At 62.0% G+C, this 57671-nt stretch carries 50 protein-coding genes and 1 pseudogene (2 of these 51 running past the window's edge); 33 read left to right on the top strand and 18 right to left on the bottom strand.

Translation table 11 applies throughout. The annotated features are described in order from the left end of the window. Positions 1–1357, top strand: partial view of a PAS domain-containing sensor histidine kinase gene (locus R1A29_RS02745; protein ID WP_438300588.1) — the 3' portion only. Its footprint begins 1394 nt before the window's first position; the window shows 1357 of its 2751 coding nt (coding positions 1395–2751); the start codon falls outside the window, past its left edge; its stop codon occupies positions 1355–1357. Here R1A29_RS02745 and R1A29_RS02740 read toward each other — a convergent pair. The 5 genes from R1A29_RS02740 to R1A29_RS02720 form a co-directional block, all read right to left on the bottom strand. Further along, positions 1354–3351 (bottom strand): pilus assembly protein TadG-related protein, encoded by a 1998-nt coding sequence (locus R1A29_RS02740; RefSeq protein ID WP_438300587.1) that lies wholly within the window; start codon positions 3349–3351, stop codon positions 1354–1356. The genes R1A29_RS02745 and R1A29_RS02740 overlap by 4 nt on opposite strands. A 149-nt stretch (positions 3352–3500) precedes the next feature. Further along, entirely contained in the window at positions 3501–4058 is a 558-nt protein-coding gene (locus R1A29_RS02735) for a DUF4136 domain-containing protein (RefSeq protein WP_085711244.1), read from the bottom strand. Positions 4059–4112: 54 nt separating this feature from the next. Continuing rightward, positions 4113–4724 (bottom strand): DUF4136 domain-containing protein, encoded by a 612-nt coding sequence (locus R1A29_RS02730; protein ID WP_085732749.1) that lies wholly within the window; start codon positions 4722–4724, stop codon positions 4113–4115. Positions 4725–4736: 12 nt separating this feature from the next. Next, the gene (locus tag R1A29_RS02725) at positions 4737–5486 is read right to left on the bottom strand and encodes a methyltransferase (RefSeq protein WP_114881285.1); all 750 of its coding nucleotides are present in this window, start codon (positions 5484–5486) and stop codon (positions 4737–4739) included. After that, on the bottom strand, positions 5486–5788 hold the full coding sequence (locus tag R1A29_RS02720) for a MazG-like family protein (protein WP_011332275.1): 303 nt from the start codon (positions 5786–5788) through the stop codon (positions 5486–5488). The genes R1A29_RS02725 and R1A29_RS02720 overlap by 1 nt, the downstream gene beginning before the upstream one ends. 145 nt (positions 5789–5933) lie before the next feature. Between R1A29_RS02720 and R1A29_RS02715 the strand changes: the two genes are divergently transcribed. Both R1A29_RS02715 and R1A29_RS02710 read left to right on the top strand, forming a co-directional pair. Continuing rightward, positions 5934–6227, top strand: coding sequence for a hypothetical protein (locus R1A29_RS02715; RefSeq protein ID WP_248738457.1), 294 nt, complete (start codon positions 5934–5936; stop codon positions 6225–6227). A 37-nt stretch (positions 6228–6264) separates the two neighbouring features. Continuing rightward, positions 6265–7614 (top strand): MATE family efflux transporter, encoded by a 1350-nt coding sequence (locus tag R1A29_RS02710; protein ID WP_438300586.1) that lies wholly within the window; start codon positions 6265–6267, stop codon positions 7612–7614. Here the strand turns inward: R1A29_RS02710 and R1A29_RS02705 are convergent. From R1A29_RS02705 to R1A29_RS02675, 7 genes and pseudogenes are all read right to left on the bottom strand, one after another. Then, positions 7608–8483 carry an alpha/beta hydrolase gene (locus R1A29_RS02705; protein WP_438300585.1) on the bottom strand — a complete coding sequence of 292 codons (876 nt, stop codon included), beginning with the start codon at positions 8481–8483 and terminating at the stop codon, positions 7608–7610. The genes R1A29_RS02710 and R1A29_RS02705 overlap by 7 nt on opposite strands. A 17-nt stretch (positions 8484–8500) precedes the next feature. Continuing rightward, on the bottom strand, positions 8501–9295 hold the full coding sequence (locus tag R1A29_RS02700; protein WP_438300584.1) for a DUF4123 domain-containing protein: 795 nt from the start codon (positions 9293–9295) through the stop codon (positions 8501–8503). Continuing rightward, positions 9292–10634 (bottom strand): annotated as a pseudogene (locus R1A29_RS02695) (type VI secretion system Vgr family protein). Before R1A29_RS02695 ends, R1A29_RS02700 begins: the two are co-directional and overlap by 4 nt. A gap of 232 nt (positions 10635–10866) precedes the next feature. Then, on the bottom strand, positions 10867–12780 hold the full coding sequence (gene speA, locus R1A29_RS02690; protein ID WP_114881280.1) for an arginine decarboxylase: 1914 nt from the start codon (positions 12778–12780) through the stop codon (positions 10867–10869). Between the two features lie 219 nt (positions 12781–12999). Next, the gene (locus tag R1A29_RS02685; protein ID WP_065260252.1) at positions 13000–13371 is read right to left on the bottom strand and encodes a translation initiation factor Sui1; all 372 of its coding nucleotides are present in this window, start codon (positions 13369–13371) and stop codon (positions 13000–13002) included. Between the two features lie 187 nt (positions 13372–13558). Further along, complete coding sequence (locus tag R1A29_RS02680) at positions 13559–14116, bottom strand: NUDIX hydrolase (RefSeq protein ID WP_438300583.1); 558 nt, start codon at positions 14114–14116, stop codon at positions 13559–13561. Positions 14117–14119: 3 nt separating this feature from the next. After that, entirely contained in the window at positions 14120–15187 is a 1068-nt protein-coding gene (locus R1A29_RS02675) for a DUF2333 family protein (RefSeq protein ID WP_085711234.1), read from the bottom strand. Between the two features lie 417 nt (positions 15188–15604). Between R1A29_RS02675 and gcbA the strand changes: the two genes are divergently transcribed. From gcbA to R1A29_RS02610, 13 genes are all read left to right on the top strand, one after another. After that, a complete protein-coding gene (gene gcbA / locus R1A29_RS02670) occupies positions 15605–17275 on the top strand; it encodes a diguanylate cyclase GcbA (protein WP_085711233.1) in 1671 nt (556 codons plus the stop codon). A 51-nt stretch (positions 17276–17326) separates the two neighbouring features. Next, positions 17327–19273, top strand: coding sequence for a methyl-accepting chemotaxis protein (locus tag R1A29_RS02665; RefSeq protein ID WP_438300582.1), 1947 nt, complete (start codon positions 17327–17329; stop codon positions 19271–19273). A gap of 174 nt (positions 19274–19447) precedes the next feature. Beyond that, entirely contained in the window at positions 19448–19903 is a 456-nt protein-coding gene (gene aroQ / locus R1A29_RS02660) for a type II 3-dehydroquinate dehydratase (RefSeq protein WP_065260261.1), read from the top strand. A gap of 24 nt (positions 19904–19927) precedes the next feature. Beyond that, entirely contained in the window at positions 19928–20395 is a 468-nt protein-coding gene (gene accB / locus R1A29_RS02655) for an acetyl-CoA carboxylase biotin carboxyl carrier protein (RefSeq protein ID WP_432218461.1), read from the top strand. Positions 20396–20412: 17 nt separating this feature from the next. Then, positions 20413–21771 (top strand): acetyl-CoA carboxylase biotin carboxylase subunit, encoded by a 1359-nt coding sequence (gene accC, locus R1A29_RS02650; protein ID WP_085711231.1) that lies wholly within the window; start codon positions 20413–20415, stop codon positions 21769–21771. A gap of 165 nt (positions 21772–21936) precedes the next feature. Continuing rightward, entirely contained in the window at positions 21937–22815 is an 879-nt protein-coding gene (gene prmA, locus R1A29_RS02645) for a 50S ribosomal protein L11 methyltransferase (protein WP_085732735.1), read from the top strand. A 30-nt stretch (positions 22816–22845) separates the two neighbouring features. Then, on the top strand, positions 22846–24117 hold the full coding sequence (locus tag R1A29_RS02640; protein ID WP_438300581.1) for a DUF3426 domain-containing protein: 1272 nt from the start codon (positions 22846–22848) through the stop codon (positions 24115–24117). A 185-nt stretch (positions 24118–24302) separates the two neighbouring features. Beyond that, entirely contained in the window at positions 24303–25313 is a 1011-nt protein-coding gene (dusB, locus tag R1A29_RS02635; protein WP_085711228.1) for a tRNA dihydrouridine synthase DusB, read from the top strand. Next, positions 25310–25630, top strand: coding sequence for a DNA-binding transcriptional regulator Fis (fis, locus tag R1A29_RS02630; RefSeq protein WP_003186237.1), 321 nt, complete (start codon positions 25310–25312; stop codon positions 25628–25630). The genes dusB and fis overlap by 4 nt, the downstream gene beginning before the upstream one ends. An 82-nt stretch (positions 25631–25712) precedes the next feature. Further along, a complete protein-coding gene (gene purH, locus R1A29_RS02625) occupies positions 25713–27320 on the top strand; it encodes a bifunctional phosphoribosylaminoimidazolecarboxamide formyltransferase/IMP cyclohydrolase (protein WP_438300580.1) in 1608 nt (535 codons plus the stop codon). 189 nt (positions 27321–27509) lie between these two features. Beyond that, positions 27510–28802: a phosphoribosylamine--glycine ligase gene (gene purD / locus R1A29_RS02620; protein WP_438300579.1), complete on the top strand. Its 1293-nt coding sequence runs from the start codon at positions 27510–27512 to the stop codon at positions 28800–28802. A gap of 102 nt (positions 28803–28904) precedes the next feature. Beyond that, positions 28905–31682 (top strand): response regulator, encoded by a 2778-nt coding sequence (locus tag R1A29_RS02615; RefSeq protein WP_438300578.1) that lies wholly within the window; start codon positions 28905–28907, stop codon positions 31680–31682. 62 nt (positions 31683–31744) lie between these two features. After that, positions 31745–32341, top strand: a complete 597-nt coding sequence (locus tag R1A29_RS02610; protein ID WP_085700989.1) for a MarC family protein — start codon at positions 31745–31747, stop codon at positions 32339–32341. 100 nt (positions 32342–32441) lie between these two features. Here the strand turns inward: R1A29_RS02610 and R1A29_RS02605 are convergent, their stop codons facing one another. Beyond that, positions 32442–33104, bottom strand: a complete 663-nt coding sequence (locus tag R1A29_RS02605) for a hypothetical protein (RefSeq protein WP_438300577.1) — start codon at positions 33102–33104, stop codon at positions 32442–32444. Between the two features lie 57 nt (positions 33105–33161). Next, entirely contained in the window at positions 33162–33977 is an 816-nt protein-coding gene (locus tag R1A29_RS02600; protein WP_438300576.1) for a hypothetical protein, read from the bottom strand. 231 nt (positions 33978–34208) lie between these two features. On the opposite strand from R1A29_RS02600, the gene R1A29_RS02595 reads away from it, so the two are divergent. Continuing rightward, the gene (locus R1A29_RS02595; RefSeq protein ID WP_438300575.1) at positions 34209–34859 is read left to right on the top strand and encodes a hypothetical protein; all 651 of its coding nucleotides are present in this window, start codon (positions 34209–34211) and stop codon (positions 34857–34859) included. An 88-nt stretch (positions 34860–34947) separates the two neighbouring features. Here the strand turns inward: R1A29_RS02595 and cobJ are convergent, their stop codons facing one another. The 4 genes from cobJ to cobG are packed head-to-tail and all read right to left on the bottom strand — an operon-like array spanning position 34948 to position 39299. Continuing rightward, the gene (gene cobJ / locus R1A29_RS02590) at positions 34948–36651 is read right to left on the bottom strand and encodes a precorrin-3B C(17)-methyltransferase (RefSeq protein ID WP_438300574.1); all 1704 of its coding nucleotides are present in this window, start codon (positions 36649–36651) and stop codon (positions 34948–34950) included. After that, positions 36651–37385, bottom strand: coding sequence for a precorrin-2 C(20)-methyltransferase (locus R1A29_RS02585; protein ID WP_438300573.1), 735 nt, complete (start codon positions 37383–37385; stop codon positions 36651–36653). Before R1A29_RS02585 ends, cobJ begins: the two co-directional genes overlap by 1 nt. Next, entirely contained in the window at positions 37382–38008 is a 627-nt protein-coding gene (locus R1A29_RS02580; RefSeq protein ID WP_438300572.1) for a precorrin-8X methylmutase, read from the bottom strand. Before R1A29_RS02580 ends, R1A29_RS02585 begins: the two co-directional genes overlap by 4 nt. Beyond that, positions 38001–39299 (bottom strand): precorrin-3B synthase, encoded by a 1299-nt coding sequence (gene cobG, locus R1A29_RS02575; protein ID WP_438300571.1) that lies wholly within the window; start codon positions 39297–39299, stop codon positions 38001–38003. Before cobG ends, R1A29_RS02580 begins: the two co-directional genes overlap by 8 nt. 144 nt (positions 39300–39443) lie before the next feature. Here cobG and cbiE point away from each other — a divergent pair, with 144 nt between their 5' ends. The 16 genes from cbiE to urtD form a co-directional block, all read left to right on the top strand. Continuing rightward, a complete protein-coding gene (gene cbiE / locus R1A29_RS02570; RefSeq protein ID WP_438300570.1) occupies positions 39444–40655 on the top strand; it encodes a precorrin-6y C5,15-methyltransferase (decarboxylating) subunit CbiE in 1212 nt (403 codons plus the stop codon). Then, positions 40648–41745, top strand: coding sequence for a cobalt-precorrin-5B (C(1))-methyltransferase (locus R1A29_RS02565; RefSeq protein WP_438300569.1), 1098 nt, complete (start codon positions 40648–40650; stop codon positions 41743–41745). The genes cbiE and R1A29_RS02565 overlap by 8 nt, the downstream gene beginning before the upstream one ends. Then, a complete protein-coding gene (locus R1A29_RS02560) occupies positions 41742–42470 on the top strand; it encodes a cobalt-precorrin-6A reductase (protein WP_438300568.1) in 729 nt (242 codons plus the stop codon). Before R1A29_RS02565 ends, R1A29_RS02560 begins: the two co-directional genes overlap by 4 nt. A 177-nt stretch (positions 42471–42647) precedes the next feature. Further along, entirely contained in the window at positions 42648–43049 is a 402-nt protein-coding gene (locus R1A29_RS02555; protein ID WP_192563337.1) for a DUF2946 domain-containing protein, read from the top strand. Between the two features lie 48 nt (positions 43050–43097). Then, positions 43098–43577, top strand: a complete 480-nt coding sequence (locus R1A29_RS02550) for a copper chaperone PCu(A)C (RefSeq protein ID WP_438300567.1) — start codon at positions 43098–43100, stop codon at positions 43575–43577. A gap of 21 nt (positions 43578–43598) precedes the next feature. Further along, positions 43599–44033: a DUF2946 domain-containing protein gene (locus R1A29_RS02545; RefSeq protein WP_438300566.1), complete on the top strand. Its 435-nt coding sequence runs from the start codon at positions 43599–43601 to the stop codon at positions 44031–44033. Between the two features lie 84 nt (positions 44034–44117). Next, the gene (locus R1A29_RS02540; RefSeq protein ID WP_438300565.1) at positions 44118–46238 is read left to right on the top strand and encodes a TonB-dependent copper receptor; all 2121 of its coding nucleotides are present in this window, start codon (positions 44118–44120) and stop codon (positions 46236–46238) included. Between the two features lie 80 nt (positions 46239–46318). Further along, on the top strand, positions 46319–47698 hold the full coding sequence (locus R1A29_RS02535; RefSeq protein ID WP_438300564.1) for a PepSY-associated TM helix domain-containing protein: 1380 nt from the start codon (positions 46319–46321) through the stop codon (positions 47696–47698). A gap of 161 nt (positions 47699–47859) precedes the next feature. Next, positions 47860–49986 (top strand): TonB-dependent receptor, encoded by a 2127-nt coding sequence (locus R1A29_RS02530; RefSeq protein ID WP_438300563.1) that lies wholly within the window; start codon positions 47860–47862, stop codon positions 49984–49986. A 12-nt stretch (positions 49987–49998) separates the two neighbouring features. Continuing rightward, a complete protein-coding gene (locus R1A29_RS02525; RefSeq protein WP_438300562.1) occupies positions 49999–50787 on the top strand; it encodes an ABC transporter ATP-binding protein in 789 nt (262 codons plus the stop codon). Next, positions 50784–51731: an ABC transporter substrate-binding protein gene (locus R1A29_RS02520; protein ID WP_438300561.1), complete on the top strand. Its 948-nt coding sequence runs from the start codon at positions 50784–50786 to the stop codon at positions 51729–51731. Before R1A29_RS02525 ends, R1A29_RS02520 begins: the two co-directional genes overlap by 4 nt. Continuing rightward, positions 51728–52738, top strand: a complete 1011-nt coding sequence (locus R1A29_RS02515; RefSeq protein ID WP_438300560.1) for a FecCD family ABC transporter permease — start codon at positions 51728–51730, stop codon at positions 52736–52738. The genes R1A29_RS02520 and R1A29_RS02515 overlap by 4 nt, the downstream gene beginning before the upstream one ends. A gap of 206 nt (positions 52739–52944) precedes the next feature. Then, positions 52945–54210 carry an urea ABC transporter substrate-binding protein gene (urtA, locus tag R1A29_RS02510; protein WP_438300559.1) on the top strand — a complete coding sequence of 422 codons (1266 nt, stop codon included), beginning with the start codon at positions 52945–52947 and terminating at the stop codon, positions 54208–54210. A 232-nt stretch (positions 54211–54442) separates the two neighbouring features. Continuing rightward, positions 54443–55945, top strand: a complete 1503-nt coding sequence (gene urtB / locus R1A29_RS02505) for an urea ABC transporter permease subunit UrtB (RefSeq protein ID WP_438300558.1) — start codon at positions 54443–54445, stop codon at positions 55943–55945. Continuing rightward, entirely contained in the window at positions 55945–57024 is a 1080-nt protein-coding gene (gene urtC, locus R1A29_RS02500) for an urea ABC transporter permease subunit UrtC (RefSeq protein WP_438300557.1), read from the top strand. The genes urtB and urtC overlap by 1 nt, the downstream gene beginning before the upstream one ends. Next, a protein-coding gene (gene urtD, locus R1A29_RS02495; RefSeq protein WP_438300556.1) for an urea ABC transporter ATP-binding protein UrtD crosses the window boundary here: on the top strand, positions 57021–57671 show its 5' portion. The gene runs 222 nt beyond the window's last position; the window shows 651 of its 873 coding nt (coding positions 1–651); its start codon is at positions 57021–57023; the stop codon falls past the right edge of the window. The genes urtC and urtD overlap by 4 nt, the downstream gene beginning before the upstream one ends.

The raw sequence follows: 57671 nt of genomic DNA, 5'->3' as shown, positions 1-57671 counted from the left end.
GCTGGGCTGGAGCCTGGAAGACTGCGATGCCGGTTCGTTGGTGGAGCGGATACACCCGGATGATCGGGCGCTGTATTTCGAGCGGACCCGGCAGCTGTTGCGCGAAGGTTCGGTACGCGCCCGCTATCGCCTGCGCGACAGTCGCGGCGATTACCACTGGCTGCTCGACGAGGCCCGCCTGCTGCGCAACGACCTCGGGCTGCCGGTGGAGGCCGTCGGCCTGTGGCTGGACGTCACCGAGGCGACACTGGCTGCCGAACAGGTCAGACAGAGTGAAGAACGCTACCGGATTCTGGTGGAGGACTCGCCGGCGATGATCTGCCGTTATCGCCCGGACCTGATCCTGACCTTCGGCAACCGCCCGCTGGCGAACTATCTGGAATGCGCGCCCGAAGAACTACCCGGGGTCAATCTGGGCAGCTGGATGTCGGACGTACAACGCGCAGACTTCGTCGAGCGTCTGGCGTTGTTGACCCCGGAGTCCCCCGTCAGCACCGCCGAAATCAACCTGCAATTGCCGGGGCGCGAGCATGCGTGGTGGGTGTGGTCGGATCGTGGCGTATTCGACGAGCACGGGAAACTGATCGAAGTGCAAGCCGTCGGCCGCGACAACACCGAAGTGCGCCGCTCCCAGCAGCAACTCACCCAGAGCGCGAAAATGGCCACTCTCGGCGAAATGGCCACAGGCCTCGCCCATGAAATCAACCAGCCGCTGAACGTCATGCGCATGGCCATCGTCAACGTGCAGAAGCGTCTGAGCAACGGCGATGTGCAGATCGACTACCTGACCGACAAACTCAACCGCATCGACGCCCAGGTCCAGCGTGCCGCGAAAGTGGTGGATCACATGCGGGTGTTCGGCCGCCGTTCGGAGATCGAACAGCAACTGTTCAACCCGGCCAGCGCCATCGAAGGCACGCTGTCGCTGCTGGCCGAAGGCATGCGCGGCAAAGGCGTGGATTTGCGCATCAGTGAAACCCCGTTCGAGGTTCAGGTGCGCGGTTACGTCGATCAACTGGAACAGGTGCTGATCAACCTGATGGTCAACGCCCGGGATGCGTTGCTGGGCAAGCGCGAGTCCGAGTCAGGCTTCAAACCGTGGATTTCGATTTACGCCGAACGGGATGAAGAAAAGGTGCGCCTGTGGGTCGAGGACAACGGCGGCGGTATCGATCCGCGTCTGCTGGAGCGGATTTTCGAACCGTTCTTCACCACCAAACCGGTGGGCGTCGGAACCGGCCTGGGGTTGTCGGTGAGTTACGGAATCATCGAGAACATGGGCGGCCATCTGAGCGTGCGCAACTCGGCGGACGGCGCGCGGTTCTGCATCGAACTGCCGATCGCACCCGATGACTAGATGACGAGATACGCCTTGCCGGTCTGGCCACAGGTCATGTTGGCGCCGACGTCCACGTCCATCAGATTGATGCCCAGCCCGTTGAGCAAGTTGTTCAGCAGCGGGTCGAGCAATGGGCTGACCAGATTGGTGATCAGCGGTTGCAGGATTGTCGTCACACCGCTGATCAGGCTGGCAACGCCGGTGATGATCGCCCCCAGCGGATTGCTGCCCTGGGGTTTGTAGACGATCAGGTTGATTCCCGCCAGCGTGCTCGCCAGGCTGTTGACGATATTGCTGGTGGGCGCAGCGGAAATCACGCTCGGCGGCAGTTTCAGGTTGGGTGGCGTGGCGAACGGCGTGCCACTGGAAAACACCAGATCCTGAGTGTTCTGCGCCACGCTGGTGTTGACCATGATCGCGATACCGCCGGCGCCGTATTGCACGTGGGTGCTTTCGTCACAACTGCCGATCCCCAGAATCTTGTGGCAGGTCACGGTGCCCAGATCCACCAGCGGCAGCGGGCTGACCGTCGGTTCGGCAGATGAAGAAAAGGCGTTGGTCGGATCAATCTTGCCCACCTTGAGATCGGCAACGGAGGTGATGGTGTGGGCCGTCAGGCTCTTGGTCCCGCTGCTTCCGGTCGGGCAGCTGTAATCGGTGACGTAACTGATGGCGCCGCCGGCATCGAGGCTGATGTCGATTTCCGGCGAGGGCAGCAGTAACGGGTCCAATTGCTGGCAACCGGCGCCGAGCAGGCAACCCACCGAATTCAGGGTGGCGACCAGATTCAGACTGAGCAACGCATTGAGCGTCGGGGTCAGGGTTCCGACCAGTCCCAGCACGGCGTTGGTCAGCCCGGTCACTCCGGACAATACCGGCAGATTCACCGAAAGCATCGTGCGGATCTGCGCGGTACGCACGTAAATCCGGTTCGGCCCGGTGGGGTTGGCCTTGGCCAGCGCCGGATCACCGATGGCGGAAAACTGCGGCGGCTCGATGACCTTGACCCGCACCGTGACATTCGCCAGCCCCAACACGCTGATCGGCAGGGTGGCAGCCACCGCGCTGTTGCTGTTGGCCAGCTGGATCACGCCCTGGATCAGTTGCAGCAGTTGCAGATTGGCGTCGAGCCCGGCCGCTGTGGTGCCGGTCTGCAGCTGCAGGATATCGCCAAGTTTAAGCGGCGCGGCATTGATCGCCGCCACTTGCAGTTGCCCCAGCGCGGTAATCACGTCGGCGGTTGCGCCATTGAGCTGGACCACCGTAATCGCGGCCTGGATCAATTGCGTCACGGTGGTCTGGGTATTGAGCAACTGGGTGTAATTGCCGGCGGCGACATTGAGGTTGATCGCCAGTTGATTCAGGTAACTGAGCAGGTTGATGTCGGTGTTAAGCAGGCCGTTCCAGCCCACCGCCGTCAGATTCACACTGCCGCCCAGCAGTCCGGAGACCAGTGGATTGAGAATGCTCGACTGAGCGGTGCTGATGTTGGCCAGGTTGCTGCGGATGTTCAGCTGGGCCACGGTCGGCTGGGGTTGAGCGGCCACCGCCGAGGCATAGAGCACGGTGTTCAGGCTCAAGGGGGTGCCGCTGAAGAGTGACTGAACACCACCGGCGAAACTGGTGGTCACGGTGTGGTTGGCCGCGACCTTGACCGCCACCGCCTGGGTGGCGTCCACGCTGAACGTGCGTAAACCGCTGGAGGCTGTCACCAGGGTGCCGCAGTCGACCACCAGCACGTTATTCGCGTCCGTGACAAAACCGTTGCGTGTCGCACTTTGCCCCGCATAACTGGCCGCTGTAAGCCCTGGCAGGCAATTGCCGCCACGACTGACCGCCTCCAGCGCCGCGTTATCCACCAGCCGCTGCAACTTGCGTTGTTCCATGTACAGACGGCCGGTGTCCACCACCAGCAACATCAGGATCAGCGCGAGGCTGAGGGTCGCGGCCGCCATCAAGCCGATGGCCCCGCGCTGTCGGGCGGGGCCGCGACACTGCGAAAGACGCGACATGGCGCACTCCTTTGCCGGCGCACGGCCGGGCGCAAGCTCCATTGGTGGATGTCAGTGTAGACCCGGCGCAACGACACTGCTGGCAACGCGCCAGCCGTGCGTGCGGAAAGAAAAACGGGAGCCCTTGGGCTCCCGTTCATGGCGCTCACCTAGCGCGGAGGGTAGTTCGACAGAATCCGCGTCACCGTTTCATGGATGGCGCTGCTGCGATCCGCCGGGTTCGGCGTGCGGCTGAGCATTTGCTCATCGCTGCCGCGCCACACCAGTTTGCCGTCCTTGCCGTCGAGCAGGTCGATCTGAATGGTCGCGACCTTGTAGGTGATGTTGCGGGTTTCGTTGTACATCGGTGCGCCCCAGTAACCGTTCCATGGGCCACCCCAACCACCGCCATAGTTGGTGGTGACCTGCTGCTGGCGATCCTCGACGATCAGGTAAGTCTGCACATTCAAGTCACCCTTGGTGCCCGCAGCGGCCGGACGCAGACCACGCTGGTCGAGTTGATCGGCGACGGACTGGCGAATCCGTTGTTCGGTCAGGTCGCTCTTGATCCGTGGATCGTCGGGGCGGTATTGCAGGGCGGGTTCTTTCCAGCTCCAGCTGCGGTAGGCGGCAAAGTCGCGGCTGGCGTCGAAGTCATGATTGACCTGGTTGGCGGCGCAGGCACTGAGCAGCGCGGCCATGGCCAGTAAAGCAAAACGGCGGAACATGGTTTTTCTCCGGTGGAAAACATGAACCTGAGGGAGCTTCCGGTTCACGGGAAGCTAACTGGGAGGATACGCCGACATGGCCTTTTCGACAGCCTCGCGGATCGCATCGGCCCGGTCGCTCTGGTTGCCCTGAGTGCCGGTTTCGGCGCTGGCACTCCAGACCGGCTGACCGGTGCCGGCGTCGAACAGGTCGACCCGCACCACCACGACCTGCTCCTGATAAGTACGGACAATCGGCACGGTGTTGTACATGCCGTAACCCCGGCCGTAACGGTCATAGCCACCGTATCCGCCGTAGTAACCGTAATCGTCCTGGACTTGGCGCAAGCGGGTTTCCAGACTCAGGTTGGCGCTGACAAAAAGGTCCGCCGGGCGATTGTCGTGCAACGGGCGCAAGCCGCGTTGATCCAGTGCACTGCTGACGGCCTCGGCCACTTGCGCCGAATCCGCCCAGGCACTCCCCGGCGGCAGACGTCCGTTGAGCCACGCCCAACTGCGGTAGCGCCCGTAATCCCGTGGTGGCGCAGGATAAGCGCTGCGATCGAAAGTGGTCGCGGCTTGCGGTGGCGCCGGCGGCAACGGCCGTGACTGCGCCACATAAGGGTTGCTGCCCTGGCACGCGGCCAACCCCAGACAGATCAGCAATAACCCGGAATGACCTTTCATTTCATGCTCCGATCAGATCGGCCGGCAGATCCAGTGCAAGTAGCGCCCAAGCCCGGCGAAGCTTGGGTGACGACGGTGGGCGAGCTCCATCTCGAGCAAATCAATCAACTCGGCACGGGCCTGGAATTCCACCGGCATGTAATCGTGGAAAACCCGGATCCCGCTCTGGGTTTCGACCTGCCACAACCCTTCGAGTTGCGTGGCCAGTTCCCGTGGATCGAGCGGCTGCTGCGGGGTCAGGCTCTGCTTTTCGCCGGCCATGTCGTTCCTGCGCATTTTCTTGAAATGGCCTTTGAGCAGGTTGCGATAGACCAGCGCATCACGGTTGTAGAACGCCAGCGACAACCAGCCGCCGGGCTTGGTCAGCTGATGCAGCACCGGCAGGATCGCATGAGGTTCGGCGAGCCACTCGAGCACCGCATGGCAGATCACCACATCATAGGGTTCGGTGAGTTGCCCGAGCAGTTCCTGCCACGGCGCTTGAATGAACGTCGCCGTCTGCCCGGCCTCGGCGAAACGCTGACGCGCGCCTTCGAGCATCGGTTCAGCCGGCTCGGTAAAGGTCACCTCGTGCCCGCGCTCGGCCAGCCACAACGACATGTGACCCAGGCCGCCACCGATGTCCAGCACCCGCAACGGACGATCCGGCAGGGCTTCGGCAAGATCAGCCTGCAACACCGCGAGGCGGATCGCGCCTTTGGCGCCGCCGTAGATCTTTTCGGCGAAACGGGTCGCCAACTGATCGAAATGACGGTCGCTCATCAGCTGAACCGCCGTTCGCTGTCGGCGAGCTTGCTGCGCACCACTTCATTCATGTCCAGACCCAGCTCGCTGCACAGCAGCAACAGATAAAGGACGATGTCGCCGACTTCCTGGCCGGCGTGGGCCAGTTTGTCCGCCGGCAGTTCGCGGGACTGGTCTTCGGTCAGCCACTGGAAGATTTCCACCAGCTCGGACATTTCCACACTGGCGGCCATGGCCAGGTTTTTCGGGCTGTGAAATTGCCGCCAGTCATTGCGGTCGCGAATGGCGTGCAGGCGTTCGGTCAGTTCAACAAGGTTCATCGGGCTCTCCTGAAGGCGTATAGCTTCGGGGGGATGCTGCGCGAAGGCAAGGGGCAGCCACCACCCTGCAAACCCTCTATGCTTGCAGGGAACTCGGCCGCCCCCGGCGCGGCCCAAGGCTCAGCTCTTTCATCAGGATGCAAACATGCAGGTAGAAAGCTTTTTCGAATGGCTGGGCCAGGCGCTCGGCTCGATCATCCGCTTCATCGTCGATGGCCTGAGCGGTCTGTTCAATCTGTTGAGCCATGCCGGCGGCAACTTCGTCGACGGGCTGGCGAAGGCCCTGGGCATGGACACTTCGATCATCAGCATCATCGCGCTGATCGTCGGCCTGATGCTGCTATGGTCGGCGATCCGCGCCTTCATGAATGCGTCGATCATTGCCGGGATCATCTGGCTGCTGCTGGGGTTGTGGCTGCTGAGCTGGATCATTCACTGACACCTCCCGCTACAATGCCGCTCCCCAAGGAGCCCGCATGTCCAACCTGATCGCCGACTGGCGCGACCGCCCGACCCATCGCCGGGTCTGGGCCCTCGCCGCCCCCATGATCCTTTCCAATATTTCCGTGCCGCTGGTGGCGCTGGTCGACAGCACTGTCATCGGTCACCTGCCCCACGCCCATCAACTGGGCGCGGTGGCGGTCGGGGCCAGCCTTTACACCGTGCTGGCCTGGGCCATGGGTTTCCTGCGCATGGGCACCACCGGGTTCGCCGCGCAGGCGGCCGGGCGCAGCGATGGTGCGGCGCTGCGGCAGATCTTGCTGCAAGGTCTGTTGCTGGCGATGGGGCTGGCGTTGCTGCTGGGTGCCGTGGGGGTGCCGCTCAGTGGCGTCGCCCTGCACTTCATGCAGCCATCGCCGGAGCTCAATCAACTGACCCGCGATTTCTTCCACACCCGTCTGTTCGGCCTGCCGGCGGCGCTGGCCAGTTATGCGCTGGTCGGCTGGTTCCTCGGCACCCAGAACGCCCGGGCGCCGCTGGCGATTCTGCTGACCACCAACCTGATCAACATCGTGCTGAACCTGTGGTTCGTCATCGGTCTGGACTGGGGCGTGGTCGGTTCGGCCCGGGCCTCGGTGGTGGCCGAATGGTGCGGCGCCCTGCTCGGCCTGGCGCTCACCCGCAAGGCCTTGCGCGCTTACCCCGGGCATATCGTCTGGGCGGCATTGAAGGTATGGCAGAGCTGGCGGCCGCTGCTGGGGGTCAACCGCGACATCTTCATCCGCAGCCTGGCGCTGCAATCGGTGTTTTTCCTGATCACCGTACAAGGCGCACGGCTGGGTGACGCTACGGTCGCGGCCAATGCGCTGCTGCTCAACGGCCTGCTGCTGACCGCCCATGCGCTGGACGGTCTGGCCCACGCGGTCGAGGCCTTGTGCGGGCATGCCATTGGCGCCCGCGATCGCCTAGCGTTGCGTCGTTCGCTGGTGGTGGCCGGCGGCTGGTCGTTGCTGGCGAGCCTGGGTTTTGCTGCACTGTTTCTGTTCGCCGGGCATCTGTTCATCGAGATGCAGACCGATATTCAGAGCGTGCGCGAAACCGCGTTCATTTATCTGCCTTATCTCGCCGTGCTGCCGTTGATTGCGGTGTGGAGCTACTTGCTCGACGGCCTGTTCATCGGCGCCACCCGCGCCCGGGAAATGCGCAATGGCATGCTGTTGACGGTCGCTCTGCTGCTGCCGTTCGCCTGGGCATTGAGCGGGCTGGGCAATCACGGTCTGTGGATATCTTTCCTGCTGTTCATGGTGCTGCGCAGCCTGACCCTCGGCACATTGGCCTGGCGACTGCGGCGCGACGACGGCTGGTTTGCCGGCGCCGCTCACTGAGGCGGCGTGTGCCGGATGAAGGCGACAACCTGATCCAGTACCGGTGCCAACCAACGTAATGGCCGAGACATTGTCGCCACCAGCGTCGCGTGGTTGGGCCGGGCATAGTACAGATCCTGTACCGGCACGCCGGCCTCGCGCAGCTTTCGCGCCAGGCCGCCGGTATTTCGGGTCGGATCAACCAGACTGTCGCGGCTCGCGGCAATCAACAGTGCCGGTGGCGCGCCATGGCTGACATGCCGGATCGGCTGCGATTGCGGCGGTGAGTCCGGCCAGAAAAACACCGGGCGCACCTCGGGATTCTTGATCGGCAGAAAGTCGTAAGGCCCGGCCAGACCGATCCAGCCACTCAGGTCTGCCGGGGACATTCCGACCGCGCCCAGCAGGCGCGAATCCAGTGCCAGCATCGATGCGTTGTAGGCCCCGGAGCTGTGCCCCATCAGGTACAGGCGCCGAGGGTTGCCGGAATATTCATGGATATGGGCCTTCGTCCAAGCGACGGCGCGAGCCCCGTCTTCAAGAAACAGCGGATAACGCACCTGCGGGTACAACCGGTAATCCGCCAGCACCGCCACGATGCCCCGAGAAGCCAGGGCCTCGCCGACAAAGCCGTAATCCCCTCGTTCGCCACTGTTCCAACTGCCGCCATAGAAAAACACCACCACCGGAGTGTCCTTGAGTGGATGACGCGGCACGTAGACATCGAGCTTCTGACGCGGCTCTTCTCCGTAGGCGATGCCTGCGGTTTTGCTGAAGCTGTCCTCCGGGGTCAGTGCGTTGAGCATCTTCAGCGGCGAACAACCACCGAGAATCAACAGCAGTAATCCTGCCGGCAACGCACTGAACCAACCTCGTAAACAATGGACCATGTGCGCGAAACCTCGTGTCAGGGCGGGTTGTTCTGCCAGCGCCGGCGTACATGATCGAGCCGTGCCCGCTGGGTCAGCCCCGGTGGCGGCTGCACCAGAACAGCCCGTGGATGTTGCAAGCGTAGCCACAACCAGTCGTCCAGGACGGCACGCTCGCTGAATCCCAATGACAAACCCTGCTCGAACCAGGTGGACAAGGAGGCGTAATCGGCTCCTGTCGCCTGACTCCAGCGCCAGACATGCTGATCCAGCAGGCAGCGATGCAAGCGTTCGCGCTGACGCCGGGTCAACCCCTGTTCGATCGGCAACGGCTCGACGGCCAGCCCCGGATTGCTCAGTTGCTGCCATCCCTGGCTGCCGCTCGCCCGATCGGCCCACGTGCCGCCGAACCAACGCAGCCAGTTGATCGGCCCAAGCCATTGACTCAACTGGCGAGCGTCACAGGCGTCGAAAAAGTAACTAGCGGTCTGGCCGTTGTAGTAGTTGAGCAGCGCCCGATGATTCAGGCCGACCGTGACCGTCAGCATCCGCTGCAAATGGTCACGCAACACTTCGCTCGAAGCCCTGCTGCCCAGCAACAGTCCGCACCAGGTTTTTGGATCGGTATGGCTCAGTGCCGACAGTACCGGCGTTTCACGCAGATCGATCAACAAGGGTCCCTGCTCGCTCACGGGTTGAAACTCCGTACCGTCAAACAGCTTTATGCCCGTTACACCGGAAAACCCCTGAAGCAACATACTCATTGCCTGCGGTGCCTGCACGACATCCAGCAAAAGCCATTGCGCACTTTGCCCCGGCGCGTTGCCGCTCATCGTCCAGCGCCAGGGCTGAGACCGGCGGCCAGTCGGCAACTGCACACCGACGCCCGGCAGTGCCGGTAACTGCCACCGCCCGGCATCAGGCACAACAGCAACAGGGGTTCGCCGTTGAACAGCCATTGCGCCAGTCCTTCGCTTTCCAGCGACTCGGGGAGTGACGGGGGTTCGTCAATCTCCAGGCATTCGGCGGTTAGAGAAGGCTGCAGAACGCCACTGATTACCGGTTGCTCCGGATCGCCCTCGAGGAAACTCACCACCACTTCGACGCCTTCACACAATGATGTCAGCGCCGTATCCGCCAACGCGGGAGCCAGAGGCAGCCAACAGTGGGCGGGCGCAGCGCCCTCGCCCTGATAAAGCCAGTCGAACTGAACCGCAACGGGCCGCGAACGGTCAGGTTGCGGCTCATCGACCGTCACGACCCAGGCCCGTTGCAGACTGCTCATCCGCAACGCCGCAGGTTCATCGAGCGGTACACTGATCTGCAAATGATCGGCGGCATGAAGACGGTTGCTGTAGGAGGGTTCGAGCATCTGATCGGCGCGATGCTCGATGCGGGTCAGCAGCCAGTGTGTGCCGCACGCTGTGAACGGTGGTGGTGACAGGCTCAGCCATTGGCCGCAACGCAGGGTCGGCACATCGGAATGGCCCTGCGCCGTTCGAACCCGTCGGGTCTGTTCTGCGCCCCCCGGACCTGCTCCTGGGTCAGCCAGCGACGCACCGCTGGCGTCCGCCCCTCAACGTCGAATCGCACTGCCCCGGACTGTGGCAGCAGCGCCGGATCGTCGCCAAACACCAGGCAGTGGCTGTCCTGTCCGTGCTCGAAGTGATAGTGAATCCGTGCCTGCGCACACAAGCGCTGTACCAGTTGCAGATCCGATTCGCCGTATTGGGTGCAGAACGTCCGGGCCGGATGTTCGGCCTGCAACCGGAACCGCCGCTGAGAGCCAGTGACCCCATGTTCCCTGAGCACCTGGTCCAGAATCTGCGGAACGGAGCGGCCACTGAAAATTCGCTGGCTATGGCGCAGCGCCAGACAGCTCAAGCGGGGCCCCAGCCGTGCCCGACAAAGCCTGGCTCCATGGCTGTGCTCATGCTGGACAAGTCCCTGCAACTGACCGTGCACATTGTTTCCCGAGGGTCCGAAAGACAGACGTGCCGAGCGATACAGCAAACCGGCAAGGTCAAGATGAGGGTCCTCGATCAACAGATCGATTTCGAACGCAAAAGGCTCGCTGATGGCCTCGCACCCGGTAAAGGCCAGGACTTCGAACGGGGCGGACAGACCCGCAACATCGAGGCGAAACGACGGTTCGTCGGCTGGATCGAACATGGGTGACTCTCTACAGGAGGGGCGGGCGGGGATTCTCGCCGAGAGCCTTGGCCGAGTAGAGAGCCGAAGTACAAATTAGGAAATGACCTACGCGAAAAGAAGACGACATCACTTTTCTCGTGAGGACGACAGTCAATTCGCAAGTCAAAAAAGAGAAGTCTCACCAGGTCATCTGAAACTTCCACTTCGCGCGGAACAATTTCAGACAACCTGATGGATTCGGAACCTGTCGTCAGGAAGACAGGTAGGAGGAACGGGTCAGGCCCAGGCGCAATGCATCGAGGAACTGCGTACGCTCGCTGGCGCTGATGCGGGCACTGGCGCACTTGTCGCGGTAGTGGGTCATCAGTTCTTCCGGCGACAGGTGCACGTAGCGCAGCATGTCTTCGATGGTGTCGTGGGTCTCGATCCCGGCGTGGTACACGCTGCCGTCGGCGTTCTGGTAGATGTTCACCGAGTCGGTGTCACCGAACAGGTTGTGCATGTCGCCGAGGATTTCCTGATAGGCGCCGACCAGGAACACGCCCAGCAGGTAGTCTTCACCTTCGTTCAGCCCGTGCACCGGCAGGCTGGTCTCGATGCTCTGCTCGTCGACGTACTGATTGATCTTGCCGTCGGAGTCGCAGGTCAGGTCTTGCAGTACCGCACGACGCAACGGCTCTTCGTCGAGACGGTGCAGCGGGATGATCGGCAGCACCTGATCGATCGCCCAGGTGTCCGGCAGGCTCTGGAATACCGAGAAGTTGCAGATGTACTTGTCGGCCAGCTTGTCGTTGAGTTCGTCCAGAACCTGACGGTGCGAACGCTGACGCGCCTTCAGCGAGTTGTGCAGACGACGGCACACGGCGAAGTAGCACTGCTCGGCCAGGGCTTTCTCGGCCAGGGTCAGCTTGCCGTCGGCGTACTGGGCCGCCACGTCGCTCATGTAGTGGGTGGCGCGCCAGTAGGTTTCGGTGACCATTTCAATGTCGGTCGGGCCGAGCAGGTCGACCAGCCACTGCACGGTTTCCGGCAGCGCTTCCTTGTTCTCGATCTGCGGCACGTCGTCGTTGTGTTTCTCGACGTCGGTCACCTGCACCACCAGCATCGCGTGGTGCGCGGTCAGCGAACGGCCGCTCTCGGAGAAAATGTGCGGATGCGGCAGGCTCTGCGCATCGCAGAACTCCTTGAGCATGCCGACCACGACACCGGCGTAGTCATCCATGTCGTAGTTGATCGAACTGGCATTGCGCGAGTGGGTACCGTCGTAGTCCACACCCAGACCGCCACCGACGTCGATGTGATCGACCGGCAGACCGAGGTTGCGCAACTCACCGTAGTAACGGATCGCTTCCTTGAAGCCGTGCTGGTAGTCGGCCAGGTTGGCAATCTGCGAACCCATGTGGAAGTGCAGCAGACGGATGCCCTGATCCAGACCCGCCGCGCGGAAACGCTCGACCACCGACAGCAGTTGCGCGGCCGACAGACCGAACTTGGATTTCTCGCCACCGGTGTCCGCCCACTTCGACGAGGCCAGCGACGACAGACGCACGCGCAGGCCGACCTGCGGCTTGACCCGCAGCGAGGCAGCTTCTTCGATCACCAGACCGACTTCGGATTCTTTCTCGATCACGATGAACACGTTGTGGCCGAGCTTCTGGCCCATCAGCGCCAGACGGATGAACTCGCGGTCCTTGTAACCGTTGCAGACGATGGTGCCGCCCTTCGGCGCCAGCGCCAGTACCGCCAGCAGCTCAGGCTTGGAGCCGGCTTCCAGACCGATGGAGACGTTCTGGGTGGCGATGATGTTTTCGATCACCGCTTCCTGCTGGTTGACCTTGATCGGGTACAGCGCGGTGTATTTGCTCTGGTATTCCAGACGCTCGATGTTCGAGTCGAAAGCACCGGTCAGCTGACGCACGCGGTCTTGCAGAATGTCGGGGAAACGCACCAGCAGCGGCAACGACAGGCCGCTCTTGCGCAACTGGTCGACTTGTTCGAACAGATCGATAGGCGAGCTGCTCGGGCCGTTCGGACGAACTTCGACGCGACCGGCGTCATTGATCGCGAAATACCCGGCCCCCCAATGGCGAATCCCGTAAACACTGCGGCTGTCCGCAACTGTCCATTGGCTGCCATCGTCTTTGCGTGTGCGTCGTACGGACATCGAAGTCCCCTATAAAGAAGTCATAGTGCGTCGCCTGATTGCAGGCCGGCGCAGTCTAAAGAATGAAAATGACGGTTCGTCAGCGGGGCGGTAGACCGCGCTGACAGCGTTGAGTTTAGAAACCGGTCATGAACAGGCTCTGTGAAAACCATGGAGACGACGCCGGGACTGATGACGATCAGTGCCGGATCCAGCCGCAGGTGGTTTTCACAGAGGCTGCTAGCCGCCGGACTTCTTCGCCTTGAAACCGTGCTTGACCAACTCGGCCAAGAGTAGCTCGACATGATCGCCCTGGATCTCGATGACCCCGTCTTTCAACGCACCGCCGGTGCCGCAACGTTTCTTCAACGTTGTCGCCAGCTCTTTGAGTGCGTCTTCGGCCAGGGGCACGCCGGTGATGGTGGTCACCGTCTTGCCGCCACGACCCTTGCTCTCGCGGCGCACGCGAGCAATGCCGTCGCCGGCCGGGATCACGGTTTGTCTGCAGATACAGGCGTCCACCGGCTTACTGCATTCCGGGCAATGACGACCTGCGTCGGTGGAAAATACCAGGCCGCCCAGGGCGGCGAAGGATGCGGCTTTTTTGGCCACCGGCAATCCTCTCGGGAGGACAAAGACTGATCGCAGCCTTGGGCAAGGCTATCGACCGCGAAGCCCCACTCAGGCAGGGGCAGCGCTACTGCACCGGTTGCTCCTGTAAAGCAGGCCGGCACAGCTTGAAAAGGTCGCGCAGTGTAACGGCAAAAACGCCGATTGCTAAGTGCCAATCGGCGCCAATTTATGAGTTCTTTGCGACGTCGCTTTGTTGAGCTTTCAGATAGCGTTTCAGCGCGGCCAGAGAGTCCGGGCAATAAGGCTTTTGCTCGATTTCCAGCATCACCTGATCGACCGGAATGAAGCGTGCTTCGAGCACCTCCTCCGGCTGCAGGATCAACGGCCCGTCCCACACGGCCGAGAACGCCGAACACCAAAGGCGATTGCCGGGGTCCTCGAAGAAGAAGTGGTCATGGGCGGTCAGTTCAACACCGCTCACTCCCAGCTCTTCTTCCAGCTCACGGGCCGCCGACTCGGCGTAGGTCTCGTTGGCCTGCACCATACCGCCGGCCGCCACATCCCAGTAGCCGGGATAAATGGCTTTGCTCAGGGTCCGCCGATGGACACAGAGTTCACCGGCAGAGTTGAACAGCATGATGTAGGTGCCGCGTCCAATCAGCCCGCGCTCACGCAGATCGGAACGGACGAGGGATCCGAGCAGGTTGTCCTGCTCGTCGACCCAGGCGATCTGTTCGGCGTCCGAGGCGGCGCGATGGGCCGCCTCTCTGGCGTTGTCGCTCATGACTCAGCCCTGGTTGAGCAGTTGACGAAGATCGATCACGGCGGCGTTGGCCCGGGAAATATAGTTGGCCATCACCAGCGAGTGGTTGGCCAGAATGCCGAAACCGCTGCCGTTGAGAATCATCGGGCTCCAGACGGTTTCCTGGGAAGCCTCCAGCTCACGGATGATCTGGCGCACGCTGACCGTGGCGTTCTTCTTCGCCAGCACGTCGGCGAAGTCGACTTCGATGGCGCGCAGCAGGTGCGACAGCGCCCAGGCCTGGCCGCGGGCTTCATAGAACACGTTGTCGATCTGCATCCACGGGGTCTCGACGACTTCCTCGTCGACCTGCGGCACTTCACCCACCGCCGGGACTTCGGTTTTCAGCGCTGTATTCAGTTTGACCCGGCCGACACTGGCCGACAGTCGTTGCGACAGCGAACCAAGACGCGTACCGACGTCGCCCAGCCAGTTGTTCAGGTTGTCGGCGCGGGCGTAGAACAAGGCGTTTTTCTGGGTCGGGTCAGACAGGCGCGCCTGATAACGGCTCAGGGAGTTGATGCCTTCCTGGTATTCCGACTCGCTGGACGGCAGGATCCAGCTCTTGTTGTCGAAGTTGAAGCGCGGTTCGGCCTTGGCCAGATCAGCGTCTTCAGCCGATTGCGACTGCGAGCGGGCGAAGTCCTTGCGCAAGGCACGGGTCAGGTCACGCACCTGGACCAGCACGCCATATTCCCAGCTCGGCATGTTGTCCATCCACAGGCCCGGCGGGAAGCGGTCGTTGGAAATGTAGCCGCCCGGTTTGTTCAGCAGGGTGCCGGCGACAGTCTTGAGGGTTTCGACGGTGGTGTAGCCGACCACCATCTGCTTGCCTTCCTTCTCGGCGGCCAGCTGGGCGTTCTGCGCCACGGGAAACAGGGCCGGCTCCTCGCTCCAGTACCAGCCCAGAGCGATGGTCACCAACAGGTAAATACCGACCAGCGTGGCCAGCGCGCGGCTGAACAACAGGCCGCCCACATAGCTGCGGGCGGCGGATTTCGGCTCGGCGGCACGTTCGGGCGCGCTGCCCGCGCGATTCTTCCAGTCCAGCATGGCGATATCCTTTCAATCTTGGGGTTCAACGGTTCGACAGCAACCATACAACAACGTGCCTCTGCCCCGCACCCGTGAATAATGACAGGCGGTGACGCTTCAGAACCGATTCCGGCAGCTAAGGGATTCCCTGATACGCCTCGCCCCGAAAAATCCTTGTCGACAGGAACGGAAAAAATCGTGAATTCCCGGATTTCAGCTTCTCGCCAACAGCAAAACCCGATCTGCGGATTGCCACGCGACGCCCTGTTCACGGGGGTGTTCCCGACGAGCGGGTTCGAATTGAAACCCAATGGTCACAAACTGAATGGTGACGCACCGCAGATTATTGACGTACGACACTCATGTAACCGGAAAGAGGTGCTAGCATAGAGCCACCAGTCGATCTCAGCATGCACCCTAACTAGTAGTCAGGATATGACCGAGCCAGAAGACCCCAGCCGTGAGCGCCTCAAGCACCACTTTGCCCAGCGGGTAATTCATCAGGCACGTCAGATTCTTGAGATATGGCAGCGCCTGCAACGCAGTGAGTGGTCCACTGCCGACCTCGCCGAACTGAGCGAGGCCAATTTGCGCCTGCTGCGTTTTGCCGAGCGCTTCGAACAGCCCGAGCACACCCAACTGGCTCACCACATCAGCCAGTCGCTGGAAGCGGTGGATGCCAATCGCGGGCGCCTGAGCAGCGGCCTGATCACCGACCTCAACCGTTTGATGCAGCGCTTGTCGCGCACTGGCCTGCGCCATGGCGATCAGCTCGACCAGACCTTTTTGCCGCCCCTGCGCAAACCGATCTACGTGATGCTTCAGGATCACGACCGCGCCGAGCGACTGGCCAAACAACTGGAATTTTTCGGTCTCAGCGCCCAGGCGCTGGACAGTGTGTCGGCGTTTCGCTCGTCGATGGTCGAGCGTCTGCCGGCCGCCATCGTCATGGACGTGGACTTCAGCGGCGCCGGCGTCGGCCTGAAACTGGCGGCCGAGGCCCAGCAGGGTCTGGAAGAACCGTTGCCACTGCTGTTCTTCAGCCTGCACGAAACCGACACCCCGACCCGCCTCGCCGCCGTGCGCGCCGGCGGTCAGGAGTTCCTCACCGGCACCCTCGAAGCCTCGAGCCTGCTGGAGAAAATCGAAGTCCTGACCTGCGTCGCCCAGTACGAACCTTATAAAGTGCTGATCATTGACGACTCCCGCGCCCAGGCGATGCACACCGAGCGCCTGCTCAACAGCGCCGGGATTGTCACCCGCACACTGATCGAACCGATTCAGGCGATGGCCGAGCTGGCGGATTTCCAGCCGGACCTGATCATCCTCGACATGTACATGCCGGCCTGCACCGGCACCGAGCTGGCCAAGGTCATCCGTCACAACGACCGCTACGTCAGCGTGCCGATCATTTATCTGTCGGCCGAAGACGATCTGGACAAGCAGCTCGACGCCATGAGCGAGGGCGGCGACGACTTCCTGACCAAGCCGATCAAGCCGCGCCACCTGATCACCACGGTGCGCAATCGCGCGGCACGCGCGCGCAATCTCAAGGCACGGATGGTCCGCGACAGTCTCACCGGCCTGTACAACCACACGCACATTCTTCAGTTGCTTGAAGACTGCTCATTCCGCGCCCGCCGCGAAAACAAGCCGCTGAGTTTTGCGATGCTCGACATTGACCACTTCAAACGGGTCAATGACAGCCACGGCCATCCCATGGGCGACCGGGTGATCAAGAGCCTGGCGCTGTTCCTCAAGCAACGACTGCGCAAGACCGATTTCATCGGCCGTTATGGCGGCGAAGAATTCGCCATCGTCATGCCTGACACCGATATAGAAGCGGCGCACAAAGTGCTCGACGAAATCCGCCAGCGCTTCGCCGAAATTCATTACCCGGCCCAGCCGCAGGATCTGTGGTGCACGTTCAGCGCCGGGGTGGTGGAAATGCACGACGACTCCGACAGTCTGATGATGGCCAGCCAGGCCGACGAGGCGCTGTACCGCGCCAAGGGTGAAGGCCGCAATCGGGTGCAGACCGCGCGGGACTCAAAGCAAAGTGCCACTTTTTCACCGGAATCCACCGATTCGGTCATAACCCTGTAACAGAACCGCAATAAATTCAGGCGCTTACCATTACTGCCGTTGGTAGCCGTCATGCGCCTGAAGTTGCTCACCAATCTCAACACGCTGTTGCTGGTCGCCGTCTGCGTGGCCCTCGGCGCCACGCTGTGGTGGTCGCAGAAAGCCCTCGAACGCCCGTATCTGTTGATGGAGCGCTACCTCGGGCTGTCCCAGCAATTTCAGAATGAAGTCGCGCGCAACGTCGAAGACTATCTCGGCAGTGGCGATGCCCTGCGCCTGAGCAGTGCCAGCCAGGCCATCGACAGCCTGCAGAAAGAACTCGGCGAGCTGCCACCGGCGCTGGCCGAAACGCTGCGCCCGAGCCTGTCGGGCCTCGAAGAATTCAGCAAGACCGACCTCCTCGCCGCCGGCAAACTGGCCGGTGATCCGCAAGCCTTGCTGTTGCAGGCCGAACGGGAACTGAGTGCCAGCCTCGATCAGCTCAGCACTTATGCCGGCGGCAACGTGGCGTACCTGACACCGTTGCTCGCCGCGTCTCAGCATTTGGGCAAGCTGTCGCTGGCCCGGGACAAACTGGTCAGCAGCGGGCGCAGCGAGCTGGCCGCCGATGTCGAGCGCGAAGTCACCAACATCCGCACCCAGGCCCAGGCAATCGACGCCCTGCCCTTGCTCGGCGTGGTCGCCAGCAGCGAATCCGGCAGCGACGATTTCGCCTCGATGATGGGTATCGAAAGCACTGAAAAGGCAGTCGCCGAAGACGCGGGCGTAGGCCTCAAACGCGACCTCAACAGTTTGCTCAATCGCTACCCGGCAGAACTGGCCCGCACCCGCGACCAGATTCAGAAACGCACCGACCTCAGCACCGCCACCCACCAGAAAATCGCTGCCGTGCAACAAGCCATCGCCGGACTCGAACCAGTGGTACGCGCCCAACACGGCCAGATCCAGAGCGAAGTGCGCCTGATGCAAGGCGTGATGATCGGCCTGATCCTGCTGATCGCCCTGCTGATCGATACCTTGCAGCGACGCCTGGCCCGTACCCTGACCAACCTCGCCCCTGCGCTATCGACCTGGGCCGAAGGTGACTTCAGCCGTGACATTCATCTGGGCAAGACCAACCGCGAACTGCACGACATCGAAGCCTCGCTCAATCGTCTGCGTGCCTACCTGGTGGATCTGGTCGGGACCATTCGCGGCAATGCCGAACAGGTAGCGGGCAGCAGCCGCACCCTGGCGGAACTGAGCAACGACTTGCACAGCGGCGCCGAGCATCAGGCCGGCGATACCGCACTGATCCGTGACTCTCTCAGCGAACTGGAAGCAACCATCCAGCAAGTGGCCGGCGACGCGCGCCAGGCTGCGGACGCCAGCCGTCACGCGGGACTGGCTGTCGAACATGGGCAAAAAGTCATCGGCCAGAGCCTCACCGGCCTGCATGCGCTGGTCGGCGAAGTGCAAGGCAATGCTCAGATGATCGAGCATCTGGCGGAAGAGTCGGCGACCATCGGCGGCGTACTGACGGTGATCCGCTCAATTGCCGACCAGACCAACCTGCTGGCACTCAACGCGGCGATCGAAGCCGCCCGCGCTGGGGAAATGGGCCGTGGTTTTGCAGTGGTGGCCGAAGAAGTCCGCTCACTGGCGCAACGTACCGCCGGCGCCACCGCAGAAATCCAGACCTTGATCGCCGGCCTGCAAACCGCCGCCCGACAATCGGTCGAAGGCATGCGCGCTCAGGTTGAACACGCCGAAGCCACGGCCAATCAGGCGCAATCGGCGGACGGTGCGCTGGACAAGATTGTCGGCGCAATCCAGACCATTTCCGACACGGCAGTGCGCATTGCCGATGTCACCGCGCAGCAAAGTGGCGCGGTCAGCGAAATCCGCGATCACAGCGAACGGATTCACCAATTGGGTGGGGATAACCTGCTGCGCATCGGTGAAGGACGCGAACAGGGGGAGAATCTGCTGGTATTGGGCGGGCAACTGCATACAGCGGTGCAGGCCTTCCGCGTCTGATCGCGATTGTGCCGGGTTTGGCGGCGTGAATGACCGGATCTGATCACTCAGTCACATATTTCGCGCAAACATCGGAGATCGTGCTGGCTATTGCAGAGAACTGGACAGTCACAAAGTCTTTGCGGCATAGTCGCCGGGTTCTGACGAGGCTCACCCATAACAAGGAACACGCAGATGGCAACGCTACTGGTGCTGCACGGCCCCAACCTGAACCTGCTCGGCACCCGGGAACCCGGGACCTACGGGTCGACCACCCTGGCGCAGATCAATCAGGATCTGGAACGCCGCGCCCGCGAAGCCGGCCATCATCTGCTGCACCTGCAAAGCAATGCCGAGTACGAATTGATCGACCGTATCCATGCCGCGCGCAGCGAAGGCGTGGACTTCATTCTTATCAATCCGGCAGCTTTTACGCACACAAGTGTCGCATTACGTGACGCGCTGCTGGGAGTGAGCATCCCATTCATCGAAGTGCATTTGTCCAACGTGCACAAACGCGAACCTTTCCGCCATCACTCTTACTTCTCCGACGTAGCGGTGGGAGTGATCTGCGGCCTTGGCGCCAGCGGTTACCGACTGGCCCTGGAGGCTGCACTAGAGCAGCTTGAACAACAAGCTATACGCCCCTGACCGACCCTTGGGAGTTGATGATTCATGGATATCCGTAAAGTTAAGAAACTGATCGAATTGCTGGAAGAGTCCGGCATCGACGAGCTCGAGATCAAGGAAGGCGAAGAGTCCGTACGCATCAGCCGCCACAGCAAGACCCCGGCGCAGCAGTACTACGCTCCGGCTCCGATGCAGGCTCCGGCCGCTGCACCTGCCGCCGCTGCCGCTCCGGTTGCTGCCGCAGCCGCTCCTGCTGCCGCTGCTGCTCCAGCGCTGAACGGCACCGTTGCCCGTTCGCCGATGGTCGGCACCTTCTACCGCAAGTCTTCGCCAACCTCGCCAGCTTTCGTTGAAGTCGGCCAGACCGTGAAGAAAGGCGACACCCTGTGCATCGTCGAAGCCATGAAGATGATGAACCACATCGAAGCTGAAACCAGCGGTGTGATCGAATCCATCCTCGTCGAAGACGGCCAGCCGGTTGAGTACGACCAACCGCTGTTCACCATCGTTTGAACTGCGGAGAGCCTTTGATGACTGCGAAGTTGGAAAAAGTTCTGATCGCTAACCGCGGTGAGATCGCCCTGCGGATTCTGCGTGCCTGCAAAGAGATGGGCATCAAGACCGTCGCCGTTTACTCCAAGGCCGACAAAGAGCTGATGCACCTGGGTCTGGCAGACGAATCCGTCTGCATCGGCCCGGCTTCTGCCGCGCACTCCTACCTGCACATCCCGGCAATCATCGCGGCCGCTGAAGTGACTGGCGCTACCGCCATCCACCCAGGCTACGGTTTCCTCGCGGAAAACGCAGACTTTGCCGAGCAGGTCGAGAACTCCGGCTTCGCTTTCATCGGCCCGAAAGCCGAGACCATTCGCCTGATGGGCGACAAGGTATCGGCCAAGCACGCGATGATCGAAGCGGGCGTGCCAACCGTTCCAGGCTCTGACGGCCCGCTGCCGGAAGACGAAGAAACGGCGCTGCGCATCGGTCGCGAAGTCGGCTACCCGGTGATCATCAAGGCCGCCGGCGGCGGTGGTGGTCGCGGCATGCGCGTGGTGCACAAGGAAGAAGACCTGATCGCCTCGGCCAAACTGACCCGCTCCGAAGCTGGCGCGGCGTTCGGCAACCCGATGGTCTATCTGGAAAAATTCCTGACCAACCCGCGTCACGTCGAAGTGCAGGTACTGTCCGACGGCCAGGGCAACGCCATCCATCTGGGTGACCGTGACTGCTCGCTGCAGCGCCGCCACCAGAAAGTTCTCGAAGAAGCGCCGGCACCGGGCATCGACGAGAACGCGCGCAAGGAAGTCCTCGCTCGCTGCGTCAAGGCGTGCATCGACATCGGCTACCGTGGCGCCGGCACCTTCGAGTTCCTGTACGAGAACGGTCGTTTCTACTTCATCGAAATGAACACCCGTGTTCAGGTGGAGCACCCGGTTTCGGAAATGGTCACCGGTATCGACATCGTCAAGGAGATGCTCAGCATCGCCGCTGGCAACAAGCTGTCGTTCACTCAGGATGACGTGGTTATCCGCGGTCACTCGCTGGAGTGCCGGATCAACGCTGAAGATCCAAAGACCTTCATGCCGAGCCCGGGTACGGTCAAGCATTTCCACGCTCCAGGCGGCAACGGCGTTCGCGTCGATTCGCACCTGTACAGCGGTTATGCGGTTCCGCCGAACTACGACTCGCTGATCGGCAAACTGATCACTTACGGCGCCACCCGCGACGAAGCCATGGCACGCATGCGCAACGCTCTGGACGAAATCGTGGTTGACGGGATCAAGACCAACATCCCGCTGCACCGTGATCTGACCCGCGACGAAGGCTTCTGCAAAGGGGGCGTGAACATTCACTACCTCGAGCACAAGCTGGCTGGCGACAAGCACTAAGCTCAAGCCCGCACATGACAAGGCCGCCTTCGGGCGGCTTTGTTGTTTCTGCAGGTTTCATCTGCTCACACATTCCCCGCTCCCACAAAACCGTCGCGCTCGCGTAAACTTGCGCGCTTCTCGCAGCCGCCAGGCTGCAATCAATCTTTTTCACAGGTGCCCGCCATGCCTTGGCTGCAAGTCCGTCTCGCCATCAGCCCAGAACAAGCCGAAACCTACGAAGACGCTTTCCTTGAAGTGGGCGCCGTTTCGGTGACCTTCATGGACGCCGAAGATCAGCCGATCTTCGAACCGGAACTCAATACTACCCCGCTGTGGGCGCACACCCACCTGCTGGCCCTGTTCGAGGGCGGCACCGAAGCCGCCCCGGTACTCGCCCATCTGGAACTGCTGACCGGCAGCCCGCTACCCGAGCATCACAGCGAAGTCATCGAAGACCAGGACTGGGAACGCAGCTGGATGGACGGTTTCCAGCCGATGCAATTCGGCCAGCGCCTGTGGATCGTGCCGAGCTGGCACGCCGCGCCGCAACCTGACGCGGTCAACCTGCTGCTGGATCCGGGCCTGGCCTTCGGTACCGGCACCCACCCGACCACCGCCCTGTGCCTGGAATGGCTGGACGGCCAGGATCTGAAAGACTGCAACGTGCTGGACTTCGGCTGCGGCTCGGGGATTCTGGCCATTGCCGCCCTGCTTCTCGGCGCGAAAGAAGCGGTCGGCACCGACATCGACGTGCAGGCGCTTGAAGCTTCCCGCGACAACGCCGGTCGCAACGGCATTGCCGACGAGCTGTTCCCGCTGTATCTGCCGGAAGATCTGCCACAGGTCAAAGCCGATGTGCTGGTGGCCAACATTCTGGCCGGCCCGCTGGTCTCCCTGGCACCGCAACTGTCTGGGCTGGTCAAGTCCGGCGGCCGTCTGGCGCTGTCCGGGATCCTTGCCGAACAGGGCGAAGAAGTCGCCGCCGCCTACGCGCAGGACTTCGATCTTGACCCGATCGCCAATCGTGATGGCTGGGTGCGCATCACTGGCCGTCGGCGCTAGAATGACCGCCTGTTCAATCCGGATCGCCGCATGACCGACAGCTTCGTCACCCAGTGCCCGCATTGCCAAACCAGTTTCCGCGTCAGCCACACTCAGTTGAGCGTGGCCCGCGGGGTGGTTCGTTGCGGCTCCTGCCTGCAAGTGTTCAACGCCGCCAAACAGCTGCTTGAACAACGCGCAGGCAAGGAAGCTGTCACGCCGGTGGCGCCAGCCATTGTCGAACCGGCACCGGTTATCGAAGCGCCGGTCGTCGCCAGACAACCCGAGCCAATCGAACCGCCCGAGCCTCGCGCCATCAGCCAAAAGCAGTGGAGCGCCGCCGAGCTCGATCTTGACAGCCTTGATCTGGACGAAGAACTGGCCCGCCTCGAGCAGCGGGAAATCCAGCCGACCACCGAATTCGGCCGTGCACGCGAGGAATCCCTCAGTGCTCGCCGCGATAGCCATGAACCGGAAGACGAGCCGTGGTCAGGCAGCCTGTTCAGCGAACCGGCGGACGAGCGGACCATCGAGCCTGAGCACACAGCCGAAACGGTCGACTTCGAACCGGCAAAACCGGAACGCACCGAGCCTTCGCTGTCGCTGGAACCGGTAGACCTCGACGACGAGCCCCCCATTCCGCAACTGCGCCTGCACGATCCGATCGATCCTTCCGCCCGCCATGAGCGCCTGTCGGCCAGTGAAGACGTCGACGACGATCTGCCTGCAATCGAAGCTCCACGCAAAAAGCGCGAACGTGACGAACCCGGCGTGCGCGCCGAGGTTTTGCAGGACCTGACCGACGATCCGTTGCAACTGGACTGGCAAAAACGCCGTTCGCCCTGGGGCCGACGTCTGCTGTGGCTGTTGCTGGTATTGCTGGCTGCCGCCGGTCTCGCCGGCCAGTACATTGCCTATCACTTCGACGAACTGGCCCGTCAGGACCAGTACCGCCCATGGTTCCAGCAACTGTGTCCGCAAGTCGGCTGCACCGTGCCGTCCAAAGTCGATATCGCCAAGATCAAGAGCAGCAACCTGGTGGTGCGCAGCCATCCGGAATTCAGCGGTGCACTGGTGGTGGACGCGATCATTTATAACCGCGCCCCGTTCTCGCAACCGTTTCCGCTGCTGGAGTTGCGCTTTGCCGACCTCAACGGCCATCTGATCGCCAGTCGCCGATTCAAACCCGGTGAATACCTCAACGGCGATCTCGAGGGCATGGCGGAAATGCCGCCGCAGACTCCCATTCACATCGCTCTGGACATCCTCGATCCGGGACCGAAAGCGGTGAACTACAGTCTGAGTTTCCACTCCCCCGAGTGAAACACTTCAGCGCTCCAGGATTGACGGCAGTTTTCTGACTTTGCCCTGCGCGACCAAACCGCAGGCAATAACGAAATGACTGTTCAGATTTTGTTCAATTCAGCCTTTATCCAGTCATCGAGAGCGGGTATCATGCCAACCCTTTTTCGAACTCTCATGATCCGGCCCCACTTCAGGGAAGTCCTATGTCGGCGGTACGCATCGGCCCATATACATTGCAGAACGGCTTGATCCTCGCCCCCATGGCGGGTGTCACCGACCAGCCCTTTCGTCAGTTGTGCAAGCGATTGGGCGCAGGGCTTGTAGTCTCGGAAATGGTCACCAGCGACATGAGCCTGTGGAACACCCGCAAGTCGCGCATGCGCATGATCCACGAAGGCGATCCCGAGCCTCGCTCGGTGCAGATCGCCGGTGGCGATGCGCAGATGCTGGCGGATGCGGCCCGGGCCAACGTCGAGCTGGGCGCACAGATTATCGACATCAACATGGGTTGCCCGGCGAAGAAGGTCTGCAACAAGGCTGCCGGCTCCGCGTTGTTGAAGGATGAAGCACTGGTTACCGAGATCCTGCATGCCGTGGTGGCTGCGGTTGATGTGCCGGTAACCCTGAAGATCCGCACTGGATGGGATCGCGACAACAAGAACGGCCTGACCGTGGCGAAAATCGCCGAGCAGGCCGGGATCACGGCGCTGGCGGTGCATGGCCGCACCCGCGCCGACCTGTACACCGGCGAAGCCGAGTACGACACCATTGCCGCGATCAAGCAGGCGGTGTCGATTCCGGTCTTTGCCAACGGCGACATCGTATCGCCGGAAAAGGCCCGCTACGTGCTCGACGCGACCGGTGCCGATGGCCTGTTGATCGGCCGGGCTGCCCAGGGGCGGCCGTGGATTTTTCGTGAGATCGAACACTTCCTGCGTACCGGCGAAAAACTGCCGGCGCCGGAGCTGTCCGAGGTGGAACGCATTCTGCTTGAGCATCTGGCTGCCCTCCACGCCTTTTATGGGGACGTGATGGGCGTACGCATTGCCCGAAAGCATGTGGGCTGGTATCTCGCAACCTTGCCGGGCGCCAAGGAGTTCCGCGCCCGTTTCAATCGTTTGGATGGTACGGAAACACAATGCGCCAACGTTCGGGAGTTCTTCGCCGAACGTTACAAGAGCCTGACAGGGGACGGAGAAGGGGTGGCCGCATGACGATGATGACCGAGACTTTAGTGAGTGGAACAACACCCGTGAGCGACAACGTGAATTTGAAACAGCACCTCAATACCCCGAGCGAAGAAGGCCAGACCCTTCGCGGGAGTGTCGAGAAGGCGCTGCACAATTATTTCGCCCACCTTGAGGGCGCAGCCGTCACGGACGTGTACAACCTGGTGCTCTCCGAAGTCGAGGCTCCCCTGCTCGAAAGCGTGATGAACTACGTCAAGGGTAACCAGACCAAGGCCAGCGAGCTGCTCGGACTCAACCGCGGCACGCTGCGCAAGAAACTCAAGCAGTACGATCTGCTGTAAGCATTCAATCCAACCAGAAAGGCGCCCGCGTAAAACCGGTCGCCTTTTTTGCTGACTTCCCTTGCTTTTGATGGAAATTGAGATGACCGACCAGACTACCCGCCTGCCGATCCGCCGCGCCTTGATCAGTGTTTCCGACAAGACCGGGATCCTCGAATTCGCCAGGGAGCTGGAAGCCCTGGGCGTGGAAATCCTTTCCACCGGCGGGACCTTCAAACTGCTGCAGGACAACGGCGTGGCCGCAGTGGAAGTCGCGGATTACACCGGTTTCGCAGAAATGATGGACGGTCGGGTGAAAACCCTGCACCCGAAAATCCACGGCGGGATCCTCGGTCGTCGCGGTATCGATGACGCGATCATGAACGAGCACGGCATCAAGCCGATCGATCTGGTAGCCGTCAACCTGTACCCGTTCGAAGCCACCATCAGCAAGCCAGGCTGCGACCTGCCGACCGCCATCGAGAACATCGACATCGGCGGCCCGACCATGGTCCGTTCGGCGGCGAAAAACCACAAAGACGTGGCCATCGTGGTGAATGCCGGCGATTACGCCAACGTCCTGGAAAACCTCAAGGCCGGCGGCCTGACCTACGCTCAGCGTTTCGACCTGATGCTCAAGGCGTTCGAACACACCGCTGCCTACGACGGCATGATCGCCAACTACATGGGCACCGTGAACCAGACTGCCGAAACCCTGAGCACTGAAGGTCGCAGCGAATTCCCGCGCACCTTCAACAGCCAGTTCATCAAGGCCCAGGAAATGCGCTACGGCGAGAACCCGCACCAGAGCGCGGCGTTCTACGTTGAGGCCAAGCCTGCCGAAGTCGGCATCGCCACCGCGACCCAGCTGCAAGGCAAAGAGCTGTCGTACAACAACGTGGCCGACACCGACGCCGCGCTGGAATGCGTGAAGAGCTTCGTCAAACCGGCCTGCGTGATCGTCAAGCACGCCAACCCGTGCGGCGTGGCCGTGAGCCCGGACGCCGAAGGCGGCATCCGTCAGGCCTACGAACTGGCCTACGCCACCGACACCGAATCGGCGTTCGGCGGCATCATCGCCTTCAACCGTGAACTGGATGCCGAGACCGCCAAGGCGATCGTCGAGCGTCAGTTCGTCGAAGTGATCATCGCGCCGAGCGTCAGCGAAGAAGCCCGCGCCATCGTTGCTGCCAAGGCCAATGTGCGCCTGCTGGCCTGCGGCGAGTGGTCGGCGGATCGCGTTCCGGCCTGGGACTACAAGCGCGTGAACGGCGGCCTGCTGGTCCAGAGCCGCGATATCGGCATGATCGGCGCCGACGACCTGAAAGTGGTGACCAAACGCGCCCCGACCGAACAGGAAATCAACGACCTGATCTTCGCCTGGAAAGTGGCCAAGTTCGTCAAATCCAACGCCATCGTCTACGCCAAGAACCGTCAGACCATCGGTGTCGGCGCCGGCCAGATGAGCCGCGTGAACTCGGCGCGTATTGCTGCGATCAAGGCTGAACACGCCGGTCTGCAAGTCGCAGGTTCCGTAATGGCATCCGACGCGTTCTTCCCGTTCCGCGACGGCCTGGACAATGCGGCCAAGGTCGGTATCACTGCGGTGATCCAGCCGGGTGGTTCGATGCGTGATGCTGAAGTGATTGCTGCTGCTGATGAAGCCGGTATCGCCATGGTGTTCACCGGAATGCGTCATTTCCGCCACTAATCAGACAACGGCCGCACTGAAGCCGGCATCTGCTGCGTTGGAGCCGACCTCGATGATGCTCATTGCCAAAAGGCAACTCCGCTCACCGAGGTCGACTCCGCCTTGCATCTACCGACTTCATTGCGACCTCCTGGAGCGTGAAGCGCTTCAGGTTCTAAAACAGAATTAGCGTCATCCGAGGTTTTTGAAATGAATGTTTTGATTATTGGCAGCGGTGGCCGCGAACACGCCCTGGCCTGGAAAGTGGCTCAGGATCCGCGTGTGCAGAAGGTTTTCGTCGCCCCGGGCAACGCCGGCACCGCGATTGAAGCCAAGTGCGAAAACGTCGCCATCGATGTGCTGGCTCTCGAGCAACTGGCTGACTTCGCCGAGAAGAACGTCTCCCTGACCATCGTCGGCCCGGAAGTACCGCTGGTTGCCGGCGTCGTCGATCTGTTCCGCTCCCGTGGCCTGGACTGCTTCGGCCCGACCGCTGGTGCTGCGCAGCTGGAAGGCTCGAAAGCCTTCACCAAGGATTTTCTGGCGCGCCACAAGATTCCGACCGCCGACTACCAGAACTTCACCGAGATCGAGCCGGCCCTGGCCTATCTGCGTGAAAAAGGCGCGCCGATCGTGATCAAGGCCGACGGCCTGGCCGCCGGCAAAGGCGTGATCGTCGCCATGACCCTGGCCGAAGCCGAAGACGCCGTGCGCGACATGCTCGCCGGCAACGCCTTCGGCGACGCCGGTTCCCGCGTCGTGATCGAAGAGTTCCTCGATGGCGAAGAAGCCAGCTTCATTGTCATGGTCGACGGCAAGAACGTCCTGCCGATGGCCACCAGCCAGGACCACAAACGCGTCGGCGACGGCGACAGCGGCCCGAACACCGGCGGCATGGGTGCCTACTCCCCGGCTCCGGTGGTCACTGCCGATGTGCACCAGCGCGTGATGGATCAAGTAATCTGGCCGACCGTGCGCGGCATGGCCGAGGAAGGCAACGTCTACACCGGTTTCCTGTACGCCGGTCTGATGATCGACAAGGCCGGTAATCCAAAGGTCATCGAGTTCAACTGCCGTTTCGGCGATCCGGAAACCCAACCAGTGATGCTGCGTCTGCAGTCGAGCCTGGTGTTGCTGGTCGAAGCGGCCCTGGCCCAAGCCCTGGATAAAGTCGAAGCGCAGTGGGATCCACGTCCGAGCGTCGGCATCGTGCTGGCCGCCGGCGGTTACCCGGGCGATTACGCAAAGGGCGCGACGATCAACGGTCTGGACGCTGCCGCGAGCCTGGAAGGCAAGGTCTTCCATGCGGGCACCGCGCTCAAGGACGGCAACGTCGTGACCGCCGGTGGTCGGGTGCTCTGCGCTACCGCCATGGGCGCCAGCGTGGGCGCAGCCCAGGAGCAAGCCTACAAACTGGCCAAGGCTATCGACTGGGAAGGCTGCTTCTACCGCTCCGACATCGGCTACCGTGCCATTGCCCGTGAACGTGGCGAAACCCGCTAATAAGCTACGCTGTGTTTCCGGCAAGGACTCATCGCCCTTGCCGGACTGTTCCGACGCTGCGCATCGTTATATTCTGGCATCAACCTACGAAGGGATTTCGCCGTGCGCTGGCTCAGGATTGCCATAGGCTTCACCGTCACCTTGCTGACCTTGCTCTGCATGCTCCCGGCCCAGGCCGCGCAAGGCAGTGGCTGGTCGATATTGCTCGACGATCAGGGCAACCTCCAGCTGAGCGATATCCGCTCCGCCCGCTACACCAATCAATTCAGCCCCATCGAGCTTGACCGCCTCACCGCGGCCGAACCCGATGGCGCGTTATGGCTGCGCTTCAAACTGGCCCCCGGCAAGCACGAACAAGTGCTGCGAATCTTCGCCCCCGACCTGTCGCATCTGAACCTGTACGTGATGGAAGGCGAACGACTGATCGAGCAACGGGAAACCGGTACTGCCCAGGCGCAGGCCGAACGCCCCCTGCCCAGCAGCGACTTCCTGCTGCCGCTGCCACAAAGCGACAAATCCCTCGACGTCTACCTGCGGCTGGTATCCGAGCACCAGTTGCGCCCGTACATCACTCTGCAATCGGCGGTGATGGGCGCGGCCAACCACAACCAGACGCTGATCTACGGACTGCTGTTCGGCTGCCTCGGCATGCTGATCCTGCACAACCTGATCCGTTACGCCTACACCCGTTCGCGCAGCAGTCTGTGGCTGGCAGTGTGCGAAGGTCTGCTGAGTCTGAGCCTGTTGCTGCTGCTCAACCTGGCCGGCCCGTGGTTGCCGAACTGGCACGCGATCCAGACCCCCGGCGCGTATCTGGCCCTGTTGCTGACCGCCCCGTCCGGCCTGATGTTCGCCTACCGCTTCTTCGCCCCGCTCGGCGAACACCCGCTGAACAAACTGTTGCTGGGCGACATCCTGTTCATCGTGATCTGCAGCCTGCTGTTACTGTTCGTCAATACGTTGCCGCTGAACATCATCACTTACGCATTGGTGGCCCTGGCGGGCCTGAGCATGCTGCTGGTCGGGTTCTATCACTGGCAGAAAGGCTACCGCCCTGCCCGGCTGTTCGTTGCCGCGATGGTGGTTTTCAACATCGGCACGCTGATCATCCTCCCCGCATTGCTTGGACTGACCCTGGTAGCACCGCAGGGCCTGATCATGACCCTGATGGGTTTCATCTGCATCAGTGGCCTGCTGATGAGCATTGCCCTCGGAGAGCGCCAGCGCAGCATCACCGAAAGCCGTTTCAGCATCAGCCGCGACCTCGCCGCGAGCAATGCGGAGATCAACGCCAAAGCCGAATTCCTGGCCAAGATCAGCCACGAGATCCGCACTCCGATGAACGGCGTGCTGGGCATGACCGAACTGCTGCTCGGCACGCCGCTGTCGGTCAAGCAGCGAGACTATGTGCAGACTATCCATAGCGCCGGCAACGAACTGCTGACCCTGATCAACGAGATCCTCGACATCTCCCGGCTCGAGTCCGGCCAGATCGAGCTGGACGACGTGCAGTTCGATCTCAACGCGCTGATCGACGACTGCCTGAGCATCTACCGCGCCAAGGCCGAACAGCAGAACGTCGAACTGATCAGCTTCATCCAGCCGCAAGTACCACGGGTGATCAGCGGTGACCCGACCCGCTTGCGCCAGACGCTGCTGAGCCTCCTGGAAAACGCCCTGAAGAAAACCGAAGAAGGCGAAGTGCTGGTGGTTGTCGCCCTCGATGAACGCAGTGTCAAACCACGGCTGCGGATTGCCGTGCAGGACAGCGGTCAGCCAATGGATCAGGAAGAACGCGATGCGCTGATGCACGCCGAACTGCACAGCAAGCATTTCCTCTCGGCCAACCGACTGGGCGGCAATCTCGGGCTGGTGATCGCACGACAACTGATTCGCCTGATGCACGGAGAGTTCGGTATCAAGAGTGGTGGTACTCAGGGCAGCACGCTGTGGCTGACCTTGCCACTGGATCCCGATCGCCTGGAGCACCCGACCTCCGATCTCGACAGTCCTCTGCAAGGTGCGCGGGTGCTGGTGGTCGACGACAACGAAACCTGCCGCAAGGTGCTGGTGCAGCAATGCAGTGCCTGGGGCCTGAACGTCAGCGCCGTGCCGTCAGGAAAGGAAGCGCTGGCCCTGCTGCGCACCAAGGCGCATCTGCGCGACTATTTCGATGTGGTCCTGCTGGATCAGAACATGCCCGGCATGACCGGCATGCAACTGGCCGCCAAGATCAAGGAAGACCCGAGCCTGAACCACGACATTCTGCTGATCATGCTCACCGGCATCAGCAACGCGCCGAGCAAGATCATCGCGCGTAACTCGGGGATCAAACGTATCCTGGCCAAACCGGTGGCCGGCTACACCCTCAAGACCACGCTGGCCGACGAACTGAACCAGCGCAACCGGGGCCAGGCCGTATTCCAGCCACAACCGACCGGCCCGGCCACGGCCGTCAAGGTTCCGAGCGATTTCCGCATCCTCGTCGCCGAAGACAACACGATTTCCACCAAAGTGATCCGCGGCATGCTGGGCAAGCTCAACCTGCAGCCCGACACCGCCAGCAATGGCGAAGAAGCCTTGCAGGCAATGAAAGCCCAGCGCTATGACCTGGTACTGATGGACTGCGAAATGCCGATCCTCGACGGTTTTTCCGCGACCCAGCAGCTGCGGGCCTGGGAAGTCGGCAACCAACGCATCCGCACGCCGATCGTCGCCCTCACCGCGCACATCCTTGCCGAGCACAAGGAGCGCGCGCGCCAGGCCGGCATGGACGGGCACATGGCCAAACCGGTGGAACTGTCGCAACTGCGCGAATTGATCGAACACTGGGTTGCCCAGCGTGATCAACAGAACCGCGCAACAACCCAACCGTCGTAAGCCGACAGACCCGATAGCGCCTGATAGACTGCCCACGACTTTCCCGCCAGCGAGCCTGCGCCATGCTCCACGTGTTATTCAGCGTTTACCTGAAGATGCTGGTGCTCTACAGCCCGTTCTTCGTGTTGTCCTGCTTTATCAGCCTGACCCGCGGTTATTCGCGCAAGGAACAACGTCGCCTGGCGTGGAAAGTGGCGATTGCCACGCTGGTGTCCAGCGTCCTGCTTTATCTGTTCGGCCGAGTGATTTTCGATGTATTCGGCATTACCGTGGACGCATTCCGTATCGGTGCCGGCAGTGTGCTGTTCATCTCAGCGCTGGGCATGGCCCAGGGAAAGTCGGCGGTGCAAGCCGATAACGTGCAGCAGGACGTAACCATCGTCCCGCTGACCATTCCCCTGACGGTTGGCCCCGGCACCATCGGTGCACTCCTGGTGATGGGCGTGAGCCAGCCCCATTGGGACGACAAACTCACAGCGATCCTCAGTATCGCGCTGGCCAGTTTCACGGTGGGCGTGGTGCTCTACCTGTCGAACCGCATCGAGCGGATCCTCGGAGACCAGGGTTTGCAGATTGTCAGCCGGCTGATGGGGTTGTTTGTCTGTGCCTTGGCGGCCCAGATCATATTTACCGGCATCAAGGGCTATCTGGTGCCCTGAATCTGGCGTCGCGCAAAATCCAGGCAACCAGACCATTCAGATCAAACAAAAAAGTCGTGAACCTACCGTTCTCGACCACGCACCCGCACCTGACCTGTTTTCACATTGGACCCGAAAACACACCGATTTCGATGCACGCGGGTTGCGGCTCTTGGGCCAGCCATTCGATCGTGTCTTGCCGGAATGCTTCAAACTGATCCTGATTGAAACGCGCCGCATAAGCACGACGAGTGGCGTGTCGACCGGAAACCGGCAACACCCTCCCTTTTCCGGCTTGTTCCCGAGTGTTGAACGACACGGAAACGATGCTGAGAATCCCGTTGTCCTCAACGATCCCGACCATTGCCCTGAGCCACGACGTCTGAGCGTCACTCACCAGGCTATGCTGACCAAGCCGCTCGGGCAATTCTCCACGTCTGGATACTGAAGCCAGCGCCTCCAATGCAGCCGAAATCACAGCAGTCTGGTGACCAGGCAATCGCAATTCAGCCACTTGCCCGATAGCGGCCCTTGCTGAAAGAGATTGCCCTTCGACCGTCGGCACCTGATCCATCTCCTGAGCAAACAGACTCCAGCCACAGGCAGTCAGCATGTCTGAGTGGGTATCGAACCATTGTTCGTCATTCAGCTCTCCCGGAAAATCCTCATCCGCCGCCAGCGTGGCGAAAGCCACCGTATCCAGCACATCTTTTTTAATGGCGGGAGACAGCGCCTGCGATACCGCCAGGACGACACCCGCATTTACATATAACGAGTAAGTCATCTGTTTCACTCCGCAACAAGGCTGGCGATTACATTCGCCAGCCTTCGCAACCATTGGTTAATTTTTCTTGCGTCGTTCAAAACGCTTGCTCAATGCCGCCTTGAAGTGTTCGCCCAAGTACTCTTCCAGGTCAGCTTTCAATTCCGAGTAACGCAGAGGATTGAAAGTAAGATAGGCGCTGCCGCGAAAGATTTTTCGTCCAGAAGCTTTCCAGTTAAAAAACAGCGGCGAAACTCCAGTTTCAATTCCCGAGCTATCTATCGACGACAGGGAAGTCAGAATAATACCGTTCGCCAGTTGGTCGCACGGCAAGACTGCCATCCTGACACCTTTGTCTTTTGTCACTTCACGATTATAAAGATTGATAGCCTCGGACTCTTTCTTCAAGGAGTCGAGTGTTGTATCAGCGATTGCCGAAAGCACTGTAGCACCCGGAATCGCAGCTTTTGCAGCCGCAACGCCCGACTTGACGATATCCACTACAACATTATCCATTGTCAGCGTCGTGGAGTTCTTTTCATAAACCGTGTAGCCGGAATCCGCAACAAAACACCCCAAGTCATCCATGCATTTCAAGAATGCCTGGTACCACTTTTCCGGATTGTATCCAGGCACCTCAAAATTCGCCTCGAGCTTAGCGAACTTGATCAGATTCTCGATAATAGCCATGTTCTCGAGGGTAATATTTTCGCCATAACCCACCAGCGTGTTCGCGAGAACAACAGCATCGAGCTCCTTGGTCGGGCTGGCCGGATCAACCGTGGATAACGCCCTGGCACGAACGCCCATGAGTTCAGCACCCAGCTCCTGACGCTTGGCGATACGTGCCTTTACCAACGACACAGATTGCTCGATCTCTTTTGTATTTTCCATTACGACTCCAACCCCATAATCCATTAATGTTTTTTTGCGCTCACTATTCAAACGCAAAACCAAACTAACTCACAGACATCCAAACGAACACCGTCAACTTGATTCAACATATTAACTTTCACGCACAGCCCTAAAAAACCAAAACACTTACAATTATTACATTTCAAACACTACCCAGGATTTGCAAAATGCGCCTCACATCAAAAATGCCATTGGACAACCGAGAAAACCATGAACAACGAGACTCCAACAGGCGCACTCACTCAACACAACATTATTTCCTGCATCGACAACTTGTCGCTGCAAGACTATAACGACTTGACTGACTGCACCCGGGTCGCCACCCGTTCAGCCGACATGGCCCACAACCGCTATGCCGATTCTGAATTCTGGCTGGAAGAATATTTACGCACGTTAATGTATCTGGGCTGGAAGCTTCATCAGGGAACTGTCACGACCAGAACAACTACGGTGCTTGACGGAAGCATCGCCGACTTTCTGGTACTCAGCGCGGAGAAAATGAATGATGTCCGTCAGGCCAACGCGATGATTGACACGCTGGATGCCTTGAAACCCAACAAACCCGCAGTACTTTCGCTCGATAACGAGAGTCGTAGAGGCCAGCGCTTTCAAGTCGCACCCACTCGGTATGACTCAAACGGCGACCTGCACCTGGCCATTTTCAATATTGAGCTGGTTGCCAACGTCGAGCAGAACAGTTTCCTGTTTTGGTCCTGGAACAGAAATTCCGCAAAGCTCATTCAGCGCAGTGCGTTTCTTAAACTCAATCGAAGCGAACTCGACGCACAAAGACGGCAAATGGAAGACGCACTTTCAAAGATTACGGCAAGCCGTTTCGCATTGAGGAAATCGCGGCAATAAACCTGCCAGGCAACAACCGACAAGGCCGCAAATATTCAATTTGCGGCCTTGTCGGTTGTTGCCTGGTGTTCCCTGAAAGCCAGGGGCATCAGCCTGCCGGTTTTTCCCCGTACCAGCGCGGCGTATACACCCACTCCCCGCCTTCGGCACGCGGGAAGGTGCAGGTGGTGGATGAGCCGATCAACACCATGGTGCGCATGTCCACCTGATCCGGCGTCAATGCACCCAGCGTCGTGGAGCGCAGGGTCTGTCCTGGCCGGCCAATGTCACGTCCCAGCACCACGGGCGTTTGCGGCGCACGATGTTGCGCGACGATTTCCAACGCTCGCCCCAGTTGCCACGGACGGGCGCGGGAGATCGGGTTGTAGAACGCCAATGCCAGATCGGCCTCGGCAGCGAGATCCAGACGCTTTTCGATGATCGACCACGGTTTGAGGTTGTCCGACAGGGACATGACGCAGAAATCGTGACCCAGCGGCGCACCCGCCTGAGCGGCGGTGGCGAGTGAGGCGGAAACCCCCGGCAGGATTTCCAGATCGACGCTGTGCCATGCCGGATCCGTCGACTCGTGCAGCGCTTCGAGCACCGCCGCCGCCATGGCGAACACACCCGGATCGCCCGACGAAACCACAATCACCGAACGCCCCTCGGCGGCCAGCCTGAAAGCATGGCGGGCACGCTGCATTTCTTCGCGGTTGTCGGTGCAGTGCTGCACCTGGTCATCGCGGAACGGGCCGGCCATGCGCACATAGGTTTCGTAACCCAGTACGTCGGTGGCTCGGGCCAGTTCGGCTTTCACCGCCGGCACCATCAGCTCCGCGGCACCTGGGCCGAGGCCGATGACAGCCAGACGTCCGCGCGGGCGACCGATCTGCGAAACATCCAGCGGTTGTTCGGCCACGGCGATGGCGAGGTCGTGGGATGTTGTGATGATTCGAGCGTCGGGGACGGCATGGTTTGCCAGCTCCGCGATGTCACTCGCTGACGCAACAAAGCGCAGCGGCACCGCCAGTTCAAGCGCCGCTTCACGCAATGCCGGGCTGGCCATCTGAACGTCAGCCGCCACCAGACAGGCCAGCGATTGAATCGCCACACCGGACTGCAGCAACGCATCGCGAATGGTGCCCGGCAGGTCAGTCACTTCTGAACCGACCGCAACCGCCACGCTGCGTGGATAAATCAACAACTCACAGGAACTCGCTGCACGGGCATCACTGCCGACATGAATCGAGCGCTGCGCCTGTGGATCTTCCGGCAACTGCGCCTGAGCCAGCCAAGGTGCGGCGCCGTCGATGCGCACGCTGTGACCGGCGAGCAGGTCGGAGACAAAGCGTTTGCCCTGCTCCAGATCGCCGAGGGCATAACCGCCGGGCGGGTTGAGCAGGCATGTGCCGAAGCGCAATTCGCCGCTGGTGGTAATTGCCGCCGCCACTTCAAGCGCAGCCGCGATTTCGCGAGCCATGACATTCACCCCGCCAAGGCCGCCGAGCAGCGGCACCACGGCACTGCCGTCTTCAGACACGGCGAGCACCGGTGGCTCGACGCCTTTCTCCAGCAGCAGTGGCGCCAGGGTGCGAATGACGATACCCGCCGCGCACAGGGCAATGATCGGTGTGTCCAGCTGATAAAGCTCGCGCAGGGTCGCACCGAACTCGCTGTAAGTCAGGTCGGCGCCTTCCACGCGCCCTTTCAGTCCGTGAACCTGTGCGGCCGGATAGACCTGTTGAAGGCGACGGGCCGTGCCCAGCGCGCCCTGGCCGAGAATGACGATGGCCGGTGTGGAATGAGTCATCAGCCTTGCCACCGTTCGCCGGGAACAATGATCAGCGAGAAGTACGGCGACGACATCGGCTCGACCTCATCCAGCGGCACGATCTTCTGGTTGGCCATGGTCGCGCGCTCGACGTACAGCGCGCGTTCGGCCAGGCCCAGCTCTGCCAACACGTCGCGCACCTTCGGGAAGTTGCGGCCCAGCTTCATGATCACCGCCGCATCGGCATCGGCCAGACGACGCTTGAGCTCGTCATGAGGCAGCACGCCGGACAGCACCGACAGGCTCTGATTGCGATACACCAGCGGTGCGCCCAGCACCGAAGCGCCGCCGAGCATCGAGCAGACACCCGGCACCACTTCGGCTTCGTAACGGCTGGCGAGGCGATCGTGCAGGTACATGTAGGAGCCGTAGAAGAACGGATCACCTTCGCAGATCACCGCCACGTCGCGACCGGCATCCAGATGCGCAGCGACTTCCTCTGCCGCTTCATCGTAGAAATCGCTGATCACCTGTTCATAGGACAGCGGTGCCGGCAGCACTTCGGTGGTCACCGGGTACACCAGCGGCAACAGATTCTGCGCATCCTGCAGGTGCGCTTCGATGATGCCGAACGCGTTGCCCTTCTTGCCCTTGGCCACGAAATACGCCACCACCGGCGACTCGCGCAGCAGGCGCAATGCCTTGACGGTAATCAGTTCCGGATCACCGGGGCCGACGCCCAGGCCGATCAAACGTCCCTTGGCCTGCATCATTCGATCTCCGTGGCGAGGGCATTGACTGCAGCGGCGGCCATGGCGCTGCCGCCGAGGCGGCCCTGCATGATCACGAACGGCACGCCACGGCTGTTCGCCGCCAGCTCGGCCTTGGATTCGGCAGCGCCGACGAAGCCCACCGGGAAACCAAGGATCAGCGCCGGTTTCGGGGCGCCGGCGTCGAGCATTTCCAGCAGATAGAACAGCGCGGTCGGCGCATTGCCGATCACCACAACGCTGCCTTCAAGGTGCGGGCGCCACAGTTCCAGAGCCGCTGCCGAGCGAGTGTTGCCCAGCTCACGTGCCAGCTCCGGCACGCTGTCGTCGCGCAGGGTGCAGATCACTTCGTTGTTGGCCGGCAGACGCGCACGGGTCACGCCTTCGGAAACCATCCGCGCATCGCAGAGGATCGGCGCGCCAGCGGCCAGCGCATCGCGCCCGGCCTTGCCCGCGCCTTCGGAGAATTGCAGACCGTCGATGGATTCGACCATGCCGCAGGCGTGGATCACCCGCACCGCGAGTTTTTCCAGGTCGGCCGGGATGCGCGAGAGGTTGGCCTCGCTGCGAATGATCGCGAAGGAGTTGCGATAGATCTCCTGACCGTCGCGGATGTAATCAAGCATCAAGGGGGCTCCGTGAGCGGGCGGCGAGCAGGGTCGCGGCCGCTTCGATAGTAAGGTTGTGAGCGTGCAGCGCGCCGAAACCGGGCTGTGCTGCATCGCGAAAATAGAGATCGTAGTGACCGGGAGCGACCGCCAGCAGAGTCACTGCAGCCCGGTGCGCGGCGGCGCAGGAGCGCGGGCAGCCGGACAGGTGTACATCCATGGCGTGTGGCAACAGCGTAGCCAGAAGGCGGGCATCGTGTTTGGTGTCGGCCAGGCCTTTGCCGCAACCGTTGGAGCCGGTGCAGGCGATCAGGTGTGACAGAGGGTCTTCGGTCTGGGTCAGCAGGTTCAATTTGCCCAAAGCATCGAGCACTTGGACTGAGTCCACTTCCCGCACATTGGACAGCAACAGACTTTGCCAAGGGGTGAAACGCAGGCTCCCGTCGCCAAAGGTTCTGGCCAATTGCGCGGCGCCACGCAGCATCTGCGGATCGAGACGACCGAGCGCCGGTGCGGCACCGACATAGACCAGACCTGCCGTTTGCTGAGGGTGGATGCCGAGGTGCAAACCTTCTGGTCCGGCTTCGCGCTGCCAATCAGTGGCGGCTTTGAGATTGATCCGCTGACCGAGTTTTTCCAGGAACACCGGCGCCGGGCATTCATCCAGCAGATGGCGCATTCGCGCCTGCTCGGGACGGGCCAGATCGAGGAACAGTTCCAGCACCGCCACCACCAGCGCATGTCCGTCCGCAAGCAGCACGGCAGCCAGCGGCCGATCCGTCGGGCAACCCGCCAGACCAAACGCCAACAGCGTATCGCCGTGATCGTCGTATGCCGACAACCACAGATCGTGGGGATGTTCGAGCATCGCCAGCGCTTCACCGCCGTCCAGTTGCACGGCGAACTTGGCGCTCAGCTCATGGAAACGCGGATGGCTTTGCAGGGTCTCGAGGATCTGCCCGGCCAGTGGACGGGTATCGAAGCGCATCTGTCGGTCGATGCCGGCAGCCGGGCTGAGCATCAGGTTGCGCACGTCGTCGCCCGCCGCGGTTCGCGGCCCGAGACCGGCGGCCAGCAGACTGTCGATCAGCGCGGCGGACTGGTCGCCGATGCCGCGAATCTGCAGATTGCCCCGGTTGGTCGCCTCGATCGCCCCGCCGGCAAACCGCTCGGCGGCGTTGGCCACCGCATCCGCCTGATCGGCCGTGATCGAACCGCCATCGAGCTTGATCCGGCAGATACCGCCATCCAGCGCCTGGACGATACGCAGCAACCCCGGACAGGCCGAGGGGCGTATGGCGTTGGACATCGGGCGTTCGTTCAAGGGCTGGCAGCTCTGTGGGAAAGGCGCTTCGCGGGCGAAGGCGCGGTATTATGCCTGCTTTGTCCGACGGCATGAAAAGTCTGCCCGTCGGAACGGCGCGTTTGCGGACACTTTTTTGAGGGGCTACAGATGTCACCCTGGCTGACAGTAGTAGGAATCGGTGAAGACGGCTTCAAGGGCCTGGGCAAGAATGCCCGGCGCGCCCTGCTGGGCGCTTCGCGGATCATCGGCGGTCAGCGTCAGCTCGATCTGTTACCGGTGTGCATCCGTGGCGAGCGCCAGTTGTGGCCGAGCCCGTTTTCCCTGGCCCCGGTTCTCGAACGGCGTGGCGAAGCGGTGTGTGTGCTGGCCAGTGGTGATCCGATGTTCTACGGCGTTGGCGCAAGCTTGGCGCGGCAGGTTCCGGACAGCGAAATGCGGGTGCTGCCGGCGCCGTCCTCGTGTTCGCTGGCGGCCGCCCGGCTGGGATGGCCGTTGCAGGAGGTCAGCATTCTTTCGCTGGTGGCCCGCCCGCTGGCGGCCCTCAATGGTCAGTTGTCCAGCGGCGTGCGCCTGCTGCTGCTGAGCAATGACGGACAGAGCCCGGCCGCCGTTGCGGCATTGCTGCGCGAGCGTGGATTCGGCCCCAGTCGCCTGAGCGTTCTGGAGCATCTGGGCGGCAGCGCCGAACGCCGGATCGATGGCACCGCCAACGACTGGAACGATCCGGTCATTGCCGATCTCAACGTGATCGCCATCGAGTGCCTCGCCGATCCGAAGACACCGCGCCTGTCGCGCCTCGCCGGCCTGCCGGACTCGGCCTTCAAACATGACGGGCAATTGACCAAACGCGACGTGCGCGCCATCACCCTCGCCCGCCTCGCCCCGACACCCGGCGAACTGCTGTGGGACGTCGGCGCCGGCAGCGGTTCGATCGGCATCGAGTGGATGCGCGCTCACCCAAGCTGTCGCGCCCTGGCCATCGAGGCTGACGACGGTCGACAACAGTTGATTGAACACAACCGCGATGCACTGGGAGTTCCCGGCCTGCAACTGATTCGCGGCAGTGCCCCGCTGGCCCTCGCCGGGCTGGAACGTCCGGACGCGATTTTCATCGGCGGCGGCGTGACCCGTGAAGGCGTGCTCGACACCTGCTGGGAACAACTCAAACCCGGCGGCCGACTGGTGGCCAACGCCGTAACCCTGCAAAGCGAAATGACCTTGATGAGCTGGCGCGAACGCCACGGCGGCGAACTGACCCGCATCCACATCGCCCAGGCGCAGCCGCTGGGCGAGTTCGACACCTGGCGCCAGGCCTTGCCGATCACCCTGCTCGATCTGGTCAAACCCCTCGATGCGTGACGAAACCGCCGAACAACCCGCGCCCCTGCGCAGCGGCCTGACCACCGGCAGCTGCGCCACGGCCACCAGCCTCGCCGCCGCGCGCCTGTTGCTCGGTGGCGTAGTAGCGGACGCCGTGCAGATCGTGTTACCCAAGGGCAAGCAGGTGCAGATGCGCCTGGAGTTCTGCCGGCTGACCGAGAACGGCGCCGAAGCCGGAACGATCAAGGACGCCGGCGACGACCCGGACGTGACACACGGCGCCCTGCTCTACTCCCGCGTGCAGCTGATGGCCGAGCCAGGCATCCGCTTCATCGCCGGCAAAGGCGTCGGCACCGTCACTCGGCCGGGGCTGGTGCTGGGCGTCGGCGAACCGGCGATCAACCCGGTGCCGCGCAAGATGATCAGCGATCACCTGACGCTGCTCGCTGAAGAATCCGGCTATCGCGGCGGCTTCGAGGTGACGGTCAACGTCGAGGGCGGCGAAGCTCTGGCATTGAAAACCATGAACCCGCGCCTGGGCATTCTCGGCGGCCTGTCGATCCTCGGCACCAGCGGCATCGTCCGGCCGTTTTCCTGCGCGGCGTACATTGCCTCGATCCATCAAGGCATCGACGTGGCAAAAACCAACGGCTACCTGCACATTGCCGCCTGCACCGGCAACGCCAGCGAAGACACCATGCGCCGGGTTTACGAGCTGCCGGAAATCGCCCTGATCGAAATGGGCGACTTCGTCGGCGCGGTACTCAAGCACCTGCGCAAAGTCCCTGTGGATAAACTCAGCCTGTGCGGCGGCTTCGGCAAGATCAGCAAACTGGCGGCCGGGCACATGGATTTGCACTCGCGCCATTCGAGCATCGACCTGCCGCAACTGGCCGAATGGGCGGCAGCAGTTGGCGCCGACGATGCGTTGCAGCAAGCCATTCGCGGGGCGAACACCAGTCAGCAGGCGCTGGCGATGGCCAGTGCGGCGGGTGTTGCCCTGGGTGATGAGGTCTGCCGTCACGCCCTGGAGTTCGCCCGCAGCGTGGTGCCGGCGCAGGTGCAGGTCGAGGTGTTTGCGATTGATCGTCAGGGCGGCATCGTCGGCCATGCGGGGGCTTTTGCATGAAACGGATTCTGTTGCTGGGCGGCGTGACTGAAGCGTTGGCCATCGCGCGCACTTTGGGGCCGGAACACATTTACAGCCTGGCCGGAGTGGGCCGGGTGCCGACTGATCTGACGTGTCAGGTGCGCGTCGGCGGCTACGGCGGTGCCGAAGGGCTGGCGCAGTTCATTCGCGATAAAGGCATCGATCTGCTGCTCGACGCGACCCATCCGTATGCCGCACAAATCAGCCACAACGCCGCCACCGCTGCACAACTCACCGGCATACCCTGCTGGGCCCTGCGCCGCCCGGCATGGCAACCGCAGCCGGGCGATGACTGGCGCGAAGTCGCCGACTGGGCCGAACTGATCACCGCCCTCGAACCCTTCCGCCGTCCCCTGTTCACCCTCGGCCGCGAACCGCTGCAACACCTCGAAGAAATCCCCGCGCACCAGTTCTGGACCCTGCGCGCCCTCGACGTCTACCCCGGCAACGAACGCTGCGAAGTCATCGGCGCCCGTGGGCCGTTTCTGCTGGAGGATGAACGGGCACTGTTCGAACGCCGGCAGATCGACGTGCTGATCAGCAAGAACAGCGGCAGCACCGCAACCGAGCCGAAGCTGGACGTGGCGCGAGCGCTTGGGGTGCCGGTGATGGTGTTGAAGCGGCCGGTGTTGGCGGGGGTTGATCGGGAGTTTTGGACGGTTGCTGACGTCATCTCGGCTCTTGAAAAACGTGATCGGGGCTGAGTTTTTTCCTCTCGCGATAGCTTCAGTTGTTGACGCAAGTCCCATGCAATGCAAATTCGAGCCGCTACACTCTCTTGAAAGTGCGCTGCGACACCAAACCGCACGACGCTTTTTTACTTATCGGCCCTGATCAGGCTAAATAGCCGCGCCTGATCGCCCACCCTACGGACCTGTCCCATGAACCGACACCGGCTCGCATTTGCCTGGATCGCCTGCTTCGCAGTGCTGTTCAACATGCTCGCCATGCCGTTGACGGGAGCGATGGCGCAGGCGGCGCAGACGCCGGCCGAGCAGTTGCTGTGGAGCAGTTTCTGCACCGGCAGCGGGACGAAGATGGTGGCGATCGACATCGGCAGCCTCGATCAGAAGGCGCCGCAGAGCGGTGACAATCATTCGACCATGCAGCATTGCTGGTGCTGTTCCGGATCGGCGCCGGTGGTGGCGTTGCCGGGGCATTCGCCGCAGCTGTATTTCGCCCGATACGAAAGCAATCGCAGTGTGGCGCCCGCCTTGCTGCAAACCCCGACACCGCGCCAGCAATGGCCGAGCCTCAATCCCCGCGCCTCTCCTCTGGTTTGATTTCTTCCCGCATTTGACCTGCGTTTCAAATCGTTCTGGAGAACTGCCATGTTGAACAAATTCATCGTCATCGCTGCGCTGTTGCTGCCGGCGTGCTTCGCCCATGCCCACGAATACAAGGCCGGCGAGCTGGAAATCGCCCACCCGTGGTCGCAGGAGCTGCCGCCGAATGCGCCGACGGTTGCCGCGTATTTCATCATTCACAACGGTGGCAAAACCGCTGACCGCCTGCTGAGTGTCGACTCGCCCATCGCTTCAAAAGCCGAGCTGCACGAACACGTGATGCAGGGTGATCTGATGAAGATGCAACAGGTGCCAAACGTGGCCATTCCGGCCGGTGAAAACGTGACCTTCGCGCCGATGGCCTTTCACGTGATGCTGATGAATCCGACCGACCGCAGCCTGCTGACCGACGGCAAGCGCTTCCCGCTGACGATGCACTTCGAGAAGGCCGGTGACGTGACCGTCGAAGTCGCCGTGCAGAAGAAACCACCGCAGGACATGCCGGAACACGCGCACGCCCAATAACCGTTCCGGCAGACTCCGCCCGTGCGCCCGCGCAGCGCCGGGGCATCCATGCAACGCGGTCAGACTGAACACCTGACACGCGGCAGCTGGATCGCCCTGTTCGCCATGTTGATGATCTTCATCGGCCCGCTGATTTCTCAGTCGATGCCGATGGATCAGCACGCCTCGGCATCCATGCCAATGAGCATGGACATGCCGGGCATGGATCATTCCGCCCATGAAGCAAAACCCTCGGCCGAACACTGCCCGCCGCAATCCTCGCACCATGTGCTGTGGGAAAAGTGCGGCTATTGCAGCCTGCTGTTCAACTGCCCGGCGCTGACCGGCGGCGGCAGTTTCGTTGCGTTCAGCATTCCCCACGTCAACACCTTCACCCCACCCTCTCCGCGTCTGGGCCATGCCCGGCAGACCTTCTTCCCCGGCGCCCGCAGCCGCGCCCCGCCTGTCACAGCGTAAACACCCACCTCTGATTGCACACGGTTGAGAAGACAGCTTCAGGCTGCCGGCCGTGTCGTTTACGACTGTTTGATGGAAATTGTCATGTCCAGGTTTTCTGCTGTCCCACGCTCGGGTTCTGCCCCGGCGTCCTTCGCCCTGAACGAATCGCGCATCCGTTTCAGGCACGCTACCGCCGTCCTTTGCGGCGTCCTGCTGTCCCCGCTGGTTCACGCCGATGAACATGCCGGCCACACTGAAGAACTGAGCCCGACGGTGATCACCGCCATCGCTCCGAGCTCGCCGCTGACCATCATCACCAACCCGAAAGACCCGCGCCAACCGGTGCCGGCCAGCGATGGCGGCGACTATCTGAAGACCATTCCCGGCTTCGCCCTGGTGCGCAACGGCGGCACCAACGGCGATCCGGTACTGCGCGGAATGTTCGGTTCGCGCCTGAACATCCTCACCAACGGCAGCATGATGCTCGGCGCCTGCCCCGGCCGGATGGACGCGCCGACCTCGTACATCTCGCCCGAGACCTACGACAAACTCACCGTGATCAAAGGCCCGCAAACCGTGCTCTACGGACCGGGTGCATCCGCCGGCACGATCCTCTTCGACCGTGAGCCGGAAAGCTTCGGCGAACTCGGCACCCGGGTGAACGCCAGCGTGCTGGCGGGCTCCAACGGACGCTTCGACAAAGTCGTCGATGCAGCGGCCGGCGGCCCGTTGGGCTACGTGCGGGTGATCGGCAACACCGCGCACTCCGACGACTACCGCGACGGCAATAACGACACCGTCGCCTCGCGCTATGACAAGTGGAACGGCGACGTGGCGCTGGGCTGGACCCCGGACGCCGACACCCTGATCGAACTGACCGCCGGCAAGGGCGACGGCGAAGCGCGCTACGCCGGACGCGGCATGGACGGCTCGCAGTTCCTGCGGGAAAGCCTCGGCCTGCGCTTCGAGAAATCCAACATCACCGATGTGCTGGAGAAGTTCGAAGCCCAGGTCTACTACAACTACGCCGACCACGTGATGGACAACTACACCCTGCGCACACCGTCCGGCACCGGGATGATGGCAGGTCCCATGGCGTCCAACGTCGACCGCCGCACCCTCGGCGCGCGGATCAAGGCCACCTGGCGCTGGGCCGATATCCAGCTGATTACCGGTCTCGATGCGCAGACCAACGAACACCGCCAGCGCAGCGGCATGGGCATCGATACCTACAAGGATCAGCCGTACACCAAGGACGCTGACTTCCATAACTACGGCGTGTTCAGCGAGATGACCTGGTACGCTGCCGACCGCGACCGCCTGATCACCGGTGCCCGGGTCGACCGCGCCTCGGCCAGGGATTTCCGGCAGACCACCGGTTCGGGAATGATGTCCCGGCCGAATCCGACTGCCGGCGATACCCGCGCCGACACCCTGCCAAGCGGCTTCGTGCGTTACGAGCATGACCTGGCCGACAGCCCGACCACGCTCTACGCCGGCCTCGGCCACGCGCAGCGGTTCCCGGATTACTGGGAGCTGTTTTCGCCCAAGTCCGGCCCGGCGGGTTCGGTCAATGCGTTCGATTCGATCAAACCGGAAAAGACCACCCAACTCGACTTCGGCGTGAACTACAAGGACGCCGACCTCGAAGCCTGGGCCTCGGGCTACATCGGCGTGGTGCGCGACTACATCCTGTTTGACTACACCCCGACGATGATGGGCATGAGCACCTCCCGCGCCGAGAACATCGACGCGCGGATCATGGGCGGTGAACTCGGTGCAGCCTACAAGCTCACCGACAATTGGAAAGCCGATGCGACCCTGGCCTACGCCTGGGGCAAGAACAGCAGCGACGGCAAGGCCCTGCCGCAGATGCCGCCGCTGGATGCACGTTTCGGCCTGACCTACAGCGAAGACAACTGGAGCGCCGGCGCCCTGTGGAGGGTGGTTGCCGCGCAAAACCGTATCGACCAGAACAAGGGCAACGTGGTCGGCAAGGATTACGACAAGAGTTCGGGCTTCGGCGTGTTCTCGCTCAACGGTGCCTACCGGATCAACAAGAACTGGAAGGTCAGTACCGGCGTCGACAACCTGTTCGGCAAGGCTTACGCCGAACACCTCAACCTGGCGGGCAACGCCGGTTTCGGCTATCCGGCCAACGACCCGCAAGCCATCAACGAGCCGGGGCGCACGCTCTGGACCAAGGTGGACATGAGTTTCTAACCCTCAAGGGCACTCGCTCCCCTTGAGGGAGCGAGTGACAACCGACAACTAGAAGATCCAAGCCAAGCGGAGCACTCGTGATGAAACAGCCCAAACCGAATTTCTACAACCTGGCCTGGCGTTGGCATTTCTATGCCGGATTGTTCGTCGCGCCATTCATGGTGATGCTGGCCCTGACCGGCATCATTTACCTGTTCAAACCGCAGCTCGATTCGCTGATGTACAGCAGCCTGCTGAACGTCCCGGCCGGGCATCACACCGTGCCGGCCGATGACTTGCTGCAAAAGGTCAAAAGCGCTTATCCACAAGGTCAGGTCACCCAGTACCTGCCACCCGCGAACGCCGAACGCAGCGCGCAATTCGTGGTGAAAAATGCCGGCCATGAGCTGAACGTGTTTGTCGATCCGTACCACGGCGACATCCTCGGCGAGCAGGACGCCAAGCAGAACCTGCAAGCACTCGCCCGGGCCATTCACGGCGAATTGATGATCGGCACCGTCGGTGACCGACTGATCGAACTGGCCGCCGGTTGGGGCGTGGTGCTGGTGGTGTCCGGGGTTTTCCTGTGGTGGCCGCGCGGTCAGGCGGCCGGGATTCTGTGGCCACGGCTGAACAGTCGCGGTCGCGTGCTGTGGCGTGATCTGCATGCCGTTACCGGATTCTGGGGCGCGGCGTTGCTGCTGGTGATGCTGCTCAGCGGCATGACCTGGACCGGCTTCTGGGGCAAGCAGTACGCCCAGGTGTGGAACGTGTTCCCGGCGGCGATGTGGAATAACGTGCCGACCTCCGACGTCGAGGCCGGCAGCCTCAACAACGCCGCCCGCCAGACCGTACCGTGGGCAATGGAAAACACCCCGATGCCGATGTCCGGCGACCACGCCGAACACATGGCCCACGGCGGGATGCAACACGGCCCCGCCGCGCCGGCCATTAGCCTGCAGGATGTGCAGAACATCGCCATCGAGCGCAAGGTCGAGCCCGGCTACAGCATCACCCTGCCGACCACCGCCACCGGCGTGTTCACTATCGCGGTGTTCGCCGACGACCCGCGCAACGATGCCACGCTGCATGTCGATCAGTACACCGGCAAGGTGTTGGCCGATGTGCGCTTCGAGTACTACGGCGCCGTGGCCCGGGCAACGGAAATCGGCGTGATGCTCCATGAAGGCAAGATGTTCGGCACCTTCAACCAGATCATCGTGCTGCTGATCTGTCTGATGATTCTGCTCAGCGCCATCAGCGGCGTGGTGATCTGGTGGAAGCGCCGGCCACAGGGCAAGTTCGGCGTGCCGCCGCTGCGCCACGATCTGCCGAAGTGGAAAACCGGGGTGGCGATCATGCTGGTGCTGGCGGTGGTGTTTCCGCTGGTGGGCGCTTCGCTGGTGGTGGTGTGGCTGCTGGATCGGCTATTGCTGTCGCGTCTGGGCCGGCAAACTGAATCTGCCTCAACTTCATCATGAAACAGGCGAGATGCGCGACCTAGACAGATCTTTAAACTGCCGGGGCTTAAACTCCGGCAATTTTTAGTGTTACTGTATAACGCTAATTGCTGCTCTGCCCGCAGCCATGCATGGTCATGAGCCTGCGGGCTTTTCATTTGAAGAAGTGATCCACCGCCCCGATGAACAAGTACCTCTTGTCCAGCCTCTGTCTGTTCGCCCTGAACAACAGCGCCCATGCCGACGGCGTGCCGCTGACGTTGCCCACCGGCACCATCACCGCCCTGGCCAATGACGACCAGACCGTCAGCCTGACCACGCCGACCAGTGCCGGCTCGCGTCTGAACCTCAGCGCCATGGAAACCCCGGCCAGCGTCGAAAGCCTGAGCGGCGAGCAGGTCCGCGCCCGTGGTGATCGCAGCGTGCAGGACGCGGTGTCGCGCAGCACCGGCATCAGCCGCACCGGTACGCCGGGCGATGGCGGCACTTCGTTGCAGGCCCGGGGATTTACCGGGCAGAGTTCGGTGATGCAGTTGTACGACGGCAACCGCATGTACACCGGCATGGGCACCGTGACGTTCCCGGTCGACACCTGGTCGGTGGAGCGCGTCGATGTGCTGCGCGGTCCGGCTTCGGTGCTGTATGGCGAAGGCGCGACCGGTGCGGTGGTCAACGTGATCCCGAAGAAGCCGTTCGAAGGCGAAATCGAAAACCACGTACGCGTCGGTTACGGCTCGTTCGACCGCCAGCAGCAGGCGTTCGACAGCGGTGGCTCGCTGACCGACACCCTGAGCTATCGCCTCAACCTCAATCGCCTGCGCAGCAACGGTTGGGTCGATCGCGGCGATTCGTCCAGCGACTTCATCAGCGCCGCCCTGCGCTGGCAGGCCACCGATGATCTGACCTTCACCCTCGCCCACGATTACGGCGACCAGCGCCCGCAGAACTACTTCGGCACGCCGTTGATCAACGGTCAGTTGAAGGACAGCCTGCGCAACAAGAACTACAACGTGCGCGACGACAAGCAGCACTACAACGATCAATGGACGCGCCTGACCACGGATTGGCAGATCAACGATGCGGTCAGCGCCAGCAACGAGCTGTATTACCTCAAGGCCCAGCGCCGCTGGCAGAACGCCGAGAACTACAACTTCGACGCCGGTAGCCAGCAACTCAGCCGCAGCGGCTACTTCGGCATCGGCCACAAGCAAGAACAGGTCGGCGACCGCCAGACCTTCACCTTCAAGCATTCGCTGTTCGGCCTCGACAGCCAGACCGTGACCGGCGTTGATTACAACCGTATCCGCTTCCAGCTCGATAGCAACTCGCCATTCAATGACGTGTTGCCGAACGGCCAGCCGCTGGATCTGTATCACCCGCAACCTGGCTATTTCGAGAGCGCCAACCCGTACCGCGATCAATTCGACAGCACCACAAAGCAGATGTCGGTGTTCGCCGAAAACCGCACGCAACTGAGCGAGCGCTGGTCGCTGGTGACCGGTGTGCGCCGCGACTATGTGCACGTGGATCGCAACAACCTGGTCGACGGCAGCCAGAGCGACAAGACCCTGACCGGCAACAACTGGAAGGCGGGTCTGGTGTTCGCGCTGACCCAGGACACCTCGTTCTACGGCCAGGTCGCCACCAGCACCGATGGCATCGGCGGGCTGATTTCCCTGAGCCCGAGCCAGCAGCAATATGACCTGTCCACCGCGCGGCAAACCGAGATCGGCCTGAAGCAGCTGTTCTGGGATCAGCGTGGCGAGTTCACGCTGGCGGCGTATCGCATCGTGAAAAAGAAACTGCTCACCGACGATCCGGGCAATCCGACGCTCAAGCAGCAGGTCGGCCAGCAGTCGTCGAACGGCCTGGAAGCCAGCCTCGATCTGCAACTGCCGAACGCCTGGCAACTGCAAGCCAACGCCGCCATCGTCAAAGCCAAGTACGACGACTTCGAAGAAGTGGTCGGCGGCGTGCCGGTGTCGCGCAACGGCAATCGTCCGGTGGACGTGCCACGGCGCACCGCCAATCTGTGGCTGAGCAAGGCGCTCACTGATGACCTGAAGGCAGGCGCCGGTGTGCGTTATGTCGATGCGCGTTATGCCGACATGGCCAACCGCAACGAGCTACCGAGCTACACCGTGGTCGATGCGACGCTGTCGTGGAAAGCCCTGCGCAACACCACGCTGGGTCTGCAGGTGAACAATCTGTTTGACCGGACGTACGCGCAAAGCCAATACAATGAGGGCCAGCAGTGGATTCTGGGTGAGCCTCGTTCGTTCTTTGTCACGGCTGATTACACCTTCTAGAACAGGAACGAAATGACCTCACTCACCCTCACCGATCTCGCCTGGACACCCCTGGGCCACGGCCACTGCCATCACCAGTTCCAACTGCGTGACGCCTCGTTGCAAGTGGCCGCCGGTGAGTTCGTCGGGCTGATCGGGCCCAATGGCAGCGGCAAGACCAGCCTGTTGCGCTGCGCCTACCGCTTCAGTCAGCCGGAGCACGGTGAGGTCAGACTCGAGCACCACAACGTCTGGAAGCAATCCTCACGCTGGTGCGCGCAACGCATCGCCGTGGTCCTGCAGGAATTCCCCGACGCCTTCGGCCTGACCGTCGAAGAAGTGGTCGCCATGGGCCGCACGCCGCATAAGGGCCTGTTCGATGGCGACACGCTGGAAGACCGCCAGCTCGCCACTCAGGCACTGAAATCAGTAGGCCTCGACGGCTTCGAAGATCACGCGTTCGCCACGCTGTCCGGCGGCGAAAAACAGCGGGTGATCCTCGCCCGCGCCCTGACCCAGCAACCGCAACTGCTGATCCTCGACGAGCCGACCAACCACCTCGACCCGCGTTATCAGCTGGAGCTGCTGCAACTGGTCAAGCGTTTGCAGATCGGCACCCTGGCGAGCATTCACGACCTGAACCTGGCCGCCGCGTTCTGCGACCGGTTGTATGTGATCAACCACGGTCGCATCGTCGCCAGCGGCACGCCGCAAGAAGTGCTCACTGTTGAATTGCTGCGCGACGTGTTCGGCGTCGAAGCATTGATCGATCCACACCCCCTCCACGGCTACCCGCGAATCACCTGGATAACCCGACCATGACTGTGCGCTCCCTGCTTTGCCTTGCTCTGCTGCTGGGCACCACCCACGCCTTCGCCGAGGCCACGAAGTACCCGCTGACGATCCAGAGCTGCAACCGCGAAGTGACCTTCAAGGAAGCGCCGAAACACGCGGTCAGCCACGACATCAACATGACCCAGATGATGCTCGCCCTCGGCCTCAAGCCGAAGATGGCCGGCTACAGCGGCGTCAGTGGCTGGAAATCGGTGACGCCGGAAATGCAATCTCTTCTGGACGGTTTGCCGGAACTGGCAGCCAAATACCCGTCGGTGGAAACGTTGCTCAACGCCAACGTCGATTTCTTCTTCGCCGGCTGGGATTACGGCATGCGCGTCGGTGGCGATCTCACACCGCAGACCCTGCAACCGCTGGGCATCAATGTCTATGAACTGACCGAATCCTGCGCCTTCGTGATGAAGCGCCCGGCCGCCACGCTGGACGACACTTATAACGACTTGCGCAACCTCGGAAAGATCTTCGACGTGCAGGATCGCGCCAACGCGCTGATCGCCGACATGCAAAGCCAGGTCGCGGATATCCGCAAAGACCTGCCCGCCGAGAAACCCCGAGTATTCCTGTACGACAGTGGCGAGGACCGCGCCATGACTTCCGGCCGCCTCGGCATGCCGCAGGCGCTGATCGACGCCGCCGGCGGGCGCAACGTTCTCGATGACGTCGAAGCGAGCTGGACCCGGGTCAACTGGGAAACCGTGGTCGAGCGCAATCCGCAGGTGATCGTGATCGTCGACTACAGCGAAATCACCGCCGAGCAGAAGATTGAATTCCTGCTGAAGAACAAGGCCCTGCAATCGGTGGACGCGATCCAAAACCAGCGCTTCATCGTCATCCCTTACGTGCAGGCCACGCCAGGGATCGACAACGTGCTGGCGGTTGAAACCCTGGCCAAAGGGTTCCACGGCGAATGATCAATCGTCGTTACGCCTGGCTGCTGATCACCCTCGGCGCGGTGCTGCTGGTGTCCTGCGTGGTGTCGCTGGGCTTCGGCCCGGCGCGGGTGCCGGTGGACGTGGTGTGGCGGATTCTGCTGCACAAACTGTTCGGCCTCGGCGTGCCGGACTGGAGCGCCGGCCAGGAGCACATCGTCTGGCTGATCCGCGTGCCGCGCATGTTGCTCGGTGCGCTGGTCGGGGCCGGGCTGGCGTTGATCGGCGCGGTGCTGCAAGCGGTTACACGTAATCCGCTGGCCGATCCGCACCTGCTCGGCGTCACCTCCGGCGCGACCCTCGGCGCAGTGATCGTGGTGCTGCACGTCGGTGAAATCGTCGGTCTGCTGACCTTGCCGATTGCCGCGTTCATCGGCGCGTTGCTGAGCATGTTTCTGGTGCTGGGCATCGCCAACCGTCAGGGTCGGCTGGACAGTGATCGCCTGCTGCTGTGCGGCGTGGCGGTGTCGTTCGTGATGATGGCGATCGCCAATCTGCTGCTGTTCATGGGCGATCACCGCGCCAGTTCGGCGGTGATGTTCTGGATGCTCGGCGGCCTCGGTCTGGCGCGCTGGGAGTTGCTGGCGGTGCCGGCGCTCAGCGTGTTGCTCGGGCTGATTCTGCTGATCGGCATGGCCCGTCCGCTGAACGCTTTGATGGCCGGCGAACAGACTGCCGTCACCCTCGGCCTGAACGCGCGGGCGGTACGTTTGCGGGTGTTCGTGATCGCCTCGTTGATGACCGGGGTGCTGGTGTCGATCAGCGGCTCCATCGGTTTTGTCGGGCTGATGGTGCCGCACATCGCCCGGCGTCTGATCGGTGCCGAACACCGGCGTCTGCTGCCGGTGTGCGTGTTGCTCGGCAGTGTGTTTCTGGTGTGGGTCGATGTCGCCGCGCGCACGCTGATTGCTCCCGAAGACCTGCCCATCGGCGTCGCCACTGCGGCCCTCGGCGGGCTGTTTTTCATCGGCCTGATGCGCCGCCGCTGAACCCTCGGGGTCGCGCCCCAATCTGGCGCACCCCGCTGCACCCTTGCCTGCAACACGTCCCTTCATGGTGCGCCGTCTCTGCGCGCAACCGCTCTAAACCGACATTTCCCTGCCCGAAGCCGACCGGGCACAGCCCTTGCAAAACAGCCTTCAGTCGTTCGCATCTGCCAACCATAAAAAACTTTAACGTTCGTGGAGATCGCACAATGAAGCGTCGCAGTTTGATCAAGGCTTTCACACTCACGGCATCCATTGCCGCGATGGGCATGACCTGGACGGTACAGGCCGCCGAGACCATCAAGGTCGGGATTCTGCATTCGTTGTCCGGCACCATGGCGATCTCCGAAACCTCGCTCAAGGACATGGCGTTGATGACCATCGACGAGATCAACGCCAAGGGCGGGGTGAACGGCAAGATGCTCGAACCGGTGGTGGTCGACCCGGCGTCGAACTGGCCGCTGTTCGCGGAAAAGGGCCGGCAGCTGCTGACGCAGGACAAGGTGGCGGTGGTGTTCGGTTGCTGGACTTCGGTGTCGCGCAAATCGGTGCTGCCGGTGTTCGAAGAACTCAACGGTCTGCTGTTCTACCCGGTGCAATACGAAGGCGAAGAGATGTCGCCGAACGTGTTCTACACCGGCGCCGCGCCGAACCAGCAGGCGATCCCGGCGGTTGAATACCTGATGAGCGAAGAAGGCGGCGGCGCCAAGCGCTACTTCCTGCTCGGCACCGAATACGTCTACCCGCGCACCACCAACAAGATCCTGCGTTCGTTCCTGCATTCCAAAGGCGTCGCGGACAAAGACATCGAAGAGGTCTACACCCCGTTCGGCCACAGCGACTATCAAACCATCGTCGCCAACATCAAAAAGTTCTCGGCCGGCGGCAAGACTGCGGTGATCTCGACCGTGAATGGCGACTCCAACGTGCCGTTCTACAAAGAGCTGGCCAACCAGGGCCTGAAGGCCACCGACGTACCGGTGGTGGCGTTCTCGGTGGGCGAAGAAGAACTGCGTGGCATCGACACCAAACCGCTGGTGGGCAACCTCGCGGCGTGGAACTACTTCGAGTCGGTGGAGAACCCGGTGAACAAGAAGTTCGTCGATGACTGGAAAGCCTACGCCAAGAAACACAACCTGCCGGGCGCCGACAAAGCGGTGACCAACGACCCGATGGAAGCCACTTACGTCGGTATCCACATGTGGGCGCAGGCGGCGGAGAAAGCCAAGTCCACCGACGTCGACAAGGTCCGCGAAGCCCTCGGCGGCCAGACTTTCGCTGCGCCGTCCGGCTACACCCTGACCATGGACAAGACCAATCACCACCTGCACAAACCGGTGATGATCGGCGAGATCCAGGCCGACGGTCAGTTCAACGTGGTGTGGCAGACCGAAGGGCCGATCCGTGCGCAGCCTTGGAGCCCGTTCATTCCGGGTAATGACAAGAAGCCTGAGTATGCGGTGAAGAGCAACTGAGGCGGATTCAGACCTTGAGGCGGGCTTGAGATCTACCCCTCATCGGAACGCCGCCCGCCCAGCCCTCTCCCCCAAGGGGGCGAGGGGGAAAGGGAGCCGATCTTCAAGCTTTTCAAAGCCTGAGTTCGACTCGAATCTGCAAGTTGCAGCACATCGCCCAAACACCTCGGTCAGTCCCCTCTCCCTCCGGGAGAGGGTTAGGGTGAGGGGGCGGTTGAACAGGACACCATCAATGCCGACTGCCATCTACCGCTTTATCTGCGCCATCGCACTGCTGCTGCCGATGGCCGCTCATGCAGGCGACGCCGAAGACTTCGTCGCCGCCAACCCCGTGCAACAGGCAAAACTGCTGGAAGCCTGGGCCGCGCAGCCCGATCCGGCCCGTGTCGAACTGATCAACGCCCTGCAACAAGGCGAACTGACCCTCGACGGCCAAACCAAAACCCTGCGCCTGAACAACCGCCTGCGGGGTCTGATCGACACCGCACTGGCCAGCCACCAATTGCTCGCCGCCGACGCCAAAACCCGTCTGACCGCCGCGCAGCAATTGCAGAAAGGCGCCAAACCGGCGCAGCTGAAATTCCTCGACCGGCAACTGGCTGGCGAAACCGATGAAAGCGTCCACGCCGCCCTGAGCCTGGCGCTGGCCAACCTGCAACTGGTCGATACCGACCCGGCGGTGCGCCTCGCGGCCGTGCGTCTGCTCGGTGAAACCGGCGACCCGCTGGCCCGCACCCGCCTCGAAGGCCTGCTCGAACCCGGCGTCGAAGCCGACGCCAACGTGCGCACCGCCGCCGAAACCAGTCTCGCTCAGGTCAAACGCAAACTGCTGATCGGCGAACTGCTCGGCCAGGCGTTCAGCGGCATGTCCCTCGGTTCGATTCTGCTGCTCGCGGCCCTGGGACTGGCGATCACCTTCGGTCTGCTGGGGGTGATCAACATGGCCCACGGCGAGATGCTGATGCTCGGCGCCTACTCCACTTATGTCGTGCAGTTGATGTTCCAGCGCTACGCACCGCAGGCCATCGAGTTCTATCCGTTGATTGCGCTGCCGGTAGCGTTCTTCGTCACGGCCGCCATCGGCATGGCCCTGGAGCGCACGGTAATTCGTCACCTCTACGGCCGCCCGCTGGAAACCCTGCTCGCGACCTGGGGCATCAGCCTGATGCTGATTCAGCTGGTGCGTCTGGTGTTCGGTGCGCAGAACGTTGAAGTGGCAAACCCGGCATGGCTGTCCGGCGGGATTCAGGTGTTGCCGAATCTGGTGCTGCCGTACAACCGCATCGTGATCATCGCCTTCGCGTTGTTCGTGGTGGTGCTGACCTGGCTGTTGCTGAACAAGACCCGCCTGGGTCTGAACGTGCGCGCCGTCACCCAGAACCGCAACATGGCCGCCTGCTGCGGCGTGCCCACCGGGCGTGTCGACATGCTCGCCTTCGGCCTCGGCTCGGGCATCGCCGGACTCGGTGGCGTGGCGCTGAGCCAGATCGGCAACGTCGGCCCCGACCTCGGCCAGAGCTACATCATCGACTCGTTCCTGGTGGTGGTGCTCGGCGGCGTCGGGCAACTGGCCGGCAGCGTGTTCGCCGCGTTCGGCCTGGGCATCGCCAACAAGATTCTCGAGCCGCAGATCGGTGCGGTGCTCGGCAAGATCCTGATCCTCGCGCTGATCATTCTGTTCATCCAGAAACGTCCGCAAGGCCTCTTCGCACTGAAAGGACGGGTGATCGACTGATGAACCAGCCATTGATGCTTACGGCCACACAAAAGGCCGGCCCCAAAGTCACCCTCGCTGTCGGTGCCGTTGTTCTCGCGCTACTGATCGCCCTGCCGCTGCTGTCGCTATTGCCGGCAGACAGTGCGCTGCATGTCTCGGCCTACACCCTGACGCTGGTCGGCAAGATCCTCTGCTACGCCATCGTCGCCCTGGCGCTGGATCTGGTCTGGGGTTACGCAGGTCTTTTGTCGCTGGGCCACGGTCTGTTCTTCGCTCTCGGTGGTTATGCGATGGGCATGTACCTGATGCGTCAGGCCGCCGGCGATGGCTTGCCGGCGTTCATGACCTTCCTGTCGTGGACCGAGTTGCCGTGGTACTGGAGCGGCACCGGCAGCTTCCTCTGGGCCATGTGCCTGGTGGTGCTGGCGCCGGGTTTGCTGGCGCTGGTGTTCGGTTTCTTCGCCTTCCGCTCGCGGATCAAGGGCGTGTATTTCTCGATCATGACCCAGGCCCTGACCTTCGCCGGGATGCTGCTGTTTTTCCGCAACGAGACCGGATTCGGCGGCAACAACGGCTTCACCAATTTCCGCACGATCCTCGGTTTCGGAATCACCGAACCCGGCACCCGCGCGGTGCTGTTTCTGGCCACGGTGCTGTTGCTGGTGGCGAGTCTGTTCATCGGTTGGCGGCTGGCCCGCAGCAAGTTCGGTCGGGTGCTGACCGCGCTGCGTGATGCGGAAAATCGCTTGATGTTCTGCGGCTACGATCCGCGCGGGTTCAAGCTGTTCGTCTGGGTGTTGAGCGCGGTGCTCTGTGGCCTGGCCGGCGCGTTGTACGTGCCGCAGGTGGGGATCATCAACCCGAGCGAAATGTCGCCGACCAACTCCATCGAAGCCGCCGTGTGGGTGGCCCTTGGCGGGCGCGGCACGCTGATCGGCCCGCTGCTCGGTGCCGGGGTGGTCAACGGCATGAAGAGCTGGTTCACCGTGGCGTTCCCCGAATACTGGCTGTTCTTCCTCGGCGCGCTGTTCATCGTCGTGACGTTGTACCTGCCCAAAGGCGTGATCGGTCTGCTGAAGAAACGAGGTGAATCATGAGAGTCACGGCGAGCGCTGAATTCATGCTGGAGCCGGCCTTCTTCCCGCCGCTGGAACCGAACAAGGACGCCGGCACCAGCCGTGATGCCCTCGGTCTCGGCCAGCGCGTGGAGCCAGGGCTGAACACTCGTCACGGCACAATCCTGACCCTGGAAGACATCAGCGTCAGCTTCGACGGTTTCCGCGCGCTGAACGCTCTGAACCTGTACATCGGCGTCGGCGAACTGCGCTGCATCATCGGCCCCAACGGCGCGGGCAAGACCACGCTGATGGACGTGATCACCGGCAAGACCCGCCCGAGCCACGGCAAGGCGTGGTTCGGCGAAACCCTCGACCTGACGCAGATGAGCGAAGTGCAGATCGCCCAGGCCGGCATTGGTCGCAAGTTCCAGAAACCCACAGTGTTCGAAGCGCTGAGCGTGTTCGAAAACCTGGAACTGGCGCAGAAAACCGACAAGTCGGTGTGGGCCAGTCTGCGGGCGAAGTTGAGCGGCGAGCAGAAAGACCGGATCAGCGAAGTGCTCGACACCATTCGCCTGACCACCTCGGTCAATCGTCCGGCGGGGCTGCTGTCCCACGGGCAGAAACAGTTTCTGGAAATCGGCATGCTGCTGATGCAGGACCCGCAATTGCTGCTGCTCGACGAA

The organism is Pseudomonas sp. NMS19W (genome assembly GCF_051554255.1).
Lineage (GTDB): Bacteria > Pseudomonadota > Gammaproteobacteria > Pseudomonadales > Pseudomonadaceae > Aquipseudomonas > Aquipseudomonas kribbensis.
Note: the sequence above shows the minus strand (reverse complement) of the source record. Positions and strands in the feature narration are given on the sequence as shown.

What these genes read in the sequence shown, in the direction of transcription:
- R1A29_RS02550 (WP_438300567.1), top strand. Translation starts at nt 43,098, where the DNA reads ATGTTGAACAAATTCATCGTCATCGCTGCGCTGTTGCTGCCGGCGTGC.
- urtA (WP_438300559.1), top strand. Translation starts at nt 52,945, where the DNA reads ATGAAGCGTCGCAGTTTGATCAAGGCTTTCACACTCACGGCATCCATT.
- R1A29_RS02720 (WP_011332275.1), bottom strand. Translation starts at nt 5,788, where the DNA reads ATGAACCTTGTTGAACTGACCGAACGCCTGCACGCCATTCGCGACCGC.
- R1A29_RS02595 (WP_438300575.1), top strand. Translation starts at nt 34,209, where the DNA reads ATGAACAACGAGACTCCAACAGGCGCACTCACTCAACACAACATTATT.
- dusB (WP_085711228.1), top strand. Translation starts at nt 24,303, where the DNA reads ATGTCGGCGGTACGCATCGGCCCATATACATTGCAGAACGGCTTGATC.
- R1A29_RS02565 (WP_438300569.1), top strand. Translation starts at nt 40,648, where the DNA reads ATGCGTGACGAAACCGCCGAACAACCCGCGCCCCTGCGCAGCGGCCTG.
- R1A29_RS02705 (WP_438300585.1), bottom strand. Translation starts at nt 8,483, where the DNA reads ATGGTCCATTGTTTACGAGGTTGGTTCAGTGCGTTGCCGGCAGGATTA.
- urtC (WP_438300557.1), top strand. Translation starts at nt 55,945, where the DNA reads ATGAACCAGCCATTGATGCTTACGGCCACACAAAAGGCCGGCCCCAAA.
- R1A29_RS02605 (WP_438300577.1), bottom strand. Translation starts at nt 33,104, where the DNA reads ATGACTTACTCGTTATATGTAAATGCGGGTGTCGTCCTGGCGGTATCG.
- R1A29_RS02715 (WP_248738457.1), top strand. Translation starts at nt 5,934, where the DNA reads ATGCAGGTAGAAAGCTTTTTCGAATGGCTGGGCCAGGCGCTCGGCTCG.
- gcbA (WP_085711233.1), top strand. Translation starts at nt 15,605, where the DNA reads ATGACCGAGCCAGAAGACCCCAGCCGTGAGCGCCTCAAGCACCACTTT.
- prmA (WP_085732735.1), top strand. Translation starts at nt 21,937, where the DNA reads ATGCCTTGGCTGCAAGTCCGTCTCGCCATCAGCCCAGAACAAGCCGAA.
- R1A29_RS02675 (WP_085711234.1), bottom strand. Translation starts at nt 15,187, where the DNA reads ATGCTGGACTGGAAGAATCGCGCGGGCAGCGCGCCCGAACGTGCCGCC.
- aroQ (WP_065260261.1), top strand. Translation starts at nt 19,448, where the DNA reads ATGGCAACGCTACTGGTGCTGCACGGCCCCAACCTGAACCTGCTCGGC.
- R1A29_RS02610 (WP_085700989.1), top strand. Translation starts at nt 31,745, where the DNA reads ATGCTCCACGTGTTATTCAGCGTTTACCTGAAGATGCTGGTGCTCTAC.
- R1A29_RS02585 (WP_438300573.1), bottom strand. Translation starts at nt 37,385, where the DNA reads ATGATGCAGGCCAAGGGACGTTTGATCGGCCTGGGCGTCGGCCCCGGT.
- urtB (WP_438300558.1), top strand. Translation starts at nt 54,443, where the DNA reads ATGCCGACTGCCATCTACCGCTTTATCTGCGCCATCGCACTGCTGCTG.
- purH (WP_438300580.1), top strand. Translation starts at nt 25,713, where the DNA reads ATGACCGACCAGACTACCCGCCTGCCGATCCGCCGCGCCTTGATCAGT.
- R1A29_RS02735 (WP_085711244.1), bottom strand. Translation starts at nt 4,058, where the DNA reads ATGTTCCGCCGTTTTGCTTTACTGGCCATGGCCGCGCTGCTCAGTGCC.
- R1A29_RS02680 (WP_438300583.1), bottom strand. Translation starts at nt 14,116, where the DNA reads ATGAGCGACAACGCCAGAGAGGCGGCCCATCGCGCCGCCTCGGACGCC.
- R1A29_RS02530 (WP_438300563.1), top strand. Translation starts at nt 47,860, where the DNA reads ATGAACAAGTACCTCTTGTCCAGCCTCTGTCTGTTCGCCCTGAACAAC.
- speA (WP_114881280.1), bottom strand. Translation starts at nt 12,780, where the DNA reads ATGTCCGTACGACGCACACGCAAAGACGATGGCAGCCAATGGACAGTT.
- fis (WP_003186237.1), top strand. Translation starts at nt 25,310, where the DNA reads ATGACGATGATGACCGAGACTTTAGTGAGTGGAACAACACCCGTGAGC.
- cbiE (WP_438300570.1), top strand. Translation starts at nt 39,444, where the DNA reads ATGTCACCCTGGCTGACAGTAGTAGGAATCGGTGAAGACGGCTTCAAG.
- R1A29_RS02600 (WP_438300576.1), bottom strand. Translation starts at nt 33,977, where the DNA reads ATGGAAAATACAAAAGAGATCGAGCAATCTGTGTCGTTGGTAAAGGCA.
- R1A29_RS02535 (WP_438300564.1), top strand. Translation starts at nt 46,319, where the DNA reads ATGAAACAGCCCAAACCGAATTTCTACAACCTGGCCTGGCGTTGGCAT.
- R1A29_RS02520 (WP_438300561.1), top strand. Translation starts at nt 50,784, where the DNA reads ATGACTGTGCGCTCCCTGCTTTGCCTTGCTCTGCTGCTGGGCACCACC.
- R1A29_RS02555 (WP_192563337.1), top strand. Translation starts at nt 42,648, where the DNA reads ATGAACCGACACCGGCTCGCATTTGCCTGGATCGCCTGCTTCGCAGTG.
- R1A29_RS02730 (WP_085732749.1), bottom strand. Translation starts at nt 4,724, where the DNA reads ATGAAAGGTCATTCCGGGTTATTGCTGATCTGTCTGGGGTTGGCCGCG.
- R1A29_RS02560 (WP_438300568.1), top strand. Translation starts at nt 41,742, where the DNA reads ATGAAACGGATTCTGTTGCTGGGCGGCGTGACTGAAGCGTTGGCCATC.
- R1A29_RS02740 (WP_438300587.1), bottom strand. Translation starts at nt 3,351, where the DNA reads ATGTCGCGTCTTTCGCAGTGTCGCGGCCCCGCCCGACAGCGCGGGGCC.
- purD (WP_438300579.1), top strand. Translation starts at nt 27,510, where the DNA reads ATGAATGTTTTGATTATTGGCAGCGGTGGCCGCGAACACGCCCTGGCC.
- R1A29_RS02525 (WP_438300562.1), top strand. Translation starts at nt 49,999, where the DNA reads ATGACCTCACTCACCCTCACCGATCTCGCCTGGACACCCCTGGGCCAC.
- R1A29_RS02640 (WP_438300581.1), top strand. Translation starts at nt 22,846, where the DNA reads ATGACCGACAGCTTCGTCACCCAGTGCCCGCATTGCCAAACCAGTTTC.
- R1A29_RS02710 (WP_438300586.1), top strand. Translation starts at nt 6,265, where the DNA reads ATGTCCAACCTGATCGCCGACTGGCGCGACCGCCCGACCCATCGCCGG.
- R1A29_RS02515 (WP_438300560.1), top strand. Translation starts at nt 51,728, where the DNA reads ATGATCAATCGTCGTTACGCCTGGCTGCTGATCACCCTCGGCGCGGTG.
- accC (WP_085711231.1), top strand. Translation starts at nt 20,413, where the DNA reads ATGACTGCGAAGTTGGAAAAAGTTCTGATCGCTAACCGCGGTGAGATC.
- R1A29_RS02665 (WP_438300582.1), top strand. Translation starts at nt 17,327, where the DNA reads ATGCGCCTGAAGTTGCTCACCAATCTCAACACGCTGTTGCTGGTCGCC.
- R1A29_RS02725 (WP_114881285.1), bottom strand. Translation starts at nt 5,486, where the DNA reads ATGAGCGACCGTCATTTCGATCAGTTGGCGACCCGTTTCGCCGAAAAG.
- R1A29_RS02540 (WP_438300565.1), top strand. Translation starts at nt 44,118, where the DNA reads ATGTCCAGGTTTTCTGCTGTCCCACGCTCGGGTTCTGCCCCGGCGTCC.
- R1A29_RS02700 (WP_438300584.1), bottom strand. Translation starts at nt 9,295, where the DNA reads ATGAGCGGCAACGCGCCGGGGCAAAGTGCGCAATGGCTTTTGCTGGAT.
- accB (WP_432218461.1), top strand. Translation starts at nt 19,928, where the DNA reads ATGGATATCCGTAAAGTTAAGAAACTGATCGAATTGCTGGAAGAGTCC.
- cobJ (WP_438300574.1), bottom strand. Translation starts at nt 36,651, where the DNA reads ATGACTCATTCCACACCGGCCATCGTCATTCTCGGCCAGGGCGCGCTG.
- cobG (WP_438300571.1), bottom strand. Translation starts at nt 39,299, where the DNA reads ATGTCCAACGCCATACGCCCCTCGGCCTGTCCGGGGTTGCTGCGTATC.
- R1A29_RS02580 (WP_438300572.1), bottom strand. Translation starts at nt 38,008, where the DNA reads ATGCTTGATTACATCCGCGACGGTCAGGAGATCTATCGCAACTCCTTC.